Genomic DNA, 57671 nt, shown 5'->3' with positions numbered 1-57671 from the left:
TCGCCGGCGCGCCCCCGGAGGAATATAGCCCATTAAAAGGCAACATATCCGATTTGCAAACGCTTCTATAAATCGCTTCAATTGGGAATTAGGGTTAACAAAAGTTAACACAATTTCAAAAAATATTTTTTAAATGCCTCATAATCAACAGTATAAAAAACTATAGGGTTAACATATTTTTCCATTTATAGTGTCACTGTAAATCCTAAATCTTTTATTGTGAAACCGTAAAGAAATTCAATAAACGCTGTCTTCTAACGGGCTATAGCCCTCCCGGTGGGAGCTAAAATGTGCCGTGTTAGCCAGCACTTAAATCATTTTCAGCCTGATAACTTTAAACGTGGCAGGCTCCACAGTAACCTTAACCAATTTACCGCTCACAACCGTCGTGCTTTTTACCGGGGCTACCGCTTTCGGTGCATCTAATGAGTTTACTGCATCCTTTTTATAGTTACCAAGTGTGGTTACCGTAGCCGTTTTTTGATAGGCAGCCGCGCTCTCGATATTGAAAGTAACCGGCTTTGCCTTATCAGTGGTGTTCACAAATTTGATGATCAGCTCTTTGTTTTTTTTATCGATGCTGGCGGTAGCGTAAGCACCTTCCTCGCCGCTTACCATTTCGCCATTGTTTAACAGCGGCACCACATCTGTACCTTTATTGAGCGAGTATAGTTGTTGCACATAATAATCCGGCGTAGCGTACGAGCGCAGGTTATCAAACCAAATCAGATCGGGCGTCCATTGCCAGCCATCCACATGGGCAAAAAGCGGCGCGTAGGACGCCATGTTCACCACATCGGCGTTACGTTCCAGGCCGGTCATAAAAGCGGCTTCGGCCAACGCGCACTCCCAGTTATTTTTATTATCGGGGCTGCCGGTGGCTACACTTTGCGCGGCGTATTCGCCGGCGAAGATCTTAGGGCCTTTACGGTCGTAATTATCATAGCGTTTGGCGTTATCTAAAAACCATTTAGGGGCTTTGTAGTAATGCTCATCCAAAATATCGGCGTTCATCCCACGGAAAAATTTATCCAGCCTGTTAAACTCTTCGCCTTCTGCATAAGGCCCAACGCTCGATATGATTTTGATGTACGGGTATTTATCTTTTATCGCTTTGGTGAAAATTTTCCAGCGTTCGATGTATTGCTCACCCCATTGTTCGTTACCAACGCCCAGCATTTTAAGGTTAAATGGTTTTGGGTGGCCAAGGTCTGCACGCAGCTTGCCCCATTTGGTCTCCGGGCCGCCGTTGGCAAATTCAACCAGGTCCAAAGCATCCTGCACGTAAGGGTCCAGCTGATCAATCGGCACCAGTTGCCCGGTGTTAAACTGGCAGGCCATCCCGCAATTCAGTATAGGCAGCGGCGATGCGCCAATGTCCTCGGCTGTCATAAAATACTCCATAAAGCCCAGGCCAAAGGTTTGATAATAATCGGGCGTAGGGCGGTGCTTAAACTCCGTGTTCCAGCGGTTGATAATATTTTCGCGTTTATCAATATCGCCAATACTCTTTTTCCATTGGTAACGGTTCACCAGGTCGCGGCCTTCTACAATACATCCGCCGGGGAACCTTAGGAAACCGGGCTTCATATCGGCGAGTTTTTGTACCAGGTCGGCACGCAGGCCAGCGGGGCGATTTTTCCAGGTGTGCTGTGGAAACAGCGATACCATATCCAGGTCTACCGAACCCTTACCCTTTAGCCAAACATATAGCGAGGCCTTGTTTTCGGTAGCGGTGGCGGTAAATTTTACGTTATACTTTTTCCAATCTGCAGATGTTGGCGTTAAGGTACCTGTACCAATAACCGTCCCTTTGGCATTATGCAGTTCTACAATCAACTTAACCAGGCTGCCTGCGGGTTTGCGGGCGGTAACCGTAAAACTGTAGCCCTCCCCTTTTTTTATCCCCATCCCGCGGAAACCCTCGTTAGATAAGCCGAAGGAACCGGTGCTGCTTTCCACATTTACTTTTATGGTATGCGCGTTCTCGGGGCGCTCGGCGGTACGGTCAATAACCGCTACACTGCCTTTACCGCCATTTTTCTGCTGCTCTTTCCAGCCCGCCAAATGGCTGTCGAATTCGAACGAACGGTTCTTCACCAGTTCGGCATACACGCCGCCATCTGCCGCAAGGTTAATATCCTCGAAAAAGATACCGTACATGGTTGGCTCGACATGCGCCTTTACTTTATCCGCTTCAATGGTGTAAACCTTTGGTGTTTGCGCCTGCGCCGTTGCTAAGGCCGCCATGGCACAGGCTGTAAAAAATGCTCTTTTTATAATCATGGGGTTATAATACAATGCCATAAGGCTGTGGCGCTTATTATTTATTTAAAAACTTGTAGGTGCTGCTTGTATGGTAAGTTTGCCCCGGTTTCAACACGGTTGAAGGGAACGCCGGCTGGTTTGGCGAATCGGGGAAATACTGCGTTTCCAGGCAAAATGCCGAGCGCAGAACGTATGCTTTCCCACCCTTACCATCGTGTGTGGCACCGGTTAAAAAGTTACCGCTGTAAAATTGCAAGCCGGGTTCAACCGTGTAAACCTCCATGGTAATACCTGTTACCGGGCTATTTGCTATGGCAATGGGGTTGCTGCCGTCGTTTTTGTTTAGCACAAAATTATGGTCGTAGCCCTTGCCGTTCTTTAACTGTTCATCTGTTGTACCAATATCTTTACCAATGGCTTTTGCCGTGGTAAAATCGAAAGGCGTGCCCTTAACCGGTTGAATTTTACCCGTTGGGATCAGCGTGGTATCCACCGGGATGAAGCCATCGGCAGTTATCTTCAGGGTGTTGTTAAGGATGGTGCTGTCGCCCGCCCCGTTCAGGTTAAAATAAGCGTGGTTGGTTAAGTTTACAATGGTTTCTTTATCGGTATTGGCGGTATAATCTATTTTTAAAGCATTATCATCGGTAAGTGTATAGGTAACCTTAACCGTTAACTTACCGGGGTAGCCACCTTCACCATCGGGAGAGGTGTAGGTAAGGTTTAGCGTTTGCCCGCTTTGTTCGGCATCAAACACTTGCCCAAAAAAACCTTTACGCCCGCCGTGCAGGGTATTAAAGCCATCGTTAACATCAGCCTGGTATGTTTTGCCGCCTACCGTAAATTTACCTTTTGCAATGCGGTTACCATAGCGGCCAATGATAGCGCCAAAATAAGGCTCCCCTTTTTTTTGATAGGTTTGCACGCTATTATAGCCAAGCACTACGTCAACCAGTTTGCCGGCTTTATCGGGCACCATCAGGCTAACCACCCTGCCACCGTAATTGGTAATGCTTACGCTTGCGCCGCTTTTATTGGTTAGGGTATAAAGTTTGGTGTTTTTGCCATTGATAACCGCTTCAAAATTCTTTGGGTTGAGGTTTTCTGTAACCGCCTTAGCAGCTAAGGTATCCTTACCATCGCCGGTACCTGTAGCCGGGCCTTTGCACGCGGCTAATAAAACTAAAGCGCAACCGCTTAACAAAACAAGGGTGTTATTTTTTGCTCTCATAATTAATAATTTCTGAAATTTTGGCTAAAAAATATCGCGTTTTTAGCCCTTTTTTGAAGTTATAATTGGTATTTCTCGCAAATAAACGCCGATTTTCGCAAAGTGCTTCCGGGCTGTTGCCTGCGGTTTTCTTCGCTTTTCTCCCGTTTTCCGCGTGTATTTAAAATCGAAGGTAAAATTTAATTTTATTAATTGTGAAATAAACACTTAAAATATTTTCAAATTATTGGTGTTATTTTTACACTATTGTTATTGGTTTTTATAGCCAAAAAAGAGGGATTTCTTAACATTAAATAAATAAATTATTTTTTTTCAACTCCCGTAAACTATATTTGCCGCCAACAATTACACAACCACCCAGTACAAGCATGACCAAATATTCTAAACAAAGCAGGTTTTTAATAGCGGTAGATTGTATTGTTTTTGGTTTTGACGGAGAAACTTTAAAACTGCTGCTTATTAAACGCAGCTTTAATCCCGAGAAGGATAAATGGAGCCTGATGGGTGGCTTCGTGCAGGCGAGTGAAAGCCTTGACCAGGCCGCCAATCGCATATTAAAGCAACTCACTGGTTTAGAGGGTGTTTACCTCGAACAGATGTACTCCTTCGGCGAAACAAACCGCGACCCGATAGAGCGCACAATATCAGTAAGTTACTTCGCGCTGGTAGATATACACAAGTACGAGAAACAAATAAGTACTGATTTTCATGCCGAATGGGTGCCCCTGAAACGCATACCCAAGCTTATTTTCGATCACCAGGAAATGGTAGAGCTGGCTAAAAAAAGCATCCGCTACAAGGCCGCGCTGCACCCCATTTTGTTCGAGCTGCTTCCCTCCCGCTTTACTTTACCGCAACTGCAAACCCTTTACGAGAGTGTTTTTAACACCAGTATTGATAAACGCAACTTCAGCAAACGCGTTTTGGCTACCGGCCTGCTCATCAAACTAACTGATAAAGATAAAGCCGGTTCTAAACGCGGCGCATACTACTACCAACTGAATATGCAGAAGTATTATGCTAATTTCCAGGCATTTATAAACATAATCCCTAACCCGGATTCCCTTCAGAATTAAATAACAGACGGCTTGTTAGAAAAAAATTAAATGTTTTTTCTGAAAAATTTCTTTTTGTAAAAAAATAAGTGTTATTTCGACACTCAATTATACTACTAAATATGAGTAAGGATCAGTACGTGATCGGGGTCGACTATGGGTCGGATTCGGTCCGCTCCGTAATTGTTAATGCAGCAAACGGCCAGGAAATTGCCTCCTCGGTGTTTAATTATCCCCGCTGGCGCGATGGTTTGTATTGTGTACCTTCAGAAAACCAGTTCAGGCAGCACCCTTTAGATTATATAGAAGGGCTGGAAACTACCATTAAAGATTGTATCAAAATTGCCGGCGGCGAAGCTATCGCGCAGAATATCAAGGGAATCTCGGTAGATACTACCGGCTCTACCCCTGTCGCGGTTGATGCCACAGGCACGCCGCTTGCGCTGTTGCCGCAGTTCCAAACAAACCCAAACGCCATGTTTGTTTTGTGGAAAGACCATACCGGCATTAAAGAAGCCGAAGAAATAAATGCCCATGCCGAAAACTTTGAACCCAACTATCTTAAATATGTAGGCGGAATTTATTCTTCGGAATGGTTCTGGGCTAAATTACTTCACGTAGTACGGGTAGATAGCGCTGTTGCAAACGCATTGCACTCCTGGGTAGAGCATTGCGACTGGGTGCCATTCCTGCTAACCGGCGGAACAAATGTAGCCGATATTAAACGCGGCCGCTGCTCGGCAGGGCACAAAGCGCTTTGGGCCGAAGAATTTGGTGGCTTACCGCCGGATAATTTCTTCAGTTCGCTCGATCAGCTTTTGACAGGTATCACCTCAAAACTATATACCGAAACTTATACCGCAGATGTTGCCGCAGGCAATTTAAGCGCGGAATGGGCCCAACGCTTAGGCCTGTCTACCGATGTAGTAATAGGCACCGGCGCTTTCGACGCGCACATGGGCGCGGTTGGCGGGCAGATAGAACCTTACTTTTTAAGTAAAGTAATGGGCACCTCTACCTGCGATATTTTAGTAGCGCCTTCTGCCGAGATAGATGGCAAACTGGTTAAAGGCATCTGCGGGCAAGTAAACGGATCGGTGATCCCCGGGATGGCCGGTTTAGAAGCAGGACAATCTGCCTTTGGCGATACCTACGCCTGGTTTAAAAACCTGGTGAACTGGCCGGTTAATAATCTGCTATCACAATCTACCCTTATTGATGCTGCTACCGCTGAAGCTTTGAAAGAAGAACTTTCTGAATTGATAATACCAGAGTTGAGCCGGCAGGCCGCTCTTTTACCTATAGAAGAAACCAACGAACTGGCGATAGACTGGTTTAACGGCCGCCGCACGCCGGATGCTAACCAGGCATTAAAAGGTGTTATCAGCGGGCTGAATTTGGGAAGCGATGCCCCGCGCGTTTTCCGTGCGCTGGCAGAGGCTACCTGTTTCGGTGCCAAAAGTATTGTGGAGCGCTTTATCAGCGAAGGGATCCCGGTTAAAGGGATCATTGGTATTGGCGGGGTGGCCAAAAAATCACCTTTTGTAATGCAAATGATGTCGGACATTTTGGGAATGCCTATCCGAATCCATCAGTTTAAACATACCTGTGCCTTAGGCGCGGCTATGTTTGCAGCGGTTGTCGCGGGTATTTATCCGAATGTGGAAGCTGCCATGCAAGCCATGGGTAGGGGCTTTGATGTTAGCTATGAGCCAAACGCCGAATTAAATGCCGTTTACGAAAAACGCTACCAGCAATACAAAACCCTGGGCAGCTATATCGCGCAGCAAACAGCTTTAAAAACAAGCACGCAACTTCAAAACGCTTAAGCATGAGCCAGTATCAACATATTAAACAAAAGGCTTATGAGGCAAATATGCAGCTGCCTAAACTTGGGCTGGTGCTGTTCACCTTTGGCAACGTAAGCGCTGCCGACCATGATCTGGGCGTATTTGCTATTAAACCCAGCGGTGTGCCTTACGAGGAATTATCGCCGGAGAAGATGGTAATTGTAGATTTTGACGGCAACACCGTTGAAGGCAGCCACCGCCCATCTTCTGATACTAAAACCCATGCGGTTTTGTATAAGAACTGGCCAAAAATTGGCGGGATTGTGCACACGCATTCTACCTACGCAACGGCTTGGGCGCAGTCGCAAAGGTGTATCCCCATTTTTGGCACTACGCATGCCGACCACCTTACCGCCGATATCCCCTGCGCGCCGCCCATGAGCGATGAGATGATCCAGGGTGATTACGAGTACCAAACTGGTTTCCAGATCATCGATCATTTTACAGAACTGGGGTTAAGCTACGAAGAAGTGGAGATGGTATTGGTAGGCAACCACGCCCCGTTCACTTGGGGTAAAACTGCCGATAAAGCCGTTTACAACAGCGCCGTTTTGGAGAGTGTCGCCCAAATGGCCCTTCTCACCGAACAGATAAACGCCAACGCCCCGCGCCTGAAGGACGCGCTGATAAAAAAACATTTCGAAAGAAAGCATGGGCCGGATTCGTATTACGGGCAATAGACATATTTGAGATTTGAGACCTGAGATTTTAAATACGACAGATAAGAAATGAAATTACGTTACGCCATCATTATTGCAAGTATGCTCATCGGTGCCGGCGCATCGGCACAAAATAAAATTGCTGGTACCCCACCAATGGGCTGGAATAGCTACAATTGTTTTGGATCGGCCGTGCATGAGGACGAGGTAAAGGCCAATACCGATTACATGGCCGAAAAGCTAAAACCCTTTGGCTGGGAATATATTGTGGTAGATTTTTTATGGAGCTACGATAACCCTCCCGGCAGCAACATAGGCAACCCTTTCCAGATGCGTTTGGGGGATGGCTCTTATGTACCGTGGCTTACTATGGATAAATGGGGCCGTTTGATGCCCCAACCTAATAAGTTCCCTTCGGCGCTTGATGGGAAAGGCTTTAAATCATTATCGGATTATGTGCATGGCAAAGGTTTAAAGTTTGGCATCCACGTAATGCGTGGGATTCCAAGGCAGGCGGTATGGAGCAAATCGCCGGTAAAAGGAACCAACGGTATTACTGCGGATATGGTTGCAGATACCAATTCTAAATGCCCCTGGATGAACCACATGTATGGCCTCAACATGAGCAAGGCCGGCGCACAGGAGTACCTGAATTCTATATTGGAGATGTACGCCAGCTGGGGTGTAGATTTTATAAAGGTTGATGACCTGTCCCGCCCCTATAGCAACGCAGAGGTAGAGGGCTATCAAAAAGCTATTCAAAACAGTGGCCGACCAATGGTGCTTAGCCTTTCGCCGGGCGAAACGCCGGTCGCCCAGGCGGCCCACGCTACCAAATACGCCAACATGTGGCGCATGGCCGATGATTTTTGGGACAACTGGAAAGAGATACTGCACATGTTTGATTACGCCAAAAGCTGGGAAGGCATTGGCGGCCCGGGCCATTGGCCGGATGCAGACATGATACAGATTGGCAAACTATCTAAACGCGGCCCGGTTGGCAACGAACGCTACAGCCGCTTTACCGAAGATGAACAATACACGCACATGACGTTCTGGAGTATTTACCGCTCGCCGCTAATGATAGGCGGCAACCTGCCCGAAAACCGTGAGCTGGAACTGAAATTATTTACCAATGCCGAGGTGCTCGGCGCAAACCAAAACGGCGAAAACCCAAAACAGCTTTACAAAAAAGATGGGGCGATGGTTTGGTATTCGCACGTACAGGGCAGCAAGGATTTGTATGTGGCGCTGTTCAATATAGGCGATGCAAATAAAAGTATGACGGTAGATCTTGCAGCCATCGGCTTCAAAGGCAAAGTAAAAGTGCGCGACCTGTGGAAGAAGCAAGACCTTGGCCTGTTTAAAAAAGCCTATCAGCAAAACGTAAACCTGCATGGCGCAACGCTGCTGAGGGTAACACCCATAAAATAAACAATACAAAAATAACTCATTCGCTAATTCACTCAATCACTAATTATATACAATGATCGATCTTAAAACATTTGAAGTTTGGTTTATTACCGGCAGCCAGAATTTATATGGAGAAGAAACCTTAAAGCAGGTAGCCGAACACTCCAAACATATAGCAGAGGGTTTAAACAGCGCCGGGCAGATGCCTGTACGTGTGGTTTACAAACCCGTGGTAAAAAGCACCGACGAGATCTACCAAACCCTGCAGGAGGCCAACGTTGCGCCAAACTGTATTGGTATCATCACCTGGATGCACACGTTCTCCCCTGCTAAAATGTGGATCCGCGGGCTCAATATTCTGCAAAAACCAATGCTGCACCTGCATACACAATACAACCGCGATATTCCGTGGAGCAGTATTGATATGGATTTCATGAACCTGAACCAAAGCGCCCACGGCGACCGCGAGTTTGGCTTTATGGTGTCGCGCCTGCGCAAAAACCGCAAAGTAGTAGTTGGCCACTGGCAAGATACTGAAGTGCTGGGCCAGATAGATGCCTGGGCACGGGCCGCCGCAGGCTGGTACGACTGGCAGGGTGCAAAATTTGCGCGCTTTGGCGATAACATGCGCTTTGTAGCGGTAACCGATGGCGACAAAGTAGAGGCCGAAACCAAGTTTGGCTTTTCGGTAAACACTTACGGCATAGGCGACCTGGTTGCTTTGATCGACAGCATCAGCGAAGCGGAGGTGACCACATTAACCGACCTGTACGAAGCAACTTATACCATGGACGCTTCGCTTAAAAAAGGCGGAGCTGGCTATTCATCTGTTTACGAGGCCGCTAAAATTGAACTGGGCCTGCGTAAATTTTTAGAAGACGGTGGCTTTAAAGGCTTTAGCGATACGTTCGAGGATCTGCACGGCATGGTACAATTGCCGGGCATTGCCTCGCAGCGTTTAATGGAAGCCGGTTATGGCTTTGCAGGCGAAGGCGATTGGAAAACTGCCGCGCTTGTGCGTGCATTTAAAGTAATGGGCAGCGGCCTTGCAGGTGGTAACGCCTTTATGGAAGATTACACCTACCACTTCGACCCGAGCAATGAATTGGTTTTGGGTTCGCACATGCTGGAGATAGACTCTTCTTTAGCGAATGGCAAGGCTTCTTTAGAAGTACACCCGCTGGGTATTGGCGGTAAAGCCGACCCTGCGCGTTTGGTATTTAACGTGGCCGGAGGCAATGCCCTAAATGCATCGCTGATAGATATGGGTAATCGTTTCCGTTTGCTGATAAACGAAGTAGAAGCCGTTGAGCCGCAAAACGACCTGCCAAACCTACCGGTAGCACGCGTACTATGGAAGCCACTGCCCGATATGAAAACCGGCTGCGCAGCATGGATCTACGCTGGTGGCGCTCACCATACCGCCTACAGCCAGAATTTAACAGCCGAGCATCTGCAGGATTTTGCTGATATGGCAGGCATTGAATTTTTGCGCATAGGCAAGGATACTAACATAGCCCAGTTCCGTAACGAATTGCGCTGGAACGAGGTGGCATACCGTTAGAAATTAAAACACAAAACAGGTAGCCGGATGGGATTTGGCTGCCTGTTTTACTAAACCAAATAACCTCCAATTAAAACCAAATTATGAATAAATTTACCCATATAGATTACATCATCTTTGTTATCTATTTCGTTGTGGTATCCAGTTATGGCTACTGGGTTTACAGCCGCAAAAAGATCAAAGGCGTATCAGACAGTAAGGATTTCTTCCTGGCCGAAGGCTCCCTTACCTGGTGGGCCATTGGCGCATCGCTCATCGCATCCAACATTTCTGCCGAGCAGTTTATCGGCACCAGTGGGCAGGGCTTTGCCGTAGGTTTGGCAGTTGCCGCTTACGAATGGGTTGCGGCTATCGCGCTCATTATTGTGGCGGTATGGTTTATCCCCATATTCCTCAAGAATAAGATCTTCACCATGCCGCAGTTTTTACATGCGCGGTATAACGAAACAGTGAGCTTTATCATGGCCATTTTTTGGCTGCTGCTCTACGTTTTGGTGAATTTAACCTCTATACTTTACTTGGGCGCTTTGGCTATTAACAGCCTTGCGGGCGGTGGTTACCTGCACGAGATCATCATAGCGCTGGCCATATTTGCCTTGTTTATCACCCTTGGTGGGATGAAGGTAATTGGTTACACCGATGTGATACAGGTATTGGTATTAGTGATAGGCGGCTTGGCTACAACCTATATAGCACTAACCCTGGTGAGTGAAAAATTCGGGTTTGGTAGCGATGCCTTAGCCGGTTTGAGCGCGATGTTTAAAGATGCCCCGGAGCACTTTAAAATGATAATGGCGAAGCCACAAGCGGGCGCGCCACAGGCCGAGATCAATAAATACCTTGCTTTGCCCGGTATTGCCATGTATTTTGCAGGCCAGTGGATAGTGAACCTTAACTACTGGGGCTGTAACCAATACATTACCCAACGCGCCCTGGGTGCCGACCTGAAAACCGCGCGTACAGGCATCCTGTTTGCCGGATTAATGAAACTGGCGATGCCAATCATTGTGGTGTTGCCGGGTATAGCCGCTTACGTATTATACAAAAATGGCGGCCTCCAGCAGGAAATGAACTCAGGCGGGCATTTCAATTCGGATAATGCGTATTCTGCTATCCTTGGCTTTTTACCTACCGGCTTAAAAGGGCTTTCTGTTGCCGCGCTTACGGCAGCTATTGTGGCATCGCTTGCGGGCAAGGCTAACAGTATCAGCACCATATTTACGCTGGATATTTACAAAAAGCACATTGATAAAGAGGCGAGCGAAAAGAAAATGGTTATCACTGGTAAGATAGTTATCCTGGCGGCGCTGGTATTTTCCATCATCCTTACCTGGAAAGATCTGTTGGGTATCAGCGGAGAGGGAGGTTTTACCTACATCCAAAAATACACCGGCTATATCAGCCCGGGTATCTTTGCCATATTCATCTTAGGTTTCTTTTGGAAACGCACTACCGGTGCAGCTGCCATAGCGGGGATATTAACCAGCTTCGCCATGTCGGTTTTGTTCAACAACTTCGCTCCTGCTTTATTCGGGCACGAAACAATACTTTATACCGCTTTCCCTACAGGTGATGCAAAAGGTACGTGGCAGATCCCGTTCTTAATTTGCATGGGCCTGTCCTTTTTCTTTACGGTGATCGTTATGGCGGTTATTAGCCTTGCAGGGCCTAAAATTAACCCTAAAGCTTTAGACATACCTAAGAATATGTTTAAGGTAGACAAAGGTACATTGGCGCTGATCATCGTAACATTAATGCTCCTTACCATGCTTTACGTTAAGTTCTGGTAAGGATTAAATAAGTCTCTCCTGTTTTATATTGGCAATTATATTGGCTGACCGGGCGCCCGCCCGGCAGCCTTTATCATTTTGGGCTCACTTGTTGCATCGCAGTGATGCTATCAAACAACCTTACAAGCACTATAACCTATTGCTGTTTAAAATAGGGTTTTGGCTGGCGTTCACCTGGTAGGTATAAATTTTATAGTCGTCATCTATTTCCACAATACGATAACCTTTGTAAGCTGTACCCCAATCGCCGCCTATGTGCGAATCGAAAAAATGCGGGAACCTGTTACCGGTGTACCTCACCCCATCGAGCGCGTGATCGTGCCCGTGGAACGCTGCTTTTACATTGGGATAGTTATGCAGCAGTTCGAGTGTTTCGGGGCAATCCAGGAAACCGTCGCCTTTGATCCATTTTATTGGCGGGATATGCAGGATCACAAAAACCACCTTTTTATCGGCAAATTTATCCAGCGATGCTTTGATGAAACTATTATTGGGGCAAACGTATCCGCCCTTTACATCTGCGGTGTTTGCTAAAACAAAGGCGATATCGCCATGCTCCACTGTGTAGTTATCTTCGTAGCTAAACACCTTCTTCCATATCGCGGCATCCGCAAAATCATGATTGCCGGGGATGGTATGATAAGGCACATTCAGCTTATCCAGGTATTTGGTTTTTATCTCAGGCAGCAGGTCGGGCCGGTTATGTACCAGGTCGCCGTTGAGGATCACCATATCGAGGTGGTTTTTGGTATGGTCGTCGTTCAGCCATTTAATAAGGTTGGCTGTATTCTCCTCAAACGGGGTGCCCTGCTGCGCGTAATGGATATCTGATGCGATAGCAAACCGCAGTTTTGGTTTAGCAATACCGCCGCTTTTATATTGGCTGCCGGGGTTTGCAAAACTGTTTATGGCTGGTAAAAGTGTTAGTCCGGCTATTGCGGTTAAGCTTGTACCGATAAATTCCCTGCGGTTGCTCATTTGTTTTTTTAGTAAAAATAAGCGCTTAATATTAAATTTGCATCAACAGTAATTTATTTTATCGGGCCTAAATATCGTAAACAAAACAAAAGGCCCCGAACGATGATCCGGGGCCTTTGCTGCTACGTTAACATTTTACCTGATAATGGTTACCGAACCCGAGCGTACACCCTGGCCGTGTGTCAGATCGATGATGTAGTAATAGGTATCCGCAGGTAAAAGCCTGCCGTTAAATGTGCCATCCCAGGCTATACCATACCCAACGGAATTAAACACCTGCTGCCCGCCGCGGTTGAATATTTTAACCGTACAGTTAGGGTACAGGTTAATATTGGCAAGCACCCAGGTATCATTATAACCATCACCATTTGGTGTAAATACATTTGGCAATACCATTGCAAACGATGCCCTTGTAACCACAATGGTATAGCGCTGCACAGTAGAACCATCTTCGGCGGTCACAACAACAAATATTTGGTTAGGGCCGTCGGACAGTAAAATATCGCCCGATGATGCACCGCTGGCAACCGGCACGCCATTCACCGTAATTTTGGCATTAGGCTGGCTTGATATGGCTACCACGTTTGTTTTGGCAATGCTGCTTTGTACCGTTGCGGCATATGAGTAGGTAGTGCGGTTAAACGACGGATTTAGCTCGCCCTTTGTTAAGAATAACGAGGACAGGCTGGCATCTGCTGACGGTGGCTCCGCCTCGCGGGTTACCACAATGGTATAGGTGTTTGGTGTGCCATCTGCAGCGGTTACTACCACGGTGATGGTGTTTTGCCCCACAACGAGGTCAACAAAGCCTGATGATGTGCCGTTGGTTACCGGTCTACCGTTTACGGTAACTGTAGCCGTACCGTCGCTAAGCGACGGCGTGATTTTTATCCGGTTGGTTGCAAACGGCACTGTTGAGGCATAATCTGTTGTGCCGGAGGCGAACGCAGGGGATAAAGTGCCCGCGCTTAGCTGCAGATCGCCCAGGTTGGCGTTATTGGAGAATGCCCTGCGGATGGTAACGATATAATTTTTAGTAGTACCATCCTGTGCGGTTACCACTATAGAAACATCATTATTACCCAGCGCTAACGTTACCGTGGCCGATTCTGTACCACTGGCAAGCGGCTGCCCGGCTACCTTGACAGTTGCATTGCCATCGCTCACGGTTGGTGTTACGGTTGCGGTTAGTGTTGTATTACTTACGTTAACTGAATATACAAGGGTTCCAGGCGAAAAGCCCGGGGTTAATGCCCCCGTGTTAGATATCAGGTTAGATAGGTCGGCATTTGCAGAGCGTTCCCTGGTAACTGTTACTACATATTGTTTTGTGGTGTTATTCTGCGCGGTAACAATGGTAGTAACCGTATTTGGGCCCAGCGCCAAAGGTATATTAGCTGACGCGGTTCCGCTGGCAACCGTTACGCCATTTATTTTTACGGAAGCCGTTGCATCGCTAACAGTTGGCGTAAACTTAATGCCGGTAACCGTATTCACTACTGATACCGTATAAGCTTGTGCTGTTGAAGCGAAGGCCGGCGATAAGGTACCCGCGTCTGGCGCAAGGCTTGTCAGATCCGCATTGGCCGATGCTTCTCGCGTGGCAATTATGGTGTAGGTTTTAACAGTACCATCCTGGGCTTTTACCACTACGGTTATTGTATTGGAGCCTACCGTAAGCGGTATGGTATTCGATGCTGTACCCGGCATAACCGCTGCACCGTTAACCGTAACGGTAGATGTAGCATCGCTGGTATTTGGCGTTACGGTAACACCGGTATTTACATTGCCAATGGTGGTTGTATAATTAAGACTACCCGGCACAAAAGCTGGGCTAAGCGATCCACCGCTAACGGTGATACCGGCAAGATCCGCATTTGACGAAGGCAACCTGGAGATAGTGACCGTGTAAGTTTTTGTATTGCCGGCTTGCCCTTTTACCGTAACCGGGATGGCGTTTGTGCCCACATTCAACGGAATATCCGGCGATGCCGCGCCGCTTGCTACCGTAATACCATTTACGGTGATGGTGGCTGTTGCATCACTTGTGGTTGGTGTTAATTTTATAGTGCTGATGGCATTATTTACCGTAGCGCCCGTATAAGAAACGGTGTTACTTGCAAACGCAGGGCTTAACGCGCCGGCGTTTGAGGTAAGGTTTGACAGATCTGCATTGGCAGATGCTGCGCGTGTAACCACCAGGGTATAGGTATTGGTTACACCATTTTGCGCGGTTACTATAGCGGTAATGGTATTTGTGCCAACCACCAGGTTTATCGGGGCCGATGATGTTCCACTGGCTACAGCTATGTTATTTACCTTAACGGTTGCTGTTACATCAGCCACCGTTGGTTTAACTGTAAGGCTTGTAGTAACGTTGCCAACCGCCGCCGTGTAATTATTGATACCAGATTGAAACGCCGGTGTTAAAGTGCCGGTGCTGATGGTGAGGGCGCTCAGGTCATTTTCTGAGGAAAGCGCACGGTTCACAATAACCGTGTAAGTTTTAACGGTTACACCATCCTGCGCGGTTACTACCGTTTTGATAAAATTGTTACCAACAGCCAAAACAACAGGTGCAGACGCAACACCGCTTGCAGTAGTCACACCGTCAACCGTTATGGTGGCGGTATTATCGGCCACTAAAGGTGTTAACCTCATGCTGGTAACATTATTGGTAACCAGCATAGTGTAATCAAATATGTTTGTACCGAACGATGGGCTGTAGGTGCCGCTGCTTACCCCAAGCGCTGTTAAAAACGCGTTGGAGGATGGTGCCCTGGTTATTGTTGTGGTATAAACCTGGGTAGATACGCCGTCCTGCGCGGTAACGGTAGTGGTAATAACATTAGGCCCAACAACCAATGCTAATGGCCCAGATGCTGCACCGCTCGCCACGGTTACGTTGTTCACTTTCACGGTTGCGTTAGGCTCGTTAACAGTTGGGGTTAAGGTTACAGAGGTTACCGCATTGGCAACCGCAGCGGTATAGCTTGTAGTTGCAGATGCAAAGCCCGGCGATAAGGTGCCCGCGCTCAATGCCATATTACTCAGGGTAGCATCCGGCGATGGCGCGCGTGTTACCGTTGTGGTATAGGTTTTTACAGTACCATCCTGCGCGGTTACGAGCGTGGTGATAACGTTAGGCCCAACTACCAGCGGGATGTTGGCCGATGGTGTTCCGCTTGCAACGGCAGCGCCGTTTATCTGCAGGGTAGCATTTGGTTCGCTTACGGTAGCGGTTACGGTTATACCCGTGGTAGCGTTGCTAACCGAAGCGCTGTAACCAATAGTTGTCGGTGCAAATACCGGGCTTAGGGTACCTGTACTTAGCGTCAAATCGGCAAGGTTGGCATTTGGCGATTTTGCCCTGTCAACGGTTAGGGTGTAAGATTTGGTTGTTCCGTCCTCTGCGGTTACTACGGTTGTGATCACATTAGGGCCAACCGCCAAAACTATATCTGTTGATGTGGTACCGCTTGCCACGGTCACTCCGTTCACCTGCACGGTAGCCGTTGCATCGGCAACGGTAGGTGTAAGTTTAATAGTTGTAATGGCATTGCTCACCGTAGCAGTATAGCTGATAGTGGCCGCCGCGAATACCGGGGTAAGCGTACCGGTGCTCAGCGTAAGGCTGGCCAAATTAGCATTAGGCGATTGCGCCCTGGTTACTGTAACCGTATAGGTTTTTGGTGTACCATCCGCAGCTGTTACTAAGGTGCTGATCACGTTAGGGCCAACAACCAAAGGAAGCGCAGCCGACACTGTACCACTTGCCATGGTTACGCCGTTTACCTTAACGGTAGCGCCGGCATCGGCCACGGTTGGTGTTAGCCTGATGGTGGTAATACCATTACCCACGCCGGCAGTGTAAGTTGTAGTTGTGGCAGCAAACACCGGGTTAAGCGTTCCCGTGCTTAGGGTTAAGTTGGCCAAATCGGCATTTGGCGATGCCGCACGCGTTACGGTAACCGTATAGGTTTTGGTGACACCACTTTCGGCGGTTACAACGGTAGTGATCGCATTCGGACCAACATTCAGCGGCATGGCAGCCGAAGCAGCACCACTAACAACGGTTACCCCGTTTACTTTTACTGTTGCCGAACTAACCTCCGTGGTTGGCGTTAACTGGATTGTATTTACCGCATTACTAACAGCCGCGGTATAAGTTATTGTACCAGGTGCAAAAACCGTGTTTAACGTACCCGTGCTCAGTGTAATATTGGCCAGATTGGCATTGGTAGAAAGCGCCCTGGTTACTGTTATGGTATAAGTTTTTTTAGTTGTACCATCCTCCGCAGTAATAATGGTAGTAATGATATTTGGCCCGCCGTTCAGGTTTATCGGGGCTGATGCCGTTCCGCTGGCAACGGTGGTACCGTTTACCGTAATAGTGGCATGAGATTCGGTGCTGGTTGGCGTTACGCTGATGCTGGTAGTGGCATTAGGTACCGATACGGTATAAGCAGGCGTAGCTTGTGCAAAGGCCGGGGTTAAAGTACCGGTATTTATAGCCAGCGTGGCCAGGTTTGCATCTGTAGAGGCAGCCGGGATGGCCCGGTTTACGGTAACGGTATGGTTCTTAATGGTACCATCCGCAGCTGTTACCTGCACGTTGATAACGTTATCGCCAACAACTAAAGGTATAAGGCCCGATGCAGAGCCACTACTTACAACCGCTGCATTCACCCTTATTACGGCTCCTGCATCGCTCCTGGTTGGCGTAAGGCTAATGCCGGTAGTGGTATTACCAACATGCACTATATAGTCTAAAACGGCGGATGCGAATGTTGGCGATAAAGTACCCGAGCTAACGGTTAGGTTAGCCAGATCGGCATTAGACGATTGCACCCTGGTTACGGTAACCGTATAAGTTTTGGTAGTGCTGCCATCCTGTGCGGCTACCACCGTGGTGATTACATTAGGCCCAACAACCAAAGGTAAGGCTGCTGATGGAGAGCCGCTGGCTACAGCCGAACCATTAACGGTAACTGTAGCATTAGGTTCGTTAACAATAGGCGTTAAAGTAACGCTGGTTACTGTATTTGGTACCGTAGCGGTATAGCTTGCGTTGCCCGATGTAAACACCGGCGAAATAGTTGCACCGTTTACGGTTAAATTACTCAAGGTGGCATCTGCCGAACCTGCCCGTACTACGTTAACTGTATAATTTTTTGGAGTGCCGTTTTCTGCGATAACCGTAACAGTCACTGCATTGGCACCTACTACCAATGGGATATCCTGAGATGCTGTACCGTTAGTAACAGCTACGCCATTTACTTGTAATGTCGCGTTAGCATCACTTAATGTTGGGGTGAACTTTATGGTAGTAACCGCGTTGCCAACCGAAACACCGTACGTACCGGTATTGCTTGCAAATGCAGGGCTTAGGGTACCCGCGCTTGGCACAAGGTTAGTCAGTAAGGCATCGGCTGATGGCGTGCGGTTAACCGTAACCAGGTAGTTTTTGATACTACCATCCGCTGCGGTAACTAATATGGTTATGGGGTTGCCACCCACTGTTAAAGGTATTGGCTGCGATGCCGTACCGCTGGCAACTACAGTACCATTAACCATTATAGATGCACCAACGTCGCTTTGTGTTGGTGTTACAGTTATACTGCTTAAACTGGTTACCGTAACCGTATAGTTAGGGTTCGCGGCAGTAAAAGCAGGCGATAAAGTACCGGCGCTCAGGGTTATACCTGATAGATCCGCATTGGATGATGCTGCCCTGGTTATATCAACTGTATACGTTTTAGTAGTTACACCATCCTGCGCGGTTACTACCGTAGTAATGGTATTTAGTCCCACATTCAAACTTATCGGTGCCGAGGCACTTCCGCTGGTCACAGCTGCGCCATTCACGGTTAAAGTAGCGGTAGCGTCGCTTACCGTTGGGGTTATGGTTGTAGTAGTGGTAGCATTACTAACCGTGGCGCTGTAAGACTGCATTCCCGGGGCGAATACAGGGCTTAGGATAGCAGAGCTTGATGTAAGGCTGGCGAGATCGGCATTAGCGGATTGCGCCCTGGTTGTATTAACCGTATAGCTGGTAACTGTAACGCCGTCCTGGGCAGTAGCGGTGGTAACGATAGCGTTAAGCCCTACGTTTAATGCGATGGATGCCGACGCGCTTCCGCTTGCAACCGCCACGCCATTCACCTTTATTGTAGCATTTGCATCTGTAGTGACTGGCGTAATGGTTGCACTGGTTACCCCGTTAGCTACCGAAACCGCGTAAGTTAATGTAGCCGGATCAAATACCGGGCTTATCGGCCCTGCACTTGTTGCCAGCGACGATAGCGTTGAAACCGCGGATGGGGCACGTGTAACCGTAAGTGTATAAGTTTTAATGGTCACACCATCTTCCGCTGTCAATTGTACGGTGATATTATTATCACCCACAACCAAAGGCAGCAATAGCGACGATGTACCTGTTGCTACGGTAGCGCCATTAACCTTTATCACCGAATTGGCAACCGCACTTGTTGGTGTTATTGTGATATCCGTAGTAGCGTTGCTTACCGCTGCGGTATAAACCGTAGTACCCGAAGCAAACACCGGAGATAAGGTACCGGCGCTTATGTTTAGTGCAGACAGATCTGCATTGGTTGATGCCGCTCTTGTTACGGTTGTGGTGTATGTTGTTGTGGTACCGTCTTCGGCAGTTACAAGCGTTGTGATAACATTTGCGCCCATGTTTAATGGGATGCTTGCAGATGGTGAACCGCTAACAACCGCTACGCCATTCACCTGTATAGATGCCGCCGCATCAGCAACTGTTGGCGTAATGGTAATGCCTGTTGTGGCAACACCCACTAAACTGGTGTAAGATAAAATAGCGGGGTCAAAAGCGGGTGATAAGGTACCGGTGCTTAAAGTTAAGGCCGACAGATTTGAGTTGGTTGATGCAACCCGTGTAATATTTACGGTATACGTTTGGGTAGTTAAACCATCGGCAGCGGTAACAGTAGTAGTAATAGCGTTGGAACCAGCTGCAAGCGGTATTGCACCGGATGCCGAACCGCTAATAACCGCAATACCGTTTACCTGTATAGTAGCACCAACATCAGATGCGGTTGGTGTTACAGTGATACTGGTAACCGCATTAGCCACCGAAGCGCTGTAAACCAGTACGCCGTTTGCAAAAGCAGGCGACAGAACACCCTGGCTTAAAGCCAGTGCCGAAAGATCGGCATTGGTGGATGCTGCCCTGGTAACTATAGCAGTATAACTTTTCACAGTAATGCCGTCCTGCGCGGTTACTGTTGTGGTAATAATATTTGCACCAACATTTAGCGGGATAGTTGCTGATGGTGAGCCACTGACAACCGCAACTCCATTTACTTTGATAGTGGCTGTGGCATCGGCAGTGGTTGGTGTTATGACGATCCCGGTTACCGTATTAGCTACGGCGACGGTATAATTTAAGGTAGCAGCATTAAACACTGGCGTTAAGGTGCCATCACTCAAACCCAGCGAAGCAAGGTCGGCATTTGAAGAGGCCGCACGTATTACCGTAATAGTGTAGGTTTTATTATTACCGTTCTCATCAGAAACTATGGTGGTAATGGTGTTATTGCCTACAGTTAGCGGGATGGCGGTTGATTGTGCGCCACTTGCTACTGCTGCGCCGTTTACCTGTATAGTAGCCAGGCCATTGGGACTGGTTGGCGTAATTGTAAAGGTGGATGTAGCGTTGCTTACCGCTGTTGTGTAGTTGGCGTTACCCGAAGTAAATACCGGGCTTAATGTCCCTGCACTTACGGTTAAACCCGATAGATCATTATTTGGTGGCGGTGCCGTTCTGGTTACGTTAAGGATATATGTTTTTTGAGTAACGCCATCAGTAGCGGTTACCACAATAGAAATAACATTTGCGCCAACCGTGAGTGGCACCGGTGTAGAAGCCGCACCGCTTACTACAGCTACGCCGTTTATTTTTATGTTAGCCGCCGCATCCATGGCCGTTGGCGTAATAATAATGCTCGATTTTGAAACACTGGCGCTATAGCTCATAGTGGCCGAAGCGAATACCGGCGATAAGGTTCCAAAATCGAGTGCGACGTTGGTTAAACGTGCCTCGTTAGTTATGGGTGCAATAGTTATTGACACCGTACTTACACTACTGCCACCAAGGTTGTAGGCACTAATTGTATAAACGCGCCTTGGAGTTACCGCTGTTGGCGTTCCGCTTATAATACCGGTTTTGTTATCAAATACAAGCCCGTCGGGTAAAAAGTTATGAGGGTAAATCCCATAACCAAGCGTTTCAATTTTACGCACAGCGTTGTTGCCATAATCTGCCACAAAAAGGTGTCCGTTTTGGTCTGCCGCTACACCCAGAGGGTAAGAGAAACTTGCCGCCATGCCGTTACCATTCAACAACCTATACTGTCCATCCCCGGCGAATATGGTTACATTCCCCGAAGGCGTAATTCTGCGTATTTTACTGTTTGCCGCATCGGCCACGTATATGGTACCAATGGGGTCAACAGCAACGGCAGCCGGCGAATTAAATGCTGCAGCGGTTCCTGCACCATCAAGTTCATCGGCAGCTCCCGAGCCGGCAAATGTTGTTACCTGCCCTGCCGGTGTTATTTTACGTATCACCTGGCCAACAAGATCGGCCACAAAAACATTCCCGTCGAAATCACTGGCAATGCCTATAGGTACTGTAAAAGTTGCCGACGCACCCGGACCATTTACCGACCCGGTTGCACCCGTTCCGGCGAGCGTTGTTACCTGCCCGTCCAGCGTTCTTTTACGGATCATCTTATTATCCTGGTCGGCTATATACAAATTTGATAATCCGTCTACGGCCACTCCTGCGGGGTTAGCAAACTCCGCATCGGCATCGGCACCGTTTATATAGCCGTAATTGCCGTTAACGCCTGTAACCGTACTAACTGTTCCTGCCGGCGATATTGTCCTGATCTTGTTGTTCCCTGCATCAGCTATGTAAACATTCCCCTGTGCATCCGAGCCCAGGCCTGTTACAATGCTTAAACCGGCCCCTCCACCCACGAATAGCGATACAGCACCCGCCGGCGTTATTTTGCGTATTTGCCGGCTCTCATCTGCCACATAAACATTACCGGCAACATCTGCGGTTATACCCCAGGGTTTAAAAAAACCCTGGGCTAACGTGGTTACTTCCCCATAACTAATGGCGGGTACCGCGCCGCCTGTATTGGTAGGCGCCAAACTTGGTATAACTACATTTACAGGGAAGACATTAGCAGCATTGTATGATATAATGGGGCCGGCAACGGCTACCTTTGCCCTCACTACTGATACCAGGTAATTAGCTATTGTTATACCGTCTTCGGCAGTCACCTTTATGGTGATAGTATTGTTGCCTGCGTTTAAAGGGAAGGTATTGGATACCGAACCGCTTGCCAGTGAAGCCCCGCTTACGGTTAACGATGCCTGCGTATTATTTAAAACAGGGGTAACGGTAGTGCTTGTTGCAGTGTTGGCAACATTAATAACGTAATTTTTGGCGGTCGATAAAAAAGCAGGGCTTAAACTCCCCACACTGGCTGTTAAACCATTAAGCGTAGCATCTGTAGATGGCAGCCTTACCGCAATGCTTATGGTTTTGCTGCTGCTTCCTGCACTATTATAGGCAAAAATGGTATAATTAGCTGCCGCGGTTTCTATTGTAGGCGTGCCGCTGATAATGCCCGTAGTTGGATCAAAAACCAGCCCTGCGGGCAAATCTTTATCAATAAAATAGCCTGTGGTAATTGCTTTCCGTATACAATTGGTGCCGTCATCTGCAACGTACATATTGCCGCTCGGGTCAAATGTGATACCTATTGGGAAACCAAAGTTAGCATTAGCGCCTATTCCATCTATTCTGTCGAAATAGCCGCCCGCTCCTGCGAAGGTAACTACATCACCATTGGGGCTAATTTTGCGTATAACACTGTTGTAAGAATCGGTTACAAACACGTTCCCGATAGCGTCTACAGCAACATCGCCGGGCATGTTAAACCTTGCTGATGATCCGTTGGCGTTGATATAACCCGCCGCACCATTACCGGCCAGGGTAGTAACTACACCGCCCGGCGTTACTTTACGAATGGCGCTGTTATTAAAATCGGCCACGTAAACGTTGCCTGCTGCGTCAACATCCAGCCCAAACGGATTTTTGAACTTTGCAGATGCAGCGGGGCCGTTCCCTAACCCGCTTGCGCCACTGCCCGCCCAAACCGTTACTACACCAGCACTTATCTTACGTATCTGGTTATTGCCAAAGTCGGCTACGTAAACATCCCCCGCAGCGTTAACTGCAACATCCTGTGGACTGCTGAAAGATGCCGTTAATGCGGGCCCGTTGCCGGAGCCGATAGTGCCGTTACCCGCAATAATGGTTACAACCCCTGCCGGTGTGGCTTTTTTTATGAGCTGGTTACCGGTATCAGCAATATAAATATTACCGTCGGCACCAACCGCTACACCACCGGGAGAAGATAGGCCCGTTGATATAAATGTGCTTACCAAACCAGCCGGCGTTACTTTGCGGATGGCGTTGTTGGCGTAATCGGCAACATAAATATTACCTGCCGCGTCGCTTGCTATAGCATAGGGTTCCTGGAAACGCGCTGCCAAACCCACATCGTTTACAAAGCCCGCAGTTCCGTTGCCGGCAAAAGTTGTAACATTGCTGTAGATAGTAGCAGGCACCGCACCGCCCGAATTTGCGGGCACCAGGTTTGTGATGGGTTTGCCAAGCACATAAACCTGCGGGGTAGTATATGAAATATTAGGAGCCTGCGCAAAACCTGTCGCAGCAATTATCAGTAGAAAACAAGAAAGTAAAAGTTTCTTCATATTATCAAATCTATCGGCGCGCCGCCAAATTATTACCGCCATTTAAACAACGCGCATACATTTTAACTGTGTAAATGCCTGTTTTGCCCGCACTATTTAGAAAATAGCCCAATAAATATCTCATTAAAATTTTGTGCAGATCGCCTGGGGCAGATAACAGGCCCCTGGGTGATAATTATACTGGCATAGAAAGAGAGTAGCCTCACGTACATCAGTAAAGAAATTTTAATAGTTATTAATTAGGGCAGTTAACTTAAAAATAATAATTTCTTTTTACTCGCTTAGCCCTTGCAATACAAGGCGGGGGTAATAAACTAATAATGAGAAATTTATACGGGAAAAATACAATTATTATTTCTATTATCAAAACTATAAGATATAAGTACCTTGTAAATGCTTCATTGTCAATATCATACTTTTAGCTGCAAGTATTTATCATTTTGTTAATAAAACTTAGCGCCATAAAGCGGAAATATGATTAATTAGTTTAATTATTCGCTTCCAACCAAAAAATATTTATTTCTGCACCCCCCTACAGCACAACTGGCGCTTTCTATTTACCAGCAATAAAAACCCATGCAAAAAGCCGCCCTGTTTTACGGGGCGGCTTTGTTTGTGCTCATCTTCAAATCAATTTATTATTCTCTAATGGTGCTGGTGAAATTGTATTCGTTCCAGTTTGCCATTTGCGTTAATGGCGTACTCCGCGTCGTGTGTGTCGGTGTTTACTTTTAATGCCGATGCAGGTTTGGGTTTAGCTTTACGGGGCATTAAGGGAATTATTATTAATGCTAATAATAAAACCACCCCTAAAAATTCAATTAACATGTTGGTTTTTAATTAATATTCAAATCATTTGTACTTGCGCATCCAAAAGAGTGCCGAAAATTCGTGCTGAAAACAAAAACCATGTTTAAACAATTTAAATGCGGATTTTTATTTTCGGGGCATTATTTTTCGCCATCAAACCCTTCCCAAAACGGAGTGGTTTCTTTTCAAACTGAACTATTTAACAAGCTATAGGTTTATTTTTTTAAGAATTGGTTAGCCTTGTTTTGCTGTTCAAATTACTATGCATACATACGATTTATTTTGCATTAAGTTTCATTTATTATTTAACCTGCAAATCTTAACTAACCTATGCTGAGCACATCGCGTATTGGCATCATGGCCCGGGGGGTGGTACATGGTATGAATAACTGATTGCCGTACTATTTAACTCAAGGAGCAGCAATACCAATAAGCTCTTTAAGAAATTCATTCTTTTCATAATAATACCTCCTGATTAGTTTAAGTTATATTCTATTAATCCGAAGGTATCATGACGGTGGGGGAACACAACCGGCTGTGCCGATTAATGGATGCTTTGTCCCGATGAATAAACGGCTAACAAGCTACCATACATCCATTTCGCGGATCTGGCTCTTGTATGCGGGCGGAAGGATGGCCCCTTTAAGTAATCCATGCAAACCCACCACCCTGCTAAGTTTGTAAAAACCAATAACAGGGCGCAGGTAAGACAGGCTGTCGACAGGCAACAGGCGCTTAGCTTCTTCGGGTACTATCAACAGCTGCACCTGTTTAAGCAACTGGTAACGCACTGTACCTAAGTGCTTTTTGTATTGTTTAAACAAGTCGATAGTAAAATCGCTTTTGATCAGATCAGCTTCGAGGTGTTCCTTACGGACGGTTAGCCAGTGCTGATAATTATACGGCATATCCTTTAAGCCCATGCGTAAGCCCATACGGTAGAAAACCTCGAACACCTCTTCTTTTTCCTCATCAGATAGTGGCCGCTCAAGCAGTTCAAATGACCGCACCGAATAATCTATCAGCATAAACATCACATCCCGGTACGCCCAGTCGGGGATCTGCGCGCCGCGGGCCTGCTCCACGCCATGGTGAATAGCATTTATTTTATCTATCGCCGCCAGCGCGCCATCGTATTCCGAAAAGATGATCATACGCCCGTAAGCTACCGTTGAGAACAACCTACTCAGTGGGTCTGCCGGGAGGCGACCGGTAAAGTACAGCCAGTCAACTGCCTTATTCAGAGCAAATTCCGCAGCAGAACCGGCGAATATAAACAAAATATTATCGGCCTTGCTCCATATCTCGCGGACTATAGAGCCTTCTGCCACAAAGTATTTCAGTTGGGTTTTATCCATTTTTTGTTGCTGATACCTGTTTTAAACCCGCCAGCCAGGTTTCTATCAATACTACCAATATCATGCCCAGCGTGTAAGCCAGCATATCTTCCCATCTGAAGGTGGTACCCAGTAAATTGCGGGCAATGGCCGAGTTTTCCCAACCTAATTTATAGATGAGATGATAATATTGGGTAATTTCCACAACGTACGCAAAAATAAGTACGCCGATGGCTGTTACCGATAAATTGCTTTTAATGAACGCTTTAATAGTGCAATAGATCAGTATCACGACCAAAAAATCGCCGCCATAAGGGCGTATGATGCTATCGTGTACAAAATCGGCTATCAGCACTTCTACATTAAACAGTAACACCGCCAGGGCGAAATAATACTTGTCAAACTTAAACTTCATAACCCGCTGCTGTTAAACTGTTGTAATTTTTTTATACCTATATAACTGATATACAATGGAATAATACCAATCACCCCGAAAGAACAATCTACCAAAGTCCAAAAGAGGGGGATACCGCGGATAGGGCCCATAATGAAGGCCAGCGGTAATATAGCCACGCAGGCGATCATCCCGAACTCGATCACCCAGATATTTTTTACAGGGTTACGCAGCGGGCCGATGAAGAGCACCGCCAGCATAATATGCGCGAAGGCCAGCCAATCGGTGCCGTAGCTAAGGAAGGGATAGACTTGGTTGCTTACCTTAACTCCTTGGTATACAGCATTTATCCAACTATGCAAATATTCGGGTGCGGCGCCGCTCAGGTTGGCCAGCAGGTGCAGTTCGGTCTCCAGGGGGAAGGCGGTTATGCCGCTGAGGAACAGCCCCGCTATTATTATTTTTATACAGGTTTTTACCCGCCGCATGGTATGGGCATAGTTTATGGTACGGGACAGTTTGATGGGGGTCCGTGTGGTTTCGATGTGGCTGCTGAAGTGGGTGCCGGCATCGCCAATTTGGGTGGTTTGGAGCGTTTTCATGATTTATTGTTGCTAAAATTTGCGTGTTTTTACTAAAATATTCAAAAAAAAGGGATGTTTTTAGTGCTTTTAGGGCTTTTTTTGGGGTTAATTTTTGCTTTTATTTTTTAAATATATCGGGCTCTTTTTTAAAATATCCAACGCGGTTAATTCTTCAATTTTCTGTTTTAGTTTTTGGGGCGAGGAGGCGTTCACATTCAACAAATAAAACTGCCCCTCGTTTTTGGCAGCGGCCCATCGCCAGGCAAACTGGTTTACGGTTTTTAATTTGCCGTTATCAAACCACCAGGCGGCGTAGAGCCTGTCGGTATTTTTGACGAGGGTGGCGGTGTACAATTCGTGCTTGCCAATGGTTTCTTTGCGGATGCTTTTGAAGGCATAGCCACTGCCCACCCAGCAGATCATCGGGTCGTGCTCGGGCGCATAAAAGGCTGTTGGTTTTAGGTAGATGAGCGCGTCGCTATTTTCAAATTTCAGGATGCCGCCATCCAGCTGCTTTTTTTGATAGCCCGCCAGTTGGATGGTATTGTTGGAGGTGACCAATGCATCCGCCTTTACTAAATGAGTCGCTACAAAGAGCATTACGGCCAACAGGGCGATGTGCAGAAATGGATAGCGGATCCCCTGTTTTTGCTCAGGCATAGGCTTCACAGCCGCGGTTTTTCCAAACCAGACCAGCAAGGGCTCGATACCCAGCAGCAGCGGGACCAATACATAAACAAACAAACACCCTATGCCTACGGCATCGTGCAAAAAAGTGCCCGGCATAATTTTAAACGCCACCAACAGCAGGATCCGGAAAAAATTGCAAACCACATTAAGCGCCAAGGTTACGGTACAAAGCAATAACAACCATTTAAAATTCAATATCTTACCTGTTTGTTTTTGATAATAGGCCAATACAAACAAGCCTATCAATACGGACATCACCAGCATATTTAAACCGGCGCAGGCCGGATCTACCGAGAACTCGTAATTGCCCAACAAGATCTGGTTACCGGCCGGGCTGGCGGGTATGCCTCCGGCGGTTAACACATCTGCCACCCGTTCGCTCAGCCAAAGCCTTACGGGGAATTCGCCCAGCCGGGTAAAGTGCCCAAACACCGGCGATATCAGTATTATTAAAAAAAACAGACTGTCACCAAGTCTGCCTATACTGTTTTCTATCAGCAATAAAACCACAAACAGCATCGCCGTAAAAAACAGGGTGTTTACGGGGAGCAGTATGGCCAAACCGGTAGTCATCAACGCCGGTAACAGGTAACGCAGGCTGTAGCGTGTTCTATCTGCCTGGCATATATAAGGTATCAGCAATAACCCCATCGCCAGATTGGCATTCCATATTAAATACCCGGGAACGAACCATAGCGCCAGGGCCAGGTACACCATGCCGATCAGGCCTGCCGGGGGTATTTTAATGGGTGTTTTTAGTGGGATGGTTAGCATTTTTGGTTTTGTTGTTTAAGTTCCCCTCTTGAGAGGGGTTAGGGGTGTGTTAGTGAGTTTGCATGGCGGAGAATACACCCTCGCTACCGCCCTTTCCTTCGCGCCCCCTCTCGAGAGGGGAATTTGAAAATCTGCCTTTGCTGCCTTTTCTTTTTTACCCTCTTTCCGCTTGCGGAGAGAGGGTACAGCGGAGCGCATCCGGGGTGAGTTCACTCGCCATGCGGAAAGCACACCCCTGCTACCGCTCTTTACCCGCGCTTGCCCTCTCGAGAGGGGAATTTGAAGCGTCTTGTCCTACACCTGCGTCACCGCTTTCTTTCGCTTGTAAATAAAGGTGGCTACTATCGTCCCCGCCAGGATCATCAGCATCCACTCTTGCGGCTCGGGTACGGCACCGGATGATTTCATGGAAGCATTTTTCAGGCTGTTCTTATTTTCATAGATGCCAAAGCGCTCGTAATCCTTTGCTGTCTCCAGTACGATCATGCTGGATACGGGCGATACGATGTAACCCTGCTCGGCCTCGGCAATGGTTTGGGGTTGCACGTAATCGTGCCTGAAGTAATCGGCACCCACCTTCTTCATAATATCGTTATAGGCAAAAAGACGCAGCAGGTGGTCGGGTGCTTCGGTAATTTTCTGCCCCGGCGCTTTTTGGATCATCAGCCCGGCGTTATCTATAACCACGGTGCTGTCGTTCTCCTGGTTGCGCACAAACCGGTGCTTGTTCAACATGGCGGCCAATTCTTCGGTTGTGCCGTCGGCGTAGCCAAATACCCGCAGCTCTTTTAGCGCCTTTAAATATGGACTAAGCTGACTGCCGATATTGTACAGGCGGATCTGCTTCGGCGTTTTCAAATAATTGGTAAGGTCGGTTGCAAAGGCACTGCCTTCCAAATCGCTCAGGTTGGGCGATGTATCGCCGCTCTTGGTTATCAGCAGGGCGCTTTCGGGTACCCTGATCTCGTTCAGTGGGAACAGGCTAAAATTCTGGCTGCTCAGCATTTCGTATAAACTGCCCAGGTTATCGTCGGTCACTTTTATCAACTTATCATAATACACATATACCGGCAAGCCTTGCAGCTTGGCGTAAACCACTTTAAATTCTTCCGCTGTCCAAGCACTGTTCACATCCAGGTAAACCGCCGTGGGTGTAAAACTTTCGTACTGTTGCTGGTAGCTGCTTACCTTATAAGCGGTATCGGCAAAAGCGAAAGCAGTGTTCGTCAGCGGCGGCGCATCACAGCTAATTTTCCAGCCAGGTTGGTAGGTCCTGTCGGCGGTGTAGGTATCGCCGGTTTGCTTAAATATGGCGGGGAGATCCAAATTTGTGGGCTTACTGCTAAAGCTCAGCTGCAGCGTTTCCAGGGCCGTTGTTGCAAAGGGGCCGTCGAACCATGCGTTCTCATAAACCAAGCGTTTGCCATCCAACCGCAGCGGGCTGGTGATCCCTATCCTGAATTTGCGGTTCTCTTCGGTACCGCAGGGGAAAACGCGTACATTGATGGTGTTACCTTCCTGCCAGTGTACAACAGATGGGTCGCGCTGCTCAACGCCTACCACGGTTTTGTAAGCCGAATCTGCCTTCGCCTTAGTGGTTAGTCTCGACTTCTCCTCCTTGCCGTTTATCCATAGCGATAACGAACTTACTGCTGTGCCCTCGGGTAAGTGAAAAGTGTAAATGGCCTCCTGGTTGCTCCATTTCGATTCCGAATTATTGCGGATAGTGAGCGTTTTTTCGGTGTAGGCCAGGCGGTACTGAGGGTATAGCTTTACATTGCTTATAACGCTAATCGTTTGCAGCTTATCGCCGCTCCAAAGCCTTTCCTGCGCCTGGTGGCGGCTGTTGTACATGGCTTTCAGGATATTGACACGCTCGGTTTCATCCAGGTTGGGTTTCTCAAAAAAGAGGGTAGCCAGTACTACCAGCGGGTCGTGCTGTTTACGTTCGTCGAATGATTGGCTCGGCATCCCCCCGAAAAAGAAATTCCCTGCCGACGAAACCTCGTGATACACCAGCCCGGCTTTGAGGATACGCTCGGCTACCGGCGATTTATCTATCTCCCTGCTCACGGCGATCCAGGCGGGCAGCTTACCTTCATTTAGTGTGTTTTGGTTGATGATGTGGTTTATGCGCCGGCTTTGCTGGTTCCAGCAAAACAAGAACACCCCGGCGGCGATCACCGGCAACACGAAGCCGGCTATAGCGGTATAAAGCACGGCCTTATCTTCCCTACCGGCCTTAATAATGATAACCGTGGTGATAATACCTAAACACAGCGGTATAAAGGTGTGCAGCGAAATGCCGATGGCGAGGATGCCGATAACGCTGAGCACATAAAGCGGCAGCAGGTAAAAGGCATAGTATGCGAAAAGCAGCAGCCCCGCCCCCAGTAAAAAAAAGGTGAAATATTTGGGGATGCCGCTAAGCAGCTGATAACGCATAGCCAGCAACAAGGCCACAGATGATACAACCACCCAGATACTTAGCCAGTCGGCACTATCATCAAACACATTCATTTCGCGATTGAGGGCGAAAGCGCTGATGAACCATAGCACCAGTAGCACCACCGTGTGCTCGGCTTTCCCCCGCGAATACCGCCAGCCATGCTTTTGAATAGTAACCACTAAAACCGCTACCAATACACCAAGCGATAATATATAATTGCCAATAAAGGCTCCAAAGGCCGCATTGGAGTGGCCGTAGATACCCGTTATTACGAATATGATAGCCGAGAGAACGATAAGCCCCAGCCCTGCTGTGGTAACCTTATCCTGCTGTAAATAAGCGCCGATATTTTTCATTTTTTATTTATTAAAAGTACTTTGTTTTTCAAAGTTATAGCTTAAAAAAAATTATCCCCGTTGCTGCCTTATTAAATTCTCGAGTTCCTGCAGGTGTTTTTTAAAGGCCTGCACACCCAATGCCGACGCGATGTAGCGGGTATTTGGCTTACGCCCCAAAAAAGATTTGTTTACGGTGATGTACTCCTCTTTTTCCAGTGCCTTAAGGTGCGATGCCAGGTTGCCGTCGGTAACATCCAGTAGTTCCTTCAGCGAATTAAAATCGTAGCTCTCGTTGGCTACCAGTACGCTCATTATCTGCAGGCGTATGCGGTTCTCAAAAGCTTTATCAAAATTAGTTAAGGTAACTTTCACCTGTCGTATTTAAAGTGCATAATAGTACCGTACAAAATGTGCAGTACACCAAAGCCAAAGGCCCAGAAAAACAGCCCGTATCCCGGGAAAACGGCTGCCAGCAGCCCCAGGCCAATATCAAACATTCCCAGCCATTTTACATCGCCAAAGGTATATTTACTTGCCGCAACTAAGGCCAGTCCGTAAAAAATTAATGTGCATGGTGCAATTACCTCGTAATGCCCGCGTAACAGCATTATACCGCAGAAGACGCCGCCGGTAACCAGTGGCAGTGCACCGTTCAATAACAGCGATTGGCTGGTTTGGTTCCAAACACTTTGCCCTTTTTTACCGGCTTTGCGCAACGTAAGCAATACCCCGGTAAGTACCGACAAGAAAAGCACCGCCATTGCAATTAAAATAAGGCGCTCTTCCAGCAGCCTGTAGTACCCGCGTACAATAAACGAATCATCGGTCACATACAGCAGTTTGTACGCCAGCCAAGCGCCAACAAGTGCGTATATACCGGCCATAACGCCAGATAAACCACTTAGCGAAATAAACTTGGTGCTCCTATCCATGATATTACGGATGGAACTAATTTCGGCGATCAGATCTTTATCTTCCATGTAAAGTACTTTGTTATTCAAAGTAATGGAATAGAATTGATATGTGCAAGAGTTGATGAATAATATTTTCAGAAATTAATTACCGACCACCTTTGTGGTTTTGCCGGTAATTGTTTATATTTAGGCAACTAAATCTTATGAACAATAATAAGTTAAAATTCCCTCACCCTATTTTGTATATTCTGTTGCTTGCAGCCTGCTTTAGCGCCTGCAAAAAGGAAAGCCTGGTTATTGTACGCAAAAATGATACGACCAAGACCGATACTATTAAACCGCCGGTTACGCCACCTGTAACTCCTCCAGGTACATCAAGTGTAATGGTGAGTACAGTCGCTGGCCAGCGTAACGAGCTTTTTGGGCAAATACACCCTACCGACCTGGCCTTTGATGCCACCAGCAATATCCTGTACATTTCCGATCCGTTCAGCAACACGCTTACCAAAATAAAAGCTGACGGCACTTTTGCCCATGTGGCGGGGAAATTTAGTATGTATACAGGTGGCTTTGCCGATGGCACAGGTTCTAACGCTAAATTCAATTATCAGTTTGGCATTGTTGCCGATGCCGCCGGCAATATTTTCATGGACGATTACAGCAATTACCGGATCCGGAAAATAACTCCGGCAGGAGTGGTTACTACACTGGCGGGAAACGGTACCGCAAAAATTACGGATGGCACGGGGGCCAATGCAAGTTTCTATTACTCCCGCTCTATTAACCTAGGTGCCGACGGTAACTTTTACCTGCTGGATGGCGATGAAAACGGTGCAGTGCTACGTAAGGTAACACCTGAAGGCATAGTTACCACGTTACCCGGTAGGTTTACCGGCAGTTCCGGATTTAACAGAATGTGCATAAGTCCGTCGGGTGATTTTTATCTTACCTGCCGGCAAGAACACACCATATATAAATATACCCTTGCCAAAGGGTTCGCGCTCTTTGCGGGCTCGGGTATAAAAGGTACTGCCGATGGTTCGGCCACTACCTCGTCATTTAGCTTTCCTACCGGCATAGTTGCCGATAAGGCCGGGAATCTGTATGTATCTGAACAGGGGTCGCAACTTATCCGCAAAATAACGCCGGCAGGGATGGTTACTACGCTGGCTGGCAATGGTAGCATAGGAAGCGATGATGGCGTGGGTACCAATGCAAGCTTTAATTTCCCCGAAGGTTTGGCTATCGACCCATCCAACAATATTTATGTTGGCGATGAAGAAAACAAAATGGTACGTAAAATAACGCCGGCTGGTGTAGTAACCACTATTTATGGTAAGCCAAATACCGGCAACAATATCCCGGCACTTTCAGCAACATTCAACCAGCCTACAGGCATAACGGCCGATGCCGCCGGTAACCTTTATGTGGCTGATGCGGGTAACAACCTCATCCGTAAAATAAGCACGGCGGGTGCGGTAAGTGTTTTTGCAGGCAGTGGCGCAATGGGCGATGCTGATGGCACTGCTACCGCGGCAGCATTTAATAACCCAACCGGCTTAACCTTTGACGCTACGGGCAATATGTATGTTGCCGATTATGGCAATAACGAACTGCGTAAAATAACAGCCGCAGGCATGGTAAGCAGCATGCCGCTTTTTGTAGCCGCCAACGGTGCCAGTGGGCCCGAGAACAACCCAAGCGGTGTGGCAGTAGGCCCCAACGGCGATATATTTTATACCAATAATGTTTGGGGTAAAATATGTGTAATACAAGGGCCGCTTATCAGTACGTTCGCTATAGGCACTTACACGGGCATGTCCTACGGTAAATTTTATATAAAACCTTATGGCGTTGCTGTAGATAAGGATGGCAACGTTTACGTGGCTGATACTTACAATCATCGTATTATGAAGGTAAACAAAGCCGGGCGGGACATTTTCGTAGCCGGGAACTCCAGTTTGGGTAATTACCCTCTGCCGGGGAATGCAGATGGCCTGGGGCTTAGCGCATCTTTTAACCACCCCAAAGGTGTGGCGGTAGATGCTGTGGGCAATATGTACGTGGCTGATACCGATAATAATTTAATACGGAAGATCACCCCTGCGGGGGCAGTAACTACCCTTGCAGGCCAGCTAACCGCCGGCGGCACTGATGGCAGCGGGGCTGTAGCAACATTTAACAACCCTACTGGTATATGGGCTAATGCCACGGGTACGGTACTTTATGTGGCAGATACAGGGAACGGCCTTATTCGCAAAATAACATTGAAATAACGTAGTCGACCCTTGATAAATTACCTTGTGTTAGTCTGTTATCAGGCTACTTGTAAAACTGGTTTCAGCATATCATACACGTCAACCTCAAGCGCGTTGCAAAGCTCCACAAAACGCTCTATGGTAACAGCGGTATAACCCAGCTCCAGCTTACTGTAAGCATTTTGCGACATGTTTAATTTATACGCGATATACTCCTGCGTGTAGTTCAGTTTTAATCTGCGGCTACGGATAGTCATCGCCAGTAATTTCCCGTTAAACATGAATATTTTGATTTATAATTAAATACTTAACAAGTATTAAATAATTAGTTTTTATGATTTACGAAAATGAAAACGTCCCGGTTTTCACGAAAGCGATATAAATAACCATCGGAACGATTAACCGGGTTTCTGCGCTAAATTTTGGCGGTACAGCGCCAGCAGATCAACCATATTAATCTCCAGCGCCTCACATAAAACAATAAACTTCCCCAGTGTAATGCCGGTTTGCCCAAGTTCCATTTTGCTGTAAGCGTTTTGCGACATCTCTAACCTCCCGGCAACATAATCCTGCGAATAATTCAGTTGCAGCCGGCGCTCGCGGATAACCATCGCCAGCACTTTTCCATTGTATTTCATAATTTAACCAAGCAGTATGCGCGGGCAGTTTATAATTAACAATTAAAGGCTTAGGTCTCTGCGCTCCCGGTAGCAATTACGGAATTAACTATTAGGTAGTTTTTGTTCTTAAAAATAAATTAAGGATACCTGATTGCAGCTTTGCCCCTGGGCCACAAGCTTCCCCGCTTGTGGCCCACATAAGGATTTCTACTTTTTATTTTTGACTTTTAACTTTAGACTTTACCTTCTACCCCCTCTTCCCTACTTCCCGCGTCATCTTAAAGGTCATGGCGCCCAGCGCGGTTAAAACGGCTACTATTATGGCCCAAAGCGCCCACGCCGGGAAACCTTTAGCGGCGGGTTTCGGTTCCTTGCCTTTAAAATCGGGATTAGCGGTTACAGCGCCCAATGTGGCTGCCGGAAGCTGGCGCTTAACGCTGTCGGTAAAAAATTGAAGGTCGTAATTGGGAAAAGTGGCTACCGAATCGCCAACCAGCAGGTTGTAACTGTTCCCTTTATCTAAATAAGCGATAAGCGACTGGCCCAACTGATAAGCGGTAATGCTCTTCACCTCCAGCGGAGGGTTGTCTTCATTGGCAATTTCGAAGCCGATAAATTTGGCCTTAACAGAAAAGTAAATATCGGCAGGGGCGGCAGAACTGATCACCGTATCTACAAGCAGGCTGCGCGGCCTGCTGCCAATATCGTAGACGCTCACGTTGCGTTTGTAATACTTTGCCCCGGCAATATCCAGGTGCAGCTTGTTAACCAGGTAAGTATCGCCAAGCCTGATAAACACTACGCTGTGCTGCAGGGTGTCTTTTTGGCTGATGCGTGTTTGCGGTAATTGCCTGTATTGAGGGGCAATACTTTGCTTCACTGATATGAACGCCGCAAGAATAGCGATGCCATCCCGCCGCCCGTTATACACCTGCACCCTGAAATATCTGTAATTGCTTGCCGGGAAATTTATTTGCTGCGCGAAGTTTCCCGCCCATCTATTCTTTTCTCCCGAAGACGAGTTTCTGCTTAATATGATATCTTCTTTTATTGCGTACCAATTTTGCAGGTCATCACTGCCGCTTAGCCCGCCCCTGCGCTCTACGTCAATATTGCGCATACCCAGCGTCAACTGGCTTAATGTTAGCCTGTCTTTATTTTCGGCAATAAAAGTGGTGTTGGTGTCTGATCTTGCGCTTAATTTAACCACGGGTAAGGCCATATCAATTACATCACTCAGCTGCGGTAGCCGGTCGCCAAAAATATATGGCACAATTTTCCCGCTCTTATCATACAGCCTTATATCCGCCAAATTACCCTGGCTTTTGGCCAGCACCGCCGGAGGGAGATCGATACGAAAAAAACCTGCAGTATCCACCTTTTGTAAATCCGCTTTATACCTAAATGTTGCCTGGGCAAACAGCGTGGTCGCGCTTACCATCAGCGCCAGCGTTAATAAAAACTTAGTCCTCAATTTTCTTGGCCTCATCTTCCACCAGTATTTTTTTAACCTTTTGATACATAAACGATACGATAAGCAGTATCACACCCAAACAAAAGAAAGCGGCTATTTTACCCGCAGGCGGGATATCCTTTATATCGAATACAAACAATTTCCCCAGCGTAACCGCAAACAGCGTAAGCGAGATAATGCGCAGCGTACGCGCCTTGTTCCGCATCCCCAATATCATCAGCGCGAAGGAGCTTAGTCCCCATAATATAGGCAGCCCCACTTTAATGTAAACGGTTTCGATACGGTCGATAGTTACGCCATGCCCAAAGAAGAGCAGGGTACTGGCCAGGCAAAGTTCGGCACTCAAAAACACCACAATGGCTATGGACAGGATCCAAGATATAGTCGCTTTCAAGTCCTCGTCTAACTCCGCACGCGCTATTTTTATCAGTTGATAAAACAAAAGCGCCACTACTACCGCGGCTACCCAATGCGCCGCGAAATGGCTGGTAGCCGCTTTGTGGTTATCCAGCATGGTATACTCCAATGTAAAGATGGCTGGCAGGCTAAACAGGTAAACTGCAATGGCCAGGGCAATTAGTCCCGCCCCTACGCGCCAGTTTAATGCAATGCCGCTAACGCGTTTGCCCACCATATAAAACAAGTACACAAAGGCAGGGGTATACAGCGTAAGGTATAATATATTGAGGTTTGTACCGGGGTAGCGGCTCGTAAACTGATGGTTTATCTCCAGCACACCGCTGGAAAACAGCAGGATGAACGCCATGCTTTGGTACAATATGCCAGGGATGGCCATACCGTACACCTGCGGTGTTTCGTCGCGTTTTATTTGGAGGTAGAGCAGGTAGCTGCTAATGGCTGCAACCACCGTGGTAATAAACCCTTTATTGGCGATGATGGGCAACAGCAGCAGGGCGGGCCTGTCGTATGACCCGGGCGCGTAATACAGGTTTATCCAGTCCATAAAAAGGCTGATGAGCATAGCGCCCCATACCACCAGCGAGCAAAGCTTCATCAGCTGGATCTTCGATTTCAGGAACAGCCAGTACAGCAGCACCGTTTCCGCAGCCCAAAACAACGTAATGTAATGCCCGTTGAGCTGGATAGGCGCCGTAAGCGATATAAACGTAAGCGTAATGCCAATGAGCAGGTACAGGATATTGGTATCCACCTTTTTGTTTTTGAACAGGATGAACGAGAGCAGCAGGTTAACCACACCCAATGCGGCCGTGAACGGTCCGCGCATGTCCTGCTGCCCCATTTGGGTAAGCAGGTACAGGCCAACCGAAAAATACAGCGCGGTATTAATGAGCAGGATGCTGAAATCGCTGGCCACAAAGGCTTTGTTTTCTTTCACGTTATTAGCCACGTTGATGCCAAAGAATAGCAGGTACAAAATACTCGCGTACAGTAGGCCGGTATGGTAGGTTGGCCCGGTAAGACTGGTAAGCACCGCGCCAAAAACAATTACCGTTAAACCAAACACCACGGCATTGAGCACCCGCCACGATTTATAGTAAGCGATCACCAGCAGGCCGGCGTTCAGTATAACCAGGTAAATAAACAGCGCGTTGTAATTAGCGTGCCCGCTGCTCACCATAAACGGACTCGCCAAACCACCCACCAGGGCAACTACCGCAAGCTCCTGCTTATCGTACAGTAAGGATAGCACAACCGCGAAAATGGTGATCACGATAAGAATAATGAACGACGCGGTTTGATCGAACAAATGGAACTGGTGGTAAGCCAGCGTAATTGTAAAGTATAAGATAGCTAAGCCACCACCCACCAACACCGAGCTAAAGGCTGTGTAGCTGTTACGCATCCGGTGCGCTATGCCTATTAAAATACCGCCGCAAAGCACGCCGATACCTACACGCCCAACCGGGCCAACCCAGTTGTTATCTATAGCGTATTTTACAAAAAAGCCAATGGCCAGTACCAAAATAGCGATGCCAATCTTGTTAATCAGGTTCTCGCCGATGAATTTCTCCAGGTCGGGGTGGCTCTCAAAAAAGGAAAGTTCGGGTTCGGGTTCCGGCTCGCGGTATGTTTTGCGCGGCGGCGGAGGAGGCACGGGCGCGTCTGATGTTTTTATAGGCCGGTGTATCGGGTCGGTAATTACCTGCGGCTGGCGCTCCACTTTTATAGGTTCGGGCGCAGGTATAGGCTCAACCGGTTTGGGTACAGGCAATGGTGCCGGGGGAACAGGTTTTGGCGGCTCGGGCTGTTTCATCTCCGGCGCTTCCCAAGGGCGATCCATGCGTGGAGCGGGCTTTGGCGGTTCGTTATTGCGGTTGAGGGTATACTGCCTTATGGTGTTAGTCAGGTCGGCAATATGTGCTTCCAGCTTGTCTATACGCTGGTTGCTGTTGGTTTTGAGGTTGAAAATCATGATAATAACAACCAGCAAAAGCACTATGTAAATAATTTCCATTATTAGGGATAAGGTTTAATCAAAATAAATGTACGCTTCTATTTTGGGATTACACCGATTAGATTTGATTTCACCGATTTTGGTTTGAGGGTTAGAACGATGTGTGGCTGTCATGCTCTGCTTGTTGAAGGGCGTGGTGTAGTGGTAAGCCGCAATTTCATTCAGGTTAAAAACTGGTGCCTGGCGGATAGCAAAAAAGTTTACAAAAGTTAACACAATTTAATATGTTAACTTTTTAAATATTTGATAATCAATTCATTGATTAATTTACATGGTTTACATAAAACCCTCGCACAACCCTCCCACCTAAACCCGATAGCAACGGAAAGCTCGCTTCTACCGGCGGCTTGCAGCATATAGCGGGGCTATCGGTACCTAACCCCACTACAACTGCTTTTAAAAAAACTCACCTCATCTCTATTTAGTAAAATTAACTAAATAAAATGTTACGTGTATTTATACCAAAAATACCTATTTTAGCTAAATCAATTTATCTCAGCTAATCATCTCACATTACTATACATGTTTAATCCTAAAAACCTTTTAAAAGCGCTGCCTGCTTTTTTATTATTATCAGTCTGCGCGGCGTCTGCCGGGGCACAAACCGCTAAGAAACCCGAGGACAACCGCTTCACCAAAGTAGTGTTGGCCCAGGGCGTGGAGGAGCCGATGCAGTTCCAGATCATGAAAGACGGCCGCGTGATCTACGCCGAACGCAAGGGCAAAATTAAGGTGTACAACCCTGCCACCAATAAAATCACCGTAATAGCCGAGTTTGCAGTAAGCACCAAATACGTCAGTAAAAAAGGCGAAATAAGCGAAGGCGAGGACGGGATGCAAGGCATTATTTTAGACCCCGACTACGATACCAACCACTGGATATACGTTTACTATGCCCCCGCAGGCGATGTGGCCAAAAACACTTTGGAGCGCTATACCTGGCTGGGCAAGGAGATCTTACGAGATACTAAAAAAACAGTACTGGATGTACCTACCCAGCGCGAAGAATGCTGCCACGTAGGCGGCGGGATGCTGTTTGATAAGGACAAGAACCTGTACCTGAGCACGGGCGATAACACTTTCTCCCGCGCCAGCGATGGCTTTACACCACTGGATGAGCGGCCGGGCATGTCGCCGGAGGATTCGCAGAAATCATCGGGCAATACCAACGACCTGCGGGGTAAGATCCTGCGCATCCACCCGGAAGCTAATGGCCCCTACACCGTTCCGGCAGGGAACCTGTTCGCGCCCGGTACACCAAAAACCAAACCCGAAATTTATACCATGGGGAACCGTAACCCCTGGCGCTTAACTATCGACAGCAAAACCGGCTGGTTGTACTGGGGTGAAGTCGGTCCCGATGGATCTAAAGACGATTTTGAAAAACGCGGTCCGCAATCTTACGATGAGTTTAACCAGGCTAAAAAACCGGGGAACTACGGCTGGCCCTATTTTGTGGGCGATAACAAAGCCTACCGCAAGTACGATTTCGGCACCAAACAATCGGGCGAATTATTTAATGCCGAGCACCCCGAGAACCATTCGCCAAACAGCAGCGGGCTTACCGAGCTGCCGCCTGCAACACCGGCCTTTATCTGGTATGCCAAGGGCGTGAGCACACAGTTCCCGCTGATGGAAACCGGTGGTAACAGCGCGGTTGGCGGCCCTATTTTCCGCAAGGCCGATTTTAAGAATGCAAAACGCCCCTTCCCCGATTATTATGAAGGAAAATGGCTGATTACCGACTGGGTACGCGGCTGGGTGAACGTGGTAGAGATTGGTGATAACGGCGAATACAAATCAATGGAACGCTTTTTACCCGAGCTGCGCCTGCGCGGCCCTATCGATATGAAGTTCGGCCCCGAAGGCGACCTGTATGTACTGGAATACGGTAACGGCTATTTTAAAAACAACCCCGAGGCGGAACTCATCCGCATAGAATATAATGGCGGCAACCGCAAACCGCAGGTACAGGCAACAGCCAGCAAAACGGCGGGCGCATTGCCGCTAACGGTGGCCCTGTCATCTGCCGGCACCAAAGATTTCGACGACGATGATGTGCTTACCTACGAGTGGAAAGTAACCAAGGGCGGCAAGCCCTTTAAAACATTTAAAACGCAAAACCCATCGGTAACATTAACTGCGCCGGGGGTTTATAAAGCAACGCTTACCGTTACCGATCTGAAAGGATCAAACAACAGTAAATCGCTTACCGTAAAAGCGGGTAACGAGCCACCCGTGGTTGCCGTAACCGTAACAAAGGGCAACAGCAGCTTCTTCTTCCCCAACAAAACCATCGCCTACAAAGTAAACGTGAGCGATAAGGAAGACGGCAGCCTGGCTAACAAGCGCATTGCCGCTTCGCAGGTTTCGGTGAGCGCCAATTATTTATCCGAAGGGTACAACATGACGGCTATCGCCCAAAAACAACAGGGTGTTGATGCCACCGCAAGATACGCGGCGGGTATAGCGCTCATTGCCAAAAGCGATTGCAGAGCCTGCCACTCGGTGAAAGATAAAGTGCTTGGCCCATCTTTTATTGAAGTAGCCAAAAAGTACAAAAACGACCAGTCGGCGGTTGCCACCCTGAGTAAAAAGATAAAAAACGGTGGTTCGGGTACATGGGGGCATGCCGAGATGCCAGCCCATCCGGCCTTAACCAATAACGAACTGGGCAGCATCGTACGTTATATTTTGAGCACAGCAACGCCGCAGAAAACGCAAAAATCGATGCCGGTAACGGGCATTTATACCACAACGATTCCAAAAGGCGAAAACGATAACGGCAGTTACATTTTCCGTGCATCGTATACTGATAAGGGCACGGCTTCCGCAGCAGCCTTAACTACCGAAAACCTGCTGGTATTGCGTGGCTCACTGTTAACCCCATCACAGGCCAACGGTTCCAAAGAAATGGCCTACAACCGCGACAGCACCATCGTGGTGGTTAAAACAGCGGGTGCCTACCTCAAATTCAACAAGGTAGACCTTACCGATATCAAAAATATCGAACTGAAATTACTCCCACGTGGTCGCGCAACCGATCCGCCGGGTACTGTAGAGATCCGCTCCGGCGCTGCAGATGGCAAATTAGTAGGCAGCTTCACCGGCAGCTATGTGGGTCTAAACACCCTGCAGATCCCTGTAACCGGTGCCGAAGGCAAGGAAGACCTGTATATTGTATTCACCGGCAACCCCGCAAGGTTAAATGGTGTGAAGTTTAATAACGAATAGCGTTTTAGAGAATCGAGATTCAAGAGTCAAGACCAGGACGCAAGTAAAAGCGCTCCTGGTTTTTTGTTTTTTGAAAAACTCCTATATTTTAGGAAAGCAACTGCAGTGCTTAGTGGCTTAGGTTCTGCCCCGTTTTCTGTCCAAGCCGCCGGTAGGCGCGGCTTTCCCGCCACCCGGGTTTAGTTTACGCGGGGTCAGGCTTTTTAGGCACCGCTTAAACCCGCTCTTTTCTACATAGAGCTTAACCACCGGCTTAGCACCCACAGTCTTATCTACCGCCTCCGTTTTGTAGGCTTCGGGCACCCATTCGGGTCTCATTTTTGGTTGGTTATCCATGGTTATGCAACTATAAAAATTTAAGCATGCTATTGAAAATAAAAAAGGGGCGCTGCAAGCGAAAGTTACTAAAAACGCCGCTTTTACGGTAAATACAACCAAAGGTTGCATAGTATTTAATAATATTATATATTGCCTATAATTATTATTATTTATCACCTCAAACTTCACAACCATGCCAAATCATCTTTCAGTTTTAGGGATCATTCATACTGCTATCAGCATAGTGGCGTTGTTTTTTGGGTTTTATGCCTCGTTTCGTTTTGGGAAGATAAATCCGCTAAAGGGCGCGGGCAAATGGTATACCATCTTTACCGTTATTACTTGCATTACCGGTTTCCCCATCATGAAAACAGGGCACTTTACGGGCGCTCACGGTTTGGGTGTAATGATATTGATACTGATCCCGCTGGCCATTTATTCCAGGTCGTTCCGTATACTTGGTAACAAAGCCAAATATGTAGAAACGATCCTGATGTCGGGCACCTTATTTTTTTCGATGATACCCGCCATTGTAGAAACCCTTACCAGGTTGCCTATCTCAGCCCCTATCGCTGCCAGCCCAGCCGCCTCCGAAATAAAATCGTGCCTGATGATACTCATCGTATTTTTTATTACGGGTGTTACCTTCCAGGTGCGTAAGTTAAAAGAAGAAAAAAGTGTGGTAGCCAACGGTTAGATACTTTACTACCAAGTTGTTATAATTCCGGTTAAAAAAGCGCGAAGTATCGCGCCGCTACAGGTTAGCGGATTATTTATTCCATATCCCGGTTGCTTTGTTGGCCATAATGAGCCTGCATTGCCAGGTGATAAATATATTGGTAATAAACATCACAATAATATTGGCCAGTACAGTGCCGGGCAACCCTACTTGTTTTATCAGGAATACCGAGAGCGGGATGTTAATAATGCCAGTGCTTATCACCAGTATAAGTTGTACACGCAGTTTGCCTACACCGTTAAGCACGTAGGCGTGTATCACCATCCAGGTTTGTAATATGGTATAAACCGCTATGGATAGGGAAAGCATCCCCGGTACCACAATATCCTTACCTATCCATAACCTGTACACCATGCCCGAGCACAGGTACATTAAAAAGGCCAGGCCCGTGGCAATCAACCAAAATTTGCGCAGCTTGCGGATAGCGTTTCCTATCCAGTCGAAATCCTGCCGGGCGTAAGCATCGGTAAAAGCGCTCCAATATGGGGTGATGATGATATAAAAAACAATACTTATTGCCGAAAAATACTTGAACGGGATATTAAAGGTGGTAACATCCTGCGGGCCCAGTATACGGGTGATCACCACGTTGTCGGTTTCGTAAAGTACCAGTGCGCCAATCTGTATAAAAAAGAAAGCGCCGCTTACATTCATCAGGCTTTTAGCATTTTTAAGAAATACATCCTTAAACCGGGGCATAAAACTTTTAAGGCTGGTTGCAAACAGGTAGATGTTGGCCAGCAGCAATACCAGCACCGGCGAACCCGACGCCACCAAAACCAGCAAATACAAATTGCCCTTGGTGAAGATAGAGAGCAAAAAAATTAGTACATAGGTAAGCGCTTGCCCCAAAAGCAATATCAGCGATGCTTTAAAAGGCTGGTGCATGGCCATCAAAATACTGTTTACCGGCTGCAATATAAACTGGATACAAAAAGATGCCAGGGTGACAACCAGCACCGGCCACAGATCAAAATTTACCGTGGGCGGTACGCGCAGCAGCCAGTTCCAGTTAAAAAAGAGCCCCACGCTGTAAAAAACTATAAAAACAGTGGTAGCTATACCAAACAGCAGCGCATAAGTGGTGCTGATATCGCGATGGACGGCCTCCTGCTGGTTTAACGCAAACGAATGGGCGAGCTTGTTGCGCAGGCCGTTGCTAAGTCCTATATCAAAAGTATTTATCCACGCCACCAGCGATGCTATGGTGACCCATATACCGTACTGGGTTGAGTTGAGGTAATTAATAGTGAGCGGCAGCAGCATAAAGCCTATCAATACGCTAAGCCCGCGAATTAAAAAGGTGTAGATGATGTTTTTTTTTACCTGCTGGCTGCGCTCGTTGCCTTGCTTCCAAAATGCCTGTACCTTGTTTTTTATAAGGGAAAACATTGGGGGTAGTTTAAACGATGGTACGGTAAGGTGATATTATACATTAATGTTTACTGCTTAACGCAAATTTATATAAAGCGGCAACATTATCATTTTTACGGTTCATTTTATTCCTCCCCGGTTAAAATTTGTTTGGGGAGGATAGCCGCGTCTATCTTCGCGCCGAACAGGTTGGTTTCCCAACCTGACACCTTGCCGCAATTACCTTGGTTCCAGCCGGCGTTGGGCGCGCCTTTGGCATTGGTAAAGTTTACTTTGTTACCGGCAATGGTGTTTAGCAGGCAGCCGCTTTGGTGCTGGTTCCAAATGTACAGCCCCACATTGGTGAACGGTTGCTGGCGGCCATATATGGTATTATTAATAATGCTGATGTGATTACCGCCTGCTATGGCCATGCCATACTGCCCGGGATCTGCCAAAATATTATCTTGCGCTATGATATACGCGCCGCCATTATCGCCCAGCATGATACCGCCGCCGGCTTTGCTTGGCCCACCCCCGCGGATACGGTTACCTATTACCTGTACCGGGCTCGCCGCTGTGCCATGTGTTTTATATACATTAATAGCATCCTGCGGATCGCTTTGGCCGGCAATGTTTTCGCCGGTGTTGTAATTTATTTTGTTGCCAGCGCCATAAACGGCATCAAACTGGGCAAACTGCCCGCGGGGGAACGGCCCCTGCATGTTTTTAAAGCTGTTGTGGCTAATATCTACCCTCTCACTTTCGGTGGCGGAAACACCAGTTGCCAGTTTTTCAAAATAGCAGTTAAGCACCTTTATATTATGCCCCGCCAAAATGGTAACACCATTTTTTTTGGAATGATGAAAGCGCGAGTTTTTTATAGTGATGTTGTAGCATTTAACCAATAGGATGCAGTCGGCGGCATCGCCTGTAATATCCAGGCCGCTTATCACTTTATCGTGCTGGCCGCGCAGCACAAGCGGTTTGACTTTTTTATAGGCTGCCCCCGAATTAACCTGCCCGCAGGAGGTTGTACAGGCTATTGCAAGTATCATAACAGCAAAACAATAGTGTAGCCTCGGCGTAAGCATAATTAAGCGTTTTAAGGATAATGTATACACAACGGGCAACAAGCAAAAAAGTTACCGGGAAAATGGGTTGGAATTCAATTTAAGGTAAAGATGGCCTGGGATGGCCCTTTTTCTTTAAAATGGGGTGGCAGCAATTTTTATTAATTATCTGCCAATTGGGTTTGCCCTTTAAGCAGCATGGAGATTTTCTCTTTAAGTACCAGGTAAATAAAAACCGGCCCATAAAGCAAATAACGGCGCCACAAGTGGTTAGGTTCATGCAAAAGGCGGATGAACCACTCAAGGCCCAGGTTTATCCAAAACTTACTCGGGCGCTTAACCGTTTCCGAATAAAAATCAAATACGGCACCTATAGAGCATATTACATTTACATCAAGCACATCTTTATGCGCGTAAACCCATTTTTCCTGCTTGGGGGCGGTCATACCAACAAAAAGCACATCGGGCTTAAATTTGTTAATATGCATCACCATGTGGGCATTATCGGCATCGCTGAATTTTGTTTTAAAGGGAGGCGAGTATACACCTACCTCTATATTGGGGTATTCGATAGAGAGGCGTTTACGGATCCCATCCAGCGTTTCTTCTGATGAGCCGAGGTAAAAAACCCGGCCACCGGTCTTCTTTAGTTTTTTAAGCAGGTAGTTGTGCAGATCGGCACCGGCAATTTTTTTGATCCTTGCCTTTTTCAGAATTTTTGCAGCGCCAACAATTCCAATTCCATCCGGAAGCAGTAAGTTAGATTCAACCAGGGCTTTTTTGTAAACAGGGTCCTTTTCCGCTATAATGTAGCAGTATTGGTTCAGCGTATTAATAATGCACTTAGACTCCTGGTTAATATCAAATTGATCTAAGCTTGAGGTAAAAATAGAATAGTCGAATAATTTTAAAGTCTGGTATTTATCCATTTTTCTTTAAAAAGTAAGTAAATCTGACATGCATCGGAATAACAATACCATTCATATAAAACACATTCGTTAAACATATAAAAAATGCTCTATATATTATTAATTAAATTCATTTATCGGCTTGCCTTATACCGTTAGCAACAAACTTTTAAATAATCGCCACTGCCAATTTATTAATTAAACTTAATAGCTAACAAAGGTTTAAAATTATAAAATTTACAACTAAAATGAATTTTCGTTCTGAATTTAACATTAAATAATTGTAAAAATCTAATAATCAATTGTTTACCAACTACGCCTGCCATTGTATATAGTATTGTAACAATTTTGCATGTACAAAACAAGCAACCTAAACCTCAAAAAAAGGCCTATAAAACGTAATAATTGCAATAATATGAGTGTCTATTATGCTTATATACGATTTTAACCTTTATGCAGTTGCTTTAAATAATTTAACCAGCTCACCATAGTTTCCGCGTCGAAATGGTCGGTAAGCGTACCGGCCGGGTCAAAATCAGGATGCAGCATCACCTCGGTTTTTTGCTCCCCGTTATAAAACAGCCCGCGCGATAAAAAATGGTTTACCGATTCAAACCTATCGCTGTAGTTAAGTTTGCGCGCGGTAATCCGGCTATTAATATACTGCCGGTACCAAAACTTAAGGTAGCTACCTTCGCGGTAGGTTTGGGCCAGCCTCATTTTTAGCTTAAACTGCCCGGCGGCATGCAAAAATAAATTAAAAAGCCCGGGTAAAGTATGCAAATGATAATGCGAATCGATATGGGTAATGGCTATACCCTGACTTAGGCCTTTATTTATTTGCGCGCTTATTTCTTTAACCAGGGCAAGTTTTTCGGCTTTGGTAAAAAAGCCGGAAGCTTTACCGGTTTTTTGCAGGCTAAAGCAACCATCTGCGTTTAAAAATGCTTCGCCCAAATTTGTAAGCGGTTTCCCCTCGGCTAAATTAATGTGTATCCCTATATTTTTAACACATTGATTATCCCGCGTAATTTGTACCGCTTCTTCAAACCCCGGTGTATTTGTTAAAAGAGTGGCACTGTTAATATATTCGTTTTCGAAACAAAATAATATGGCTTTGTTTACAGATGCGCTGTATCCAAAGTCATCGGCATTGGCGAAAACATTAACCGGAAAAGGCATAAAAACCAATTATTAGTTAAAAAATGAGTTAACTTAAAATGCACTCAAAATTAAAAATTCGTAAACATAACGGCAAATAAACTATAATTTACGCAAAAAAAAACTTTTAAAATTCATCATTTCATATTTTTTGTTATTTTCGCATCAGTAAATTAATAACAAAGCAAACGAGAATGGCAGGCAGCATAAAAGAAATTTATTGGCCCCCCACCTTTAATTTAGCCGTCGTAAATTTCGCTTTGCTTAAGTCCATGCTTATTACTACATTTCGTTTTTAATATTTTTTAACTAAAAACTATTACACATATTGCCTACTATGTTAAAGCATCATTACAGTTTAAATCTATCGTTAAATTATCAAATATGAAATTGAAACACTCATTTACTTTTTTTGCAGCTGTACTAATATTATTTAATTTCTCCTGTACATCTTACAAAAACATCCCTTACTTACAGGATTTGAATAGGGATTCCATTTCGCGGGAGAAGATTTCAAACTATACCCCTCTTACTATTCAAAACGGCGATTTACTGGGTATCCATTTTATTAGTTTAAGTTTGGAAGCATCTGCCATGTTTAACTATAATTTAGAGCGCCCTTACGGCCCAACGGGCAATTTAACCGGTTCCGAAGAAAATGCTGTTGTGGGGTATTTTGTTGACGACGATGGAAACATTTCACTACCACTTTATGGCAAAATAAAGGCCACCGGTATGACTACAACAGCGTTTGGTCACCTTCTGGAAGAAAAATTAGCGTCGGTGTTAACAAAACCAAGTATCAATGTTCGTATTCAAAACTTCAAGGTATCGGTTATAGGCGACGTGAAATTGCCAAATTCATATACAATGGTTAACGAGAGAGCCACAATTTTGGATGCTTTAAGCTTAGCTGGGGATTTAAATATCACCGGTATAAGAAAAATAACACTGATACGCGAAATTGATGGCGAACGCATTTATGTTCCGTTAAATTTGCAGTCAAAAGACATTTTTAAGTCACCATACTTTTATCTTAAAAAGAACGATGTAATTTATGTAACGCCAAATGAGCAACGTGCAGCTAACGATGGATCTACTTTTCAACGAGCCGGCCTAATAGTTTCTGTTTTGTCGATAATTGCCATCCTTTTAACCAGATAATACATACTATATATAAAATATATGAGCAAGCAAAAAACTCAAGTACAAGCCTTTACATTACCAACGGGCGATACCGATACTTCGGCGTCGAGCGACATTGTAAAAAAATATCTATTTCACTGGCCCTTGTTTGTATTGGGAGTAATTTTATTTATTGTGGGTGCATACTTCTATCTGCAAGTAACAAAACCTACTTACCCCATAGTTGCAACCCTTGAATTTAAGGGCCCAACCAGTTCAGAGGGTACCGTTATCGGAAAAAACGGCCAGGACGCGAATTTAGACCCAATTAGCACCCCGGTTATTGTTGAGAACGAAATAGAGGTGATGCAATCTAAAAAACTGATGTATAAGGTTGTTAATGACCTGCAGCTTTGGGTGAACTATCAATCAACAATTGATGGCAAAAAAACCGACCTGTATAAGCAAACACCTTTAACATTCGCGTTTATAAAAGCAAACAACACGATAGATGGCAAAGGCGAAAAAATTAAAGTGGTTATAAAAGATGCCAACTCATTCACGCTAATTGATGATGAGAATGGCGATAAAGATTTTGCATACGGAAGCTCTGTAAAAAGTGATTTTGGCACATGGAAGTTAACACCAACCACCAACTTTAACTCTTTTAAAGGAGCAACGCTTAATATTACGGTGAACGACCCAGACCAGGTTGCCGATGATTACCAGGGAAGAGTGAAGGTGGAACTGGAGAACAAAGATGCTCCTTTTGTAAACTTATCTACATCTGACCAGGTACCAAGCCGTGGTAAGGATATTCTTAACGAGCTAATGGCCCAATATAAAGAAGACGCGATGTCATCTAAAAATAAGGATGCGCAAAAAGCTATCGACTTTATTACCGTGAGGCTTGATTCGCTGGACCGCGACCTTGATATTGACGAGAAGCAAATTGAAGTCTTCAAAAGCAGCTCGAGCATGACCGATATTGCCTCACAGAGCCAGGGTTTCAGAGATATTAGCCAGGCAAACATCAAAGCGAGTAATGAAGCCAACCTACAACTTAGCATTTTAGAAGGCATAGAAAAATGGGTAGATAACCCTAAAAACGCCGGTGCCTTGCCACCAACAAGCGCGCATTTAGAAGACCCGAGCTTAATGGCTTTATATGAAAAACTTACGGTTGCTCAATTGAAGAAATCGGATATGCTGGCAACTATACCAGAATCTAACCCGATGTTTAACTCGGTAAACGAACAATTAGATGCATTACGCAAAGCATTTAAGGATAAAATATCGGCTATGAAGGCATCACAGCTTGCCATCAAAAACCAAATAGCGAATTTCCAGGGTGGCATACAGGCAGGGCTTAAAAAGATCCCTGAGCAAGACCGTGAGTACACCTCCATGAAACGTAAACAAGCAAGTAAAGAAAAAATTTACACCTTCCTGCTTGAAAAACGCGAAGCTATCTCGTTAAGGTACGCCTCTACTGTATCAGATTCTGAAATTGTGGATGATGCGCACGCCGGTAAAGCCAAATGGCCAAAACCATCAATAGTTTACGCGCTTGCATTATTATTTGGCTTAGCCGCGCCGATAGGCTTATTATATGCCCGCGAAAGCCTGAACGAACGTATAAGCAACCGTAAACAAATTGAAGACGCGGTTAATGTACCAATATTGGGCGAGCTTTCGTACCAGGAAGACACAACACCAATCGTGGTAACACAGGGCCGTGGAAAGTTTGCCATCGGCGAGCAGTTCCGTGTGTTGCGTACTAACCTGTCGCACTTGCATGGCAATAGCGATAAAGGCCGCGTAACGTTGTTTACATCAAGCATTGGTAGCGAGGGTAAGAGCTTTGTAAGCTCCAACCTCGCTGTTACACTGGCTTATGCATCAAGGAAAACCATCATATTGGAGATGGACCTTCGTAAACCAAAAATATCGGGCGTGTTTGGCCTATCACCGGAACACCCAGGCATCAGCGATTACCTCGCGGAATTAAAGACCGATATCAAGGCACTTATTCAGCCTTCTGGCATACCGGGGCTTGATGTTTTAGGTTGCGGCCCCATCCAGCCAAACCCATCAGAGCTTTTGGAGAAAGATAAGCTTGATGAATTAATTAACACGCTTAAGGAAACTTATGATGACATACTGATAGATTCGCCGCCAATACACCTCGTTACCGATTCTTACATCATTGCACGTACAGCCGGCGCGGTTGTTTACATGATCAGGCAGGGGCATACCCTTAAAGATGAGCTTGAATTTATCAACGATGTTGACAACGCTAAACGTTTCCCTAAGTTCACACTTGTATTTAACGGTATCAAACGCGATCAGTTCAACTATGGCTATGGCTATACAAACAGCTATTACAGCTCATACAACACTTATACAGATAAGGATAAAGAAACTATCGGTTCAAAGATCAGGACATTCGTAAGGAGATTCTAATTATTAAGTAAAGCCCTTTTATAGTTATTTACATATGAGTAAAAAGATTACAAAAATTTGTTGCATCGGAGCCGGCTATGTTGGCGGCCCTACCATGTCGGTAATTGCACAAAAATGCCCGAATATTAAAGTTACTGTAGTTGACCTTAACCAGGCACGTATTGATGCCTGGAACGATCCGGATACAAACAATATACCTGTTTACGAACCCGGCCTGCCAGAAGTAGTAGCTGAGGCCAGGGGAAGAAATTTATTTTTTTCTACCAAAGTTGACGAAGCTATTGCCGAAGCTGAGATGATCTTCATATCTGTAAATACCCCTACAAAAACGTATGGTACAGGTAAAGGTATGGCGGCAGATTTAAAGTATATTGAACTATGCGCCCGCCAAATTGCGAGGGTATCAACAACAGATAAAATTATTGTTGAAAAATCAACCCTCCCTGTTAGAACGGCCGAAGCGGTTAAAAGCATTTTGCAAAACACCGGTAATGGCGTTCAGTTCCAGATACTATCAAACCCCGAGTTTTTGGCAGAAGGTACCGCTATTGAGGACCTGCACGCGCCAGACCGTATATTAATTGGTGGCGACCCCACCGAAGAAGGCCAGGAAGCCCTGAACGCCTTGGTTGACGTTTACGCCAACTGGGTACCGAGAGAAAGGATATTAACTACCAACCTTTGGTCTTCTGAGTTATCAAAACTTACCGCTAACGCGTTTTTGGCTCAAAGGGTTTCCTCTATCAATGCCTTATCAGAGCTTTGCGAGCACACCGGCGCAGATATCTCAGAAGTGGCCCGCTCTATTGGTACCGATAGCCGCATTGGTCCTAAGTTTTTAAACGCATCAGTAGGTTTTGGTGGCTCGTGTTTCCAAAAAGATATTCTTAACCTGGTTTACATAGCCCGTTCTTACGGCTTACAACAAGTTGCAGATTACTGGGAGCAGGTGATCATCATGAACGACCATCAGAAAAGACGGTTCGGAAACAAAATTATAAAAACGCTTTACAATACAGTATCGGGCAAAAAAATCGCCTTTTTGGGCTGGGCCTTTAAAAAAGACACGAACGATACGCGCGAATCACCTGCAATTTTTGTAGCTGATGACCTGCTTAATGAGGAAGCCAATGTATCGGTATACGATCCAAAAGTTTCTGAAAAACAAATACTGGGCGATCTGAACTACTTACACACCCGAACCGAATCAAAGAACTCAGAATTAATAACGATATTTGACAATGCCTATGATTGCTGTAAAGGCGCCCATGCAATAGCTATTATGACAGAGTGGGATGAATTTAAAACCTACGATTGGGAGAAAATTTATACCAACATGACCAAGCCCGCCTTTGTATTTGACGGCCGTAATGTAGTTGACAGGAAAAAGCTTTTAGAAATTGGCTTTAAAGTGTACACCATAGGTAAATAAGCCACAAGTACGCTTGAGTCGTTCAATTAATTTGATAACAATAAAACGGTTTTGCCATGTATTATACTTGTAGCTTAATTGTTCGGTCGTTTAATGAAGAAAAGCACATTGGCCGGCTGCTGGAAGGTATAAAAAAACAAACTTTATATTCCGAAACGGAGGTTATTTTGGTTGATTCCGGTTCTACGGATAATACTGTAAAAATAGCCCTGGAACACGGCGCGAAAGTAATTTCGATAAAGCCCGAGGAGTTTTCGTTTGGCAGAGCCTTGAATAAAGGTTGTGAAATGGCAGCAGGTAAATACCTGTTATTTGCCAGCGCGCACGTTTACCCGGTTTATACAGACTGGATAAAGAAGATGATCCAGCCGTTTGATAATAAAAATATAGCCCTGGTTTATGGCAAACAAATTGGTAACGAGATTACCAAATACTCCGAAAGCCAGATCTTTAAAAAGTGGTTTCCCGATGATTCTAACTATAACCAGGATCATCCGTTTTGCAATAATGCCAATGCAGTTGTAAGAAAAGAGCTCTGGTTAAACCAGCAATACGATGAAACACTTACAGGCCTTGAAGATTTGGACTGGGCCCGGAAAATTGAACAAAAAGGGCACGTTATTGCTTATGAAGCCGATGCGCCTATTGTGCATGTGCATGAAGAATCGATATCAAAAATAAAAAACCGCTACATGCGCGAGGCGATAGCTTTAAAAAAAATATTCCCGAAACAACATATGAGCCTGTTAGACTTTGTGCGCTTATATGTTGCAAATACTTTTAGTGATTTTGTACATGCCCGGCACGATGGCGTACTGTTTAAAAACGTATCAGAGATAATACGGTTTAGATACATGCAATTTTGGGGCACGTATAAAGGCTTTAAGCATGGCGAAGTAAACACCCGTTTAAGGCAACGGTTCTACTATCCAAACGGTTTACGCAAGAGCTCTACCGAGGAAAGAGAAAACGCTGAAAAAATTGTTTATTTAAAAGGCAACCACGCGGGTTGATCTTAATATCATATCGATATTATCACAATTAATTACCTGATACTTTTCATCAATAAAAAAAATGACAGATAAACATAAGCTTGTTGCTATTGTACCCATGCGCCATTCCAGTGAACGGGTACCAGGTAAAAACTATCGCGATTTTGCTGGTAAACCCTTGTTTCATCATGTAGTTGGTACTTTACTGGAGTGCGAACTTATTGACAAGGTTATTATAGATACCGATAGCCCGACAGTTATTGAACAAACAAAAAAAGTTTTCCCGGAAGTTATCGTATTGGAGCGCCCGGAGCATTTACGCGATGGCAGCATCCCGATGAATGATGTTCTGATGAACTCCATTAACCAGGTACCATCAGAATTTTACCTGCAAACGCATAGTACAAACCCTATCCTATCGGCAAAAACTGTAGCAGCGGGTATCAAAAAGTTTTTTGAAGTGTACCCTATGTACGATTCGCTGTTTTCGGTAACCCGCAAAAACGTGCGGTACTGGGACAGCCTTGCAAGGCCAATAAACCATAACCCAAATATATTGCTGCGTACGCAGGACCTCCCCCCTATTTTTGAGGAAAACTCGTGCATGTACCTTTTCACCAAAGAAATTTTGGCGAAAAAGCACAACCGCATAGGCGACAGGCCCTACTTATTTGAGATGATGGAAGAAGAAGCGCAGGATATTGATGTAGAGCTGAATTTTATAATGGCAGAACTGCTGTACAAACAATTAAACAACATCAAGTAAATGAAAGTTTTAGTAACCTGCCCGCCAATGCTTAGGGCAATTGAGCAATTGAGGCATTATTTTGAAGATAAGGGTTTAGAACTGGTAACACCAAATGTGGTACAGGTTTTAACCGAAGACGAACTTATTGAACTTGTACCTACTGTAGATGCATGGATAATAGGTGATGACCCTGCCACCGAAAAGGTATTTACCGCCGGCAAGAACGGCAAGCTGATAGCCGCAGTAAAATGGGGTGTTGGTGTAGATAATGTTGACTTTAAAGCTTGCGAAAAACTGGGTATCCCTATAGCAAATACCCCGCGCATGTTCGGCAACGAGGTAGCCGATATGGCCCTGGCATACTTTACCGGCCTTGCCCGCGAAAGCTACAAGGTTGACCGTGAGGTACGTGCCGGTAACTGGATAAAGCCTGCGGGCATGTCTGTAAGCGGTAAAACTGTTGCCCTGGTGGGCCTTGGCGATATCGGCCTGGCTACAGCCAAAAGGTTAAAAGCTTTTGATGTTACTATAAACGCTTACGATCCGTTTACCAAGCTAACCGCTGAAGAGGCCGGGGTTGATACCATACTGCCGTTTCCGGATAATTTGGGAGTAGCGGATTTTGTTGTGATCACTTGTGCGCTAACCCCTTCCAGCTACCACCTCATCAACGAGAAAAGCATCCAGCTAATGAAGGATGGCGTAATTATAATCAACGTATCTCGCGGTGGTTTAATTGACGAAACAGCGCTGATCGCGGCTTTAGAAAGCGGTAAAGTAAAATCAGCCGGCTTAGATGTATTTGAAGTTGAACCCCTACCGGCCGATAGCCCGCTGCGCCAGTTTGAGCAGTGCATTTTTGGCACGCACAATGGCTCCAATACCAAAGAAGCGGTAATAAGAGCCAGCCTAAGGGCAATCGAGATTTTGTTTGGATACTTAAACATTAAATAATTGGAAACAAAAAAAACGGTTGTAATAACAGGGGTGCTGGGCGGTATAGGCACCCAGCTGGCACAAACCTTTAAAGAAAACAACTATACGGTAATAGGTTTTGATGTAAAAGATCAGCAATCGCCGTACTGCGATAAGTTTTTCAAATTCGACCTGCACAAATATTGTTCAGATGCAGACTACAAACGCGAAGCCGAAGCAACCTTTGATGTAGAGATCCCCGAGATCTTTGTACTGATCAACAACGCGGCCGTTCAAATATTATCCAGCCTGAGCGAATTACAGCTGCAGGACTGGAATCAAACGTTAAATGTTAATTTAACGGGGCCTTTAATGTTGAGCCAATACTTTTTGGCAAAGTTAGAAAAAGCCAAAGGCTCTATCATCAACATAGCCAGCATACACCACCAGCTAACCAAAAAGCGCTTCGTATCCTATGCAAGCTCTAAAAGTGCGTTGGTGGGCCTTACAAAGGCACTCTCGGTTGATCTGCAGGGCCGCGTACGCGTTAATGCCATAAGCCCTGCCGCAATTGATACCCAAATGCTAAGGGATGGCTTTGATAACAACGAAGCCAAGGTGCAGATGCTTAATGAAATTCACCCAAGCCAGCGTATTGGTAAACCGCAGGAAGTTTCGCAACTGGCCCTGCTGCTTGCCGAAGACAAATTAGGCTTTATTAACGGTGCAAACCTTAATATAGATGGCGGCATAAGCAACGTGCTGAAAGATTTAGATTAATGAGTACATGAACAATTTGAAAAAGAAAATTTTCAAGGTAGTATTACCATTAATAAGTAATTTCTTAAATGTTTTATTTTTTGTTTGGCATAAATTTTTAACCCTAAAAAACATCAATAAGCCGGCCATTTTGCTTTATACCGATTCAAGAGGCTTTAATGTAATTAACAGATGGGGGAAAATCTTTTTCGATTCCTATTTAAATGGCCTAATCAACAATTACAGGGTTACTTATTTTATTTGCCCCGAAAAGTACACTACCATAATTGATTTTTTAGACACGGTGAAGAACCACGACACATCAAAGTATAAAGCTGTAATTCTTCATTGTGGTGTGGTAGATTTTTCGCCAAGGCCCATTAGTAATATTGCTGCGGTGAAAGACAGTAAAAAAAACGACCACTACTTTAGCGACGTATTTAAAGCTAACGAGCATTATTATAGCAAGCCGTTCTCAACTTTATACAAGGGCGAGCCAACCGTTAATTTATATTCAAAGGAGTATTTGCTTAATAAAGTTATGCCGCAGTTGGCAGAAATTAAAAACCTGGTATGGATCAATTCAAACCGGTTTGCTAAAAACTGGGAAGGTAACTTTACTAAAGGCAGGCCCGAAAATATTGGTGAGTTAGTCGGCGATTTTGATAGCATCCTGAATAAGTATTTGAGATGCATCGATTTAAAAGAATGGTCGGACACTGAAATAAAAAAATACACTATCGATAACATCCATTTTACACAAATAGGGTTCGATGAAATTTGTAATAGGACAGTTAACCAAATAAAAAAGATTGATGTTAAAGAAGTTAATTAATAAAGTTTGGGCATCCCCCACTGTGTTAACCTGGGGAAATATGGTAAGCGGGAGTATAAAATTACTTGTACTCACTCCGCTTATCCTGGTTAATTACGACATTAACGAAATTGCGTTTTGGTACCTGTTACTAACAATCAACTCTTTCGCTATAGTAATAGATTTCGGCTTTTATCCAACCTTTTCCAGGGTGGTGTCGTATGTGTTTAATGGTCTGGAAACTTTAACAGATATAGACGGGAAGCAAAAGCATGATGAAAATAAGCCGAACTGGCCTTTGATGGGGCGCGTTTACGGAACAATCAACTCCACTTACCTTTTCATAAGTTTTTTGGTGGTGGTGGTTATATTTTCTTTTACCTACTATTCGTTTAACAGGGTAATTATAAAATCAAGCGAGCCTTCTCAACTTTGGATAGCCTATTATATCTACGGGTTTAGCGTATTTGTAAGCTTCTTTGCAAGGAAATTTGATTCGGTTATCATTGGTACAAATAATATAATATTAATAAACAGGTGGGATATCATAAACAATCTTTTAAGCACGGTAGCATCAGTGCTTGTTGTATTTTTCAAATTCAACCTTATTTACCTGGCAAGCGTTCAATTGCTATTTAGCGTAATATTAGTTTTAAGAGATTTTTACCTGGAGAGATCTATTTGCGACGGAGTCTTCAAAAAGATGAAGTTCTTCTCTTTCGATAAAGAGGTTTTTCTTTGGTGCTGGAACCCAACCTGGCGATCTGGCCTATTAATTTTGTGCTCTACCGGCATAAATCAGGTAACGGGCTTAATATATTCCAATGTTTCAAATGCATCAATGTTAGCCGCTTATCTGCTCACGTTGAAATTAATAACAACTGTTTCGCAATTCTCTCAGG

The 57671-nt window shown here is 45.9% G+C and carries 39 protein-coding genes (1 of these 39 only partly in view); 18 read left to right on the top strand and 21 right to left on the bottom strand.

The genetic code is table 11. The features are described 5' to 3' along the window. Positions 1-309 precede the first annotated feature (309 nt). Positions 310-2286: an alpha-L-arabinofuranosidase C-terminal domain-containing protein gene (locus tag EPL05_RS21450; RefSeq protein ID WP_243837344.1), complete on the bottom strand. Its 1977-nt coding sequence runs from the start codon at positions 2284-2286 to the stop codon at positions 310-312. A 37-nt stretch (positions 2287-2323) separates the two neighbouring features. Next, complete coding sequence (locus EPL05_RS21445) at positions 2324-3499, bottom strand: aldose epimerase family protein (RefSeq protein ID WP_128536038.1); 1176 nt, start codon at positions 3497-3499, stop codon at positions 2324-2326. A gap of 368 nt (positions 3500-3867) precedes the next feature. Here EPL05_RS21445 and EPL05_RS21440 point away from each other — a divergent pair, with 368 nt between their 5' ends. The 6 genes from EPL05_RS21440 to EPL05_RS21415 all read left to right on the top strand — a co-directional run bounded on the left by EPL05_RS21440 (position 3868) and on the right by EPL05_RS21415 (position 11830). Next, positions 3868-4575: an NUDIX hydrolase gene (locus EPL05_RS21440; protein ID WP_128536037.1), complete on the top strand. Its 708-nt coding sequence runs from the start codon at positions 3868-3870 to the stop codon at positions 4573-4575. 101 nt (positions 4576-4676) lie between these two features. After that, a complete protein-coding gene (locus EPL05_RS21435; RefSeq protein WP_128536036.1) occupies positions 4677-6383 on the top strand; it encodes a ribulokinase in 1707 nt (568 codons plus the stop codon). Positions 6384-6385: 2 nt separating this feature from the next. Further along, positions 6386-7084, top strand: coding sequence for an L-ribulose-5-phosphate 4-epimerase (locus EPL05_RS21430; RefSeq protein WP_128536035.1), 699 nt, complete (start codon positions 6386-6388; stop codon positions 7082-7084). A gap of 48 nt (positions 7085-7132) precedes the next feature. Beyond that, on the top strand, positions 7133-8497 hold the full coding sequence (locus tag EPL05_RS21425; protein WP_208394807.1) for a glycoside hydrolase family 27 protein: 1365 nt from the start codon (positions 7133-7135) through the stop codon (positions 8495-8497). Between the two features lie 52 nt (positions 8498-8549). Next, positions 8550-10040: an L-arabinose isomerase gene (gene araA / locus EPL05_RS21420; protein WP_128536034.1), complete on the top strand. Its 1491-nt coding sequence runs from the start codon at positions 8550-8552 to the stop codon at positions 10038-10040. Positions 10041-10123: 83 nt separating this feature from the next. Continuing rightward, entirely contained in the window at positions 10124-11830 is a 1707-nt protein-coding gene (locus EPL05_RS21415) for a sodium:solute symporter family transporter (RefSeq protein ID WP_128536033.1), read from the top strand. Positions 11831-11959: 129 nt separating this feature from the next. On the opposite strand, the gene EPL05_RS21410 is transcribed toward EPL05_RS21415, so the two are convergent. From EPL05_RS21410 to EPL05_RS21370, 10 genes are all read right to left on the bottom strand, one after another. Further along, positions 11960-12808, bottom strand: coding sequence for a metallophosphoesterase family protein (locus tag EPL05_RS21410; RefSeq protein ID WP_128536032.1), 849 nt, complete (start codon positions 12806-12808; stop codon positions 11960-11962). A 135-nt stretch (positions 12809-12943) separates the two neighbouring features. After that, positions 12944-23653, bottom strand: coding sequence for a cadherin-like beta sandwich domain-containing protein (locus EPL05_RS21405; protein WP_166727778.1), 10710 nt, complete (start codon positions 23651-23653; stop codon positions 12944-12946). Positions 23654-24298: 645 nt separating this feature from the next. After that, complete coding sequence (locus EPL05_RS24530; RefSeq protein WP_262708209.1) at positions 24299-24424, bottom strand: hypothetical protein; 126 nt, start codon at positions 24422-24424, stop codon at positions 24299-24301. Positions 24425-25047: 623 nt separating this feature from the next. Next, positions 25048-25821 (bottom strand): oxygenase MpaB family protein, encoded by a 774-nt coding sequence (locus EPL05_RS21400; protein WP_243837343.1) that lies wholly within the window; start codon positions 25819-25821, stop codon positions 25048-25050. Next, positions 25814-26215 (bottom strand): ribosomal maturation YjgA family protein, encoded by a 402-nt coding sequence (locus EPL05_RS21395; protein ID WP_128536030.1) that lies wholly within the window; start codon positions 26213-26215, stop codon positions 25814-25816. The genes EPL05_RS21400 and EPL05_RS21395 overlap by 8 nt, the downstream gene beginning before the upstream one ends. Continuing rightward, on the bottom strand, positions 26212-26796 hold the full coding sequence (locus EPL05_RS21390) for a hypothetical protein (protein ID WP_208394806.1): 585 nt from the start codon (positions 26794-26796) through the stop codon (positions 26212-26214). Before EPL05_RS21390 ends, EPL05_RS21395 begins: the two co-directional genes overlap by 4 nt. Positions 26797-26883: 87 nt before the next feature. Continuing rightward, positions 26884-28242, bottom strand: coding sequence for an exosortase N (gene xrtN, locus EPL05_RS21385; RefSeq protein ID WP_128536029.1), 1359 nt, complete (start codon positions 28240-28242; stop codon positions 26884-26886). Positions 28243-28536: 294 nt separating this feature from the next. Then, complete coding sequence (locus EPL05_RS21380; protein WP_128536028.1) at positions 28537-31047, bottom strand: XrtN system VIT domain-containing protein; 2511 nt, start codon at positions 31045-31047, stop codon at positions 28537-28539. A 51-nt stretch (positions 31048-31098) separates the two neighbouring features. Continuing rightward, positions 31099-31401, bottom strand: a complete 303-nt coding sequence (locus EPL05_RS21375) for a winged helix-turn-helix domain-containing protein (protein ID WP_128536027.1) — start codon at positions 31399-31401, stop codon at positions 31099-31101. Next, positions 31398-32009, bottom strand: coding sequence for a hypothetical protein (locus EPL05_RS21370; RefSeq protein WP_128536026.1), 612 nt, complete (start codon positions 32007-32009; stop codon positions 31398-31400). The genes EPL05_RS21375 and EPL05_RS21370 overlap by 4 nt, the downstream gene beginning before the upstream one ends. A gap of 137 nt (positions 32010-32146) precedes the next feature. Between EPL05_RS21370 and EPL05_RS21365 the strand changes: the two genes are divergently transcribed. Continuing rightward, positions 32147-34219, top strand: a complete 2073-nt coding sequence (locus tag EPL05_RS21365) for an NHL repeat-containing protein (RefSeq protein WP_128536025.1) — start codon at positions 32147-32149, stop codon at positions 34217-34219. A gap of 41 nt (positions 34220-34260) precedes the next feature. Here the strand turns inward: EPL05_RS21365 and EPL05_RS21360 are convergent, their stop codons facing one another. The 4 genes from EPL05_RS21360 to EPL05_RS21345 form a co-directional block, all read right to left on the bottom strand. Next, positions 34261-34482: a helix-turn-helix domain-containing protein gene (locus EPL05_RS21360; RefSeq protein WP_128536024.1), complete on the bottom strand. Its 222-nt coding sequence runs from the start codon at positions 34480-34482 to the stop codon at positions 34261-34263. Between the two features lie 117 nt (positions 34483-34599). Further along, positions 34600-34839 (bottom strand): helix-turn-helix domain-containing protein, encoded by a 240-nt coding sequence (locus EPL05_RS21355; RefSeq protein WP_128536023.1) that lies wholly within the window; start codon positions 34837-34839, stop codon positions 34600-34602. A gap of 229 nt (positions 34840-35068) precedes the next feature. Then, positions 35069-36310 carry a hypothetical protein gene (locus EPL05_RS21350; RefSeq protein WP_128536022.1) on the bottom strand — a complete coding sequence of 414 codons (1242 nt, stop codon included), beginning with the start codon at positions 36308-36310 and terminating at the stop codon, positions 35069-35071. Beyond that, positions 36285-38732: a DUF2339 domain-containing protein gene (locus EPL05_RS21345; protein WP_128536021.1), complete on the bottom strand. Its 2448-nt coding sequence runs from the start codon at positions 38730-38732 to the stop codon at positions 36285-36287. Before EPL05_RS21345 ends, EPL05_RS21350 begins: the two co-directional genes overlap by 26 nt. A 522-nt stretch (positions 38733-39254) precedes the next feature. Here EPL05_RS21345 and EPL05_RS21340 point away from each other — a divergent pair. Further along, positions 39255-41966 carry a PQQ-dependent sugar dehydrogenase gene (locus tag EPL05_RS21340; protein ID WP_128536020.1) on the top strand — a complete coding sequence of 904 codons (2712 nt, stop codon included), beginning with the start codon at positions 39255-39257 and terminating at the stop codon, positions 41964-41966. 117 nt (positions 41967-42083) lie between these two features. On the opposite strand, the gene EPL05_RS21335 is transcribed toward EPL05_RS21340, so the two are convergent. After that, complete coding sequence (locus EPL05_RS21335; RefSeq protein ID WP_128536019.1) at positions 42084-42302, bottom strand: hypothetical protein; 219 nt, start codon at positions 42300-42302, stop codon at positions 42084-42086. A gap of 175 nt (positions 42303-42477) precedes the next feature. On the opposite strand from EPL05_RS21335, the gene EPL05_RS21330 reads away from it, so the two are divergent. Further along, positions 42478-42981 carry a hypothetical protein gene (locus tag EPL05_RS21330; RefSeq protein WP_128536018.1) on the top strand — a complete coding sequence of 168 codons (504 nt, stop codon included), beginning with the start codon at positions 42478-42480 and terminating at the stop codon, positions 42979-42981. A gap of 72 nt (positions 42982-43053) precedes the next feature. On the opposite strand, the gene EPL05_RS21325 is transcribed toward EPL05_RS21330, so the two are convergent. The 4 genes from EPL05_RS21325 to EPL05_RS21310 all read right to left on the bottom strand — a co-directional run bounded on the left by EPL05_RS21325 (position 43054) and on the right by EPL05_RS21310 (position 47539). Continuing rightward, positions 43054-44415 carry a lipopolysaccharide biosynthesis protein gene (locus tag EPL05_RS21325; protein WP_128536017.1) on the bottom strand — a complete coding sequence of 454 codons (1362 nt, stop codon included), beginning with the start codon at positions 44413-44415 and terminating at the stop codon, positions 43054-43056. Between the two features lie 107 nt (positions 44416-44522). Beyond that, on the bottom strand, positions 44523-45434 hold the full coding sequence (locus EPL05_RS21320; protein WP_166727777.1) for a right-handed parallel beta-helix repeat-containing protein: 912 nt from the start codon (positions 45432-45434) through the stop codon (positions 44523-44525). 176 nt (positions 45435-45610) lie between these two features. Then, the gene (locus EPL05_RS21315; RefSeq protein WP_128536015.1) at positions 45611-46378 is read right to left on the bottom strand and encodes a WecB/TagA/CpsF family glycosyltransferase; all 768 of its coding nucleotides are present in this window, start codon (positions 46376-46378) and stop codon (positions 45611-45613) included. 423 nt (positions 46379-46801) lie between these two features. Further along, positions 46802-47539, bottom strand: coding sequence for a carbohydrate deacetylase (locus EPL05_RS21310; protein ID WP_128536014.1), 738 nt, complete (start codon positions 47537-47539; stop codon positions 46802-46804). Between the two features lie 363 nt (positions 47540-47902). Between EPL05_RS21310 and EPL05_RS21305 the strand changes: the two genes are divergently transcribed. The 9 genes from EPL05_RS21305 to EPL05_RS21265 form a co-directional block, all read left to right on the top strand. Next, positions 47903-48682: a polysaccharide biosynthesis/export family protein gene (locus EPL05_RS21305; protein WP_128536013.1), complete on the top strand. Its 780-nt coding sequence runs from the start codon at positions 47903-47905 to the stop codon at positions 48680-48682. A gap of 21 nt (positions 48683-48703) precedes the next feature. Beyond that, positions 48704-51109: a GumC family protein gene (locus EPL05_RS21300; protein ID WP_128536012.1), complete on the top strand. Its 2406-nt coding sequence runs from the start codon at positions 48704-48706 to the stop codon at positions 51107-51109. Positions 51110-51143: 34 nt separating this feature from the next. Then, positions 51144-52541: a UDP-glucose 6-dehydrogenase gene (locus EPL05_RS21295; RefSeq protein WP_128536011.1), complete on the top strand. Its 1398-nt coding sequence runs from the start codon at positions 51144-51146 to the stop codon at positions 52539-52541. A 56-nt stretch (positions 52542-52597) separates the two neighbouring features. Next, positions 52598-53554 (top strand): glycosyltransferase family 2 protein, encoded by a 957-nt coding sequence (locus tag EPL05_RS21290; protein ID WP_128536010.1) that lies wholly within the window; start codon positions 52598-52600, stop codon positions 53552-53554. Between the two features lie 61 nt (positions 53555-53615). Beyond that, positions 53616-54299, top strand: coding sequence for an acylneuraminate cytidylyltransferase family protein (locus EPL05_RS21285; RefSeq protein ID WP_128536009.1), 684 nt, complete (start codon positions 53616-53618; stop codon positions 54297-54299). Next, positions 54300-55235 (top strand): phosphoglycerate dehydrogenase, encoded by a 936-nt coding sequence (locus tag EPL05_RS21280; RefSeq protein WP_128536008.1) that lies wholly within the window; start codon positions 54300-54302, stop codon positions 55233-55235. Beyond that, positions 55236-55976 (top strand): SDR family NAD(P)-dependent oxidoreductase, encoded by a 741-nt coding sequence (locus tag EPL05_RS21275; protein ID WP_128536007.1) that lies wholly within the window; start codon positions 55236-55238, stop codon positions 55974-55976. A 283-nt stretch (positions 55977-56259) separates the two neighbouring features. Beyond that, positions 56260-56790 (top strand): hypothetical protein, encoded by a 531-nt coding sequence (locus tag EPL05_RS21270; RefSeq protein ID WP_166727776.1) that lies wholly within the window; start codon positions 56260-56262, stop codon positions 56788-56790. Continuing rightward, positions 56771-57671, top strand: the 5' portion of a protein-coding gene (locus EPL05_RS21265; RefSeq protein WP_128536005.1) for an MATE family efflux transporter. Its footprint extends 530 nt past the window's final position; only the first 901 of its 1431 coding nucleotides appear in the window; it begins with the start codon at positions 56771-56773; its stop codon lies beyond the right edge, outside the window. The genes EPL05_RS21270 and EPL05_RS21265 overlap by 20 nt, the downstream gene beginning before the upstream one ends.

The sequence above is a fragment of the Mucilaginibacter gilvus genome (genome assembly GCF_004054195.1).
Taxonomy (GTDB): Bacteria; Bacteroidota; Bacteroidia; order Sphingobacteriales; family Sphingobacteriaceae; genus Mucilaginibacter; species Mucilaginibacter gilvus.
This window is presented reverse-complemented; position numbering and strand designations above follow the sequence as displayed.

Bases quoted from the DNA above. Each gene is read 5' to 3' on its own strand.
- EPL05_RS21450 (WP_243837344.1), bottom strand. From the start codon at position 2,286: ATGATTATAAAAAGAGCATTTTTTACAGCCTGTGCCATGGCGGCCTTA.
- EPL05_RS21445 (WP_128536038.1), bottom strand. From the start codon at position 3,499: ATGAGAGCAAAAAATAACACCCTTGTTTTGTTAAGCGGTTGCGCTTTA.
- EPL05_RS21440 (WP_128536037.1), top strand. From the start codon at position 3,868: ATGACCAAATATTCTAAACAAAGCAGGTTTTTAATAGCGGTAGATTGT.
- EPL05_RS21435 (WP_128536036.1), top strand. From the start codon at position 4,677: ATGAGTAAGGATCAGTACGTGATCGGGGTCGACTATGGGTCGGATTCG.
- EPL05_RS21430 (WP_128536035.1), top strand. From the start codon at position 6,386: ATGAGCCAGTATCAACATATTAAACAAAAGGCTTATGAGGCAAATATG.
- EPL05_RS21425 (WP_208394807.1), top strand. From the start codon at position 7,133: ATGAAATTACGTTACGCCATCATTATTGCAAGTATGCTCATCGGTGCC.
- araA (WP_128536034.1), top strand. From the start codon at position 8,550: ATGATCGATCTTAAAACATTTGAAGTTTGGTTTATTACCGGCAGCCAG.
- EPL05_RS21415 (WP_128536033.1), top strand. From the start codon at position 10,124: ATGAATAAATTTACCCATATAGATTACATCATCTTTGTTATCTATTTC.
- EPL05_RS21410 (WP_128536032.1), bottom strand. From the start codon at position 12,808: ATGAGCAACCGCAGGGAATTTATCGGTACAAGCTTAACCGCAATAGCC.
- EPL05_RS21405 (WP_166727778.1), bottom strand. From the start codon at position 23,653: ATGAAGAAACTTTTACTTTCTTGTTTTCTACTGATAATTGCTGCGACA.
- EPL05_RS24530 (WP_262708209.1), bottom strand. From the start codon at position 24,424: ATGCCCCGTAAAGCTAAACCCAAACCTGCATCGGCATTAAAAGTAAAC.
- EPL05_RS21400 (WP_243837343.1), bottom strand. From the start codon at position 25,821: ATGGATAAAACCCAACTGAAATACTTTGTGGCAGAAGGCTCTATAGTC.
- EPL05_RS21395 (WP_128536030.1), bottom strand. From the start codon at position 26,215: ATGAAGTTTAAGTTTGACAAGTATTATTTCGCCCTGGCGGTGTTACTG.
- EPL05_RS21390 (WP_208394806.1), bottom strand. From the start codon at position 26,796: ATGAAAACGCTCCAAACCACCCAAATTGGCGATGCCGGCACCCACTTC.
- xrtN (WP_128536029.1), bottom strand. From the start codon at position 28,242: ATGCTAACCATCCCACTAAAAACACCCATTAAAATACCCCCGGCAGGC.
- EPL05_RS21380 (WP_128536028.1), bottom strand. From the start codon at position 31,047: ATGAAAAATATCGGCGCTTATTTACAGCAGGATAAGGTTACCACAGCA.
- EPL05_RS21370 (WP_128536026.1), bottom strand. From the start codon at position 32,009: ATGGAAGATAAAGATCTGATCGCCGAAATTAGTTCCATCCGTAATATC.
- EPL05_RS21365 (WP_128536025.1), top strand. From the start codon at position 32,147: ATGAACAATAATAAGTTAAAATTCCCTCACCCTATTTTGTATATTCTG.
- EPL05_RS21360 (WP_128536024.1), bottom strand. From the start codon at position 34,482: ATGTTTAACGGGAAATTACTGGCGATGACTATCCGTAGCCGCAGATTA.
- EPL05_RS21355 (WP_128536023.1), bottom strand. From the start codon at position 34,839: ATGAAATACAATGGAAAAGTGCTGGCGATGGTTATCCGCGAGCGCCGG.
- EPL05_RS21350 (WP_128536022.1), bottom strand. From the start codon at position 36,310: ATGAGGCCAAGAAAATTGAGGACTAAGTTTTTATTAACGCTGGCGCTG.
- EPL05_RS21345 (WP_128536021.1), bottom strand. From the start codon at position 38,732: ATGGAAATTATTTACATAGTGCTTTTGCTGGTTGTTATTATCATGATT.
- EPL05_RS21340 (WP_128536020.1), top strand. From the start codon at position 39,255: ATGTTTAATCCTAAAAACCTTTTAAAAGCGCTGCCTGCTTTTTTATTA.
- EPL05_RS21335 (WP_128536019.1), bottom strand. From the start codon at position 42,302: ATGGATAACCAACCAAAAATGAGACCCGAATGGGTGCCCGAAGCCTAC.
- EPL05_RS21330 (WP_128536018.1), top strand. From the start codon at position 42,478: ATGCCAAATCATCTTTCAGTTTTAGGGATCATTCATACTGCTATCAGC.
- EPL05_RS21325 (WP_128536017.1), bottom strand. From the start codon at position 44,415: ATGTTTTCCCTTATAAAAAACAAGGTACAGGCATTTTGGAAGCAAGGC.
- EPL05_RS21320 (WP_166727777.1), bottom strand. From the start codon at position 45,434: ATGATACTTGCAATAGCCTGTACAACCTCCTGCGGGCAGGTTAATTCG.
- EPL05_RS21315 (WP_128536015.1), bottom strand. From the start codon at position 46,378: ATGGATAAATACCAGACTTTAAAATTATTCGACTATTCTATTTTTACC.
- EPL05_RS21310 (WP_128536014.1), bottom strand. From the start codon at position 47,539: ATGCCTTTTCCGGTTAATGTTTTCGCCAATGCCGATGACTTTGGATAC.
- EPL05_RS21305 (WP_128536013.1), top strand. From the start codon at position 47,903: ATGAAATTGAAACACTCATTTACTTTTTTTGCAGCTGTACTAATATTA.
- EPL05_RS21300 (WP_128536012.1), top strand. From the start codon at position 48,704: ATGAGCAAGCAAAAAACTCAAGTACAAGCCTTTACATTACCAACGGGC.
- EPL05_RS21295 (WP_128536011.1), top strand. From the start codon at position 51,144: ATGAGTAAAAAGATTACAAAAATTTGTTGCATCGGAGCCGGCTATGTT.
- EPL05_RS21290 (WP_128536010.1), top strand. From the start codon at position 52,598: ATGTATTATACTTGTAGCTTAATTGTTCGGTCGTTTAATGAAGAAAAG.
- EPL05_RS21285 (WP_128536009.1), top strand. From the start codon at position 53,616: ATGACAGATAAACATAAGCTTGTTGCTATTGTACCCATGCGCCATTCC.
- EPL05_RS21280 (WP_128536008.1), top strand. From the start codon at position 54,300: ATGAAAGTTTTAGTAACCTGCCCGCCAATGCTTAGGGCAATTGAGCAA.